Origin of the sequence: Peptostreptococcus anaerobius VPI 4330 = DSM 2949, from assembly GCF_000381525.1 — a bacterium.
Lineage (GTDB): Bacteria > Bacillota > Clostridia > Peptostreptococcales > Peptostreptococcaceae > Peptostreptococcus > Peptostreptococcus anaerobius.
Genome location: NZ_KB906615.1, coordinates 1 through 52,932, shown reverse-complemented (window position 1 = coordinate 52,932; position 52,932 = coordinate 1). Strand labels below are relative to the sequence as shown.

51 protein-coding genes, 1 riboswitch and 1 other annotated feature are annotated in these 52,932 nt (G+C 35.1%); of the genes, 12 read left to right on the top strand and 39 right to left on the bottom strand.

All coding sequences use genetic code 11. From position 1 onward, the window contains the following. On the top strand, positions 1-300 hold a 300-nt coding region (locus F823_RS0104845; RefSeq protein WP_019595440.1), incomplete at its 5' end, for an IS3 family transposase. Positions 301-404: 104 nt separating this feature from the next. Here the strand turns inward: F823_RS0104845 and F823_RS0104840 are convergent. Then, the gene (locus F823_RS0104840) at positions 405-902 is read right to left on the bottom strand and encodes a prolyl-tRNA synthetase associated domain-containing protein (RefSeq protein WP_002844310.1); all 498 of its coding nucleotides are present in this window, start codon (positions 900-902) and stop codon (positions 405-407) included. Between the two features lie 699 nt (positions 903-1,601). Here F823_RS0104840 and nrdD point away from each other — a divergent pair. The 6 genes from nrdD to F823_RS0104810 all read left to right on the top strand — a co-directional run bounded on the left by nrdD (position 1,602) and on the right by F823_RS0104810 (position 7,865). Then, on the top strand, positions 1,602-3,722 hold the full coding sequence (gene nrdD, locus F823_RS0104835) for an anaerobic ribonucleoside-triphosphate reductase (RefSeq protein WP_002846447.1): 2,121 nt from the start codon (positions 1,602-1,604) through the stop codon (positions 3,720-3,722). A gap of 173 nt (positions 3,723-3,895) precedes the next feature. Beyond that, on the top strand, positions 3,896-4,402 hold the full coding sequence (gene nrdG, locus F823_RS0104830; RefSeq protein WP_002846446.1) for an anaerobic ribonucleoside-triphosphate reductase activating protein: 507 nt from the start codon (positions 3,896-3,898) through the stop codon (positions 4,400-4,402). Positions 4,403-4,625: 223 nt separating this feature from the next. After that, positions 4,626-4,946 carry an iron-sulfur cluster assembly accessory protein gene (locus F823_RS0104825; RefSeq protein ID WP_002844304.1) on the top strand — a complete coding sequence of 107 codons (321 nt, stop codon included), beginning with the start codon at positions 4,626-4,628 and terminating at the stop codon, positions 4,944-4,946. 131 nt (positions 4,947-5,077) lie between these two features. Next, positions 5,078-5,815, top strand: coding sequence for a tRNA (guanosine(46)-N7)-methyltransferase TrmB (gene trmB / locus F823_RS0104820; protein ID WP_019595439.1), 738 nt, complete (start codon positions 5,078-5,080; stop codon positions 5,813-5,815). A 7-nt stretch (positions 5,816-5,822) separates the two neighbouring features. Further along, positions 5,823-6,644, top strand: a complete 822-nt coding sequence (locus F823_RS0104815) for a hypothetical protein (protein WP_019595438.1) — start codon at positions 5,823-5,825, stop codon at positions 6,642-6,644. Positions 6,645-7,010: 366 nt separating this feature from the next. Further along, entirely contained in the window at positions 7,011-7,865 is an 855-nt protein-coding gene (locus tag F823_RS0104810; protein ID WP_002844369.1) for a DegV family protein, read from the top strand. Positions 7,866-8,051: 186 nt separating this feature from the next. On the opposite strand, the gene F823_RS0104805 is transcribed toward F823_RS0104810, so the two are convergent. Then, positions 8,052-9,104 (bottom strand): threonine aldolase family protein, encoded by a 1,053-nt coding sequence (locus tag F823_RS0104805; protein WP_002844358.1) that lies wholly within the window; start codon positions 9,102-9,104, stop codon positions 8,052-8,054. Between the two features lie 153 nt (positions 9,105-9,257). Here F823_RS0104805 and F823_RS0104800 point away from each other — a divergent pair, with 153 nt between their 5' ends. Together F823_RS0104800 and lexA are read left to right on the top strand one after the other, a co-directional pair. Then, complete coding sequence (locus tag F823_RS0104800; protein ID WP_019595437.1) at positions 9,258-10,391, top strand: tyrosine-type recombinase/integrase; 1,134 nt, start codon at positions 9,258-9,260, stop codon at positions 10,389-10,391. A 72-nt stretch (positions 10,392-10,463) separates the two neighbouring features. Then, positions 10,464-11,099: a transcriptional repressor LexA gene (gene lexA, locus F823_RS0104795; RefSeq protein ID WP_002846437.1), complete on the top strand. Its 636-nt coding sequence runs from the start codon at positions 10,464-10,466 to the stop codon at positions 11,097-11,099. A gap of 107 nt (positions 11,100-11,206) precedes the next feature. Here the strand turns inward: lexA and F823_RS0104790 are convergent, their stop codons facing one another. The 8 genes from F823_RS0104790 to F823_RS0104755 all read right to left on the bottom strand — a co-directional run bounded on the left by F823_RS0104790 (position 11,207) and on the right by F823_RS0104755 (position 19,961). After that, complete coding sequence (locus tag F823_RS0104790) at positions 11,207-11,443, bottom strand: GlsB/YeaQ/YmgE family stress response membrane protein (protein ID WP_002844343.1); 237 nt, start codon at positions 11,441-11,443, stop codon at positions 11,207-11,209. A 174-nt stretch (positions 11,444-11,617) separates the two neighbouring features. Further along, entirely contained in the window at positions 11,618-13,378 is a 1,761-nt protein-coding gene (locus F823_RS0104785) for a Na+/H+ antiporter NhaC family protein (RefSeq protein ID WP_019595436.1), read from the bottom strand. 133 nt (positions 13,379-13,511) lie between these two features. Continuing rightward, a riboswitch (Lysine riboswitch) is annotated at positions 13,512-13,679 on the bottom strand. Between the two features lie 115 nt (positions 13,680-13,794). Continuing rightward, the gene (locus tag F823_RS0104780; RefSeq protein WP_002844333.1) at positions 13,795-14,643 is read right to left on the bottom strand and encodes a hypothetical protein; all 849 of its coding nucleotides are present in this window, start codon (positions 14,641-14,643) and stop codon (positions 13,795-13,797) included. Then, positions 14,637-15,365, bottom strand: coding sequence for an ABC transporter ATP-binding protein (locus F823_RS0104775; protein ID WP_019595435.1), 729 nt, complete (start codon positions 15,363-15,365; stop codon positions 14,637-14,639). The genes F823_RS0104780 and F823_RS0104775 overlap by 7 nt, the downstream gene beginning before the upstream one ends. Continuing rightward, entirely contained in the window at positions 15,355-15,735 is a 381-nt protein-coding gene (locus F823_RS0104770) for a GntR family transcriptional regulator (RefSeq protein ID WP_002846432.1), read from the bottom strand. Before F823_RS0104770 ends, F823_RS0104775 begins: the two co-directional genes overlap by 11 nt. 242 nt (positions 15,736-15,977) lie before the next feature. Next, positions 15,978-17,144, bottom strand: a complete 1,167-nt coding sequence (locus F823_RS0104765; protein ID WP_019595434.1) for an iron-containing alcohol dehydrogenase — start codon at positions 17,142-17,144, stop codon at positions 15,978-15,980. 35 nt (positions 17,145-17,179) lie between these two features. Further along, positions 17,180-19,186: an ABC transporter permease subunit/CPBP intramembrane protease gene (locus F823_RS0104760; RefSeq protein ID WP_002846430.1), complete on the bottom strand. Its 2,007-nt coding sequence runs from the start codon at positions 19,184-19,186 to the stop codon at positions 17,180-17,182. Next, on the bottom strand, positions 19,176-19,961 hold the full coding sequence (locus F823_RS0104755; protein ID WP_002844308.1) for an ABC transporter ATP-binding protein: 786 nt from the start codon (positions 19,959-19,961) through the stop codon (positions 19,176-19,178). Before F823_RS0104755 ends, F823_RS0104760 begins: the two co-directional genes overlap by 11 nt. A 230-nt stretch (positions 19,962-20,191) precedes the next feature. Here F823_RS0104755 and F823_RS0104750 point away from each other — a divergent pair, with 230 nt between their 5' ends. Continuing rightward, positions 20,192-22,387, top strand: coding sequence for a YhgE/Pip domain-containing protein (locus tag F823_RS0104750; RefSeq protein ID WP_002846429.1), 2,196 nt, complete (start codon positions 20,192-20,194; stop codon positions 22,385-22,387). 142 nt (positions 22,388-22,529) lie between these two features. On the opposite strand, the gene F823_RS0104745 is transcribed toward F823_RS0104750, so the two are convergent. From F823_RS0104745 to F823_RS0104705, 9 genes are all read right to left on the bottom strand, one after another. Beyond that, a complete protein-coding gene (locus tag F823_RS0104745) occupies positions 22,530-23,087 on the bottom strand; it encodes a tryptophan transporter (protein WP_002846428.1) in 558 nt (185 codons plus the stop codon). Positions 23,088-23,295: 208 nt separating this feature from the next. Next, positions 23,296-23,561 (bottom strand) — a binding site (T-box leader). 76 nt (positions 23,562-23,637) lie between these two features. Further along, complete coding sequence (locus F823_RS0104740) at positions 23,638-24,993, bottom strand: cell wall-binding repeat-containing protein (protein WP_002846427.1); 1,356 nt, start codon at positions 24,991-24,993, stop codon at positions 23,638-23,640. Between the two features lie 189 nt (positions 24,994-25,182). After that, positions 25,183-26,004, bottom strand: a complete 822-nt coding sequence (locus F823_RS0104735; RefSeq protein ID WP_002846426.1) for a Nif3-like dinuclear metal center hexameric protein — start codon at positions 26,002-26,004, stop codon at positions 25,183-25,185. A gap of 36 nt (positions 26,005-26,040) precedes the next feature. Beyond that, on the bottom strand, positions 26,041-26,814 hold the full coding sequence (locus F823_RS0104730) for a tRNA (adenine(22)-N(1))-methyltransferase (RefSeq protein WP_002846425.1): 774 nt from the start codon (positions 26,812-26,814) through the stop codon (positions 26,041-26,043). Between the two features lie 117 nt (positions 26,815-26,931). After that, positions 26,932-28,089: an RNA polymerase sigma factor RpoD gene (rpoD, locus tag F823_RS0104725; protein WP_002846424.1), complete on the bottom strand. Its 1,158-nt coding sequence runs from the start codon at positions 28,087-28,089 to the stop codon at positions 26,932-26,934. Positions 28,090-28,103: 14 nt separating this feature from the next. Continuing rightward, entirely contained in the window at positions 28,104-29,942 is a 1,839-nt protein-coding gene (gene dnaG / locus F823_RS0104720; RefSeq protein ID WP_019595433.1) for a DNA primase, read from the bottom strand. Between the two features lie 281 nt (positions 29,943-30,223). Then, complete coding sequence (locus F823_RS0104715) at positions 30,224-31,171, bottom strand: MORN repeat-containing protein (protein WP_019595432.1); 948 nt, start codon at positions 31,169-31,171, stop codon at positions 30,224-30,226. 113 nt (positions 31,172-31,284) lie between these two features. Beyond that, a complete protein-coding gene (locus tag F823_RS0104710; RefSeq protein WP_002844349.1) occupies positions 31,285-32,151 on the bottom strand; it encodes a YitT family protein in 867 nt (288 codons plus the stop codon). A 136-nt stretch (positions 32,152-32,287) separates the two neighbouring features. Next, a complete protein-coding gene (locus F823_RS0104705; RefSeq protein ID WP_002846414.1) occupies positions 32,288-33,730 on the bottom strand; it encodes a VanW family protein in 1,443 nt (480 codons plus the stop codon). A gap of 314 nt (positions 33,731-34,044) precedes the next feature. On the opposite strand from F823_RS0104705, the gene F823_RS0104700 reads away from it, so the two are divergent. Continuing rightward, positions 34,045-34,725, top strand: a complete 681-nt coding sequence (locus tag F823_RS0104700) for a LexA family transcriptional regulator (protein WP_019595431.1) — start codon at positions 34,045-34,047, stop codon at positions 34,723-34,725. Positions 34,726-34,775: 50 nt separating this feature from the next. On the opposite strand, the gene F823_RS0104695 is transcribed toward F823_RS0104700, so the two are convergent. From F823_RS0104695 to F823_RS0104660, 8 genes are all read right to left on the bottom strand, one after another. After that, entirely contained in the window at positions 34,776-35,168 is a 393-nt protein-coding gene (locus tag F823_RS0104695) for a hypothetical protein (RefSeq protein WP_002846410.1), read from the bottom strand. A gap of 135 nt (positions 35,169-35,303) precedes the next feature. Then, positions 35,304-36,014: a ribonuclease H1 domain-containing protein gene (locus F823_RS0104690; protein ID WP_002846407.1), complete on the bottom strand. Its 711-nt coding sequence runs from the start codon at positions 36,012-36,014 to the stop codon at positions 35,304-35,306. 34 nt (positions 36,015-36,048) lie between these two features. Beyond that, positions 36,049-36,630, bottom strand: a complete 582-nt coding sequence (locus tag F823_RS0104685) for a TVP38/TMEM64 family protein (RefSeq protein WP_002844336.1) — start codon at positions 36,628-36,630, stop codon at positions 36,049-36,051. Positions 36,631-36,910: 280 nt separating this feature from the next. Next, positions 36,911-37,486, bottom strand: coding sequence for a zinc dependent phospholipase C family protein (locus F823_RS0104680; RefSeq protein ID WP_019595430.1), 576 nt, complete (start codon positions 37,484-37,486; stop codon positions 36,911-36,913). After that, the gene (gene mnmL / locus F823_RS0104675) at positions 37,434-38,438 is read right to left on the bottom strand and encodes a tRNA modification radical SAM protein MnmL/YtqA (RefSeq protein WP_002846402.1); all 1,005 of its coding nucleotides are present in this window, start codon (positions 38,436-38,438) and stop codon (positions 37,434-37,436) included. The genes F823_RS0104680 and mnmL overlap by 53 nt, the downstream gene beginning before the upstream one ends. A 3-nt stretch (positions 38,439-38,441) precedes the next feature. After that, on the bottom strand, positions 38,442-38,996 hold the full coding sequence (locus F823_RS0104670) for a hypothetical protein (protein ID WP_002846401.1): 555 nt from the start codon (positions 38,994-38,996) through the stop codon (positions 38,442-38,444). 60 nt (positions 38,997-39,056) lie between these two features. Further along, a complete protein-coding gene (locus tag F823_RS0104665; protein WP_019595429.1) occupies positions 39,057-39,854 on the bottom strand; it encodes an HAD family hydrolase in 798 nt (265 codons plus the stop codon). A gap of 17 nt (positions 39,855-39,871) precedes the next feature. Beyond that, positions 39,872-41,134 carry a competence/damage-inducible protein A gene (locus tag F823_RS0104660; protein WP_002846399.1) on the bottom strand — a complete coding sequence of 421 codons (1,263 nt, stop codon included), beginning with the start codon at positions 41,132-41,134 and terminating at the stop codon, positions 39,872-39,874. A gap of 154 nt (positions 41,135-41,288) precedes the next feature. On the opposite strand from F823_RS0104660, the gene F823_RS0104655 reads away from it, so the two are divergent. Continuing rightward, positions 41,289-42,191, top strand: a complete 903-nt coding sequence (locus tag F823_RS0104655) for a D-alanine--D-alanine ligase (protein ID WP_002846398.1) — start codon at positions 41,289-41,291, stop codon at positions 42,189-42,191. Positions 42,192-42,515: 324 nt separating this feature from the next. On the opposite strand, the gene F823_RS0104650 is transcribed toward F823_RS0104655, so the two are convergent. From F823_RS0104650 to F823_RS0104595, 12 genes are all read right to left on the bottom strand, one after another. Then, positions 42,516-43,082 (bottom strand): thymidine kinase, encoded by a 567-nt coding sequence (locus F823_RS0104650; protein WP_002844324.1) that lies wholly within the window; start codon positions 43,080-43,082, stop codon positions 42,516-42,518. Positions 43,083-43,090: 8 nt separating this feature from the next. Further along, complete coding sequence (locus tag F823_RS0104645) at positions 43,091-43,558, bottom strand: DUF2628 domain-containing protein (protein ID WP_002844339.1); 468 nt, start codon at positions 43,556-43,558, stop codon at positions 43,091-43,093. A gap of 34 nt (positions 43,559-43,592) precedes the next feature. Continuing rightward, positions 43,593-45,530, bottom strand: a complete 1,938-nt coding sequence (gene ftsH / locus F823_RS0104640) for an ATP-dependent zinc metalloprotease FtsH (protein WP_002846397.1) — start codon at positions 45,528-45,530, stop codon at positions 43,593-43,595. A gap of 14 nt (positions 45,531-45,544) precedes the next feature. Next, positions 45,545-46,393 carry a 4-hydroxy-3-methylbut-2-enyl diphosphate reductase gene (gene ispH, locus F823_RS0104635; protein ID WP_002846395.1) on the bottom strand — a complete coding sequence of 283 codons (849 nt, stop codon included), beginning with the start codon at positions 46,391-46,393 and terminating at the stop codon, positions 45,545-45,547. A gap of 36 nt (positions 46,394-46,429) precedes the next feature. Then, positions 46,430-47,035, bottom strand: coding sequence for a lysophospholipid acyltransferase family protein (locus F823_RS0104630; protein WP_002844357.1), 606 nt, complete (start codon positions 47,033-47,035; stop codon positions 46,430-46,432). Between the two features lies 1 nt (position 47,036). Further along, positions 47,037-47,699, bottom strand: coding sequence for a (d)CMP kinase (gene cmk, locus F823_RS0104625; protein ID WP_002846392.1), 663 nt, complete (start codon positions 47,697-47,699; stop codon positions 47,037-47,039). Positions 47,700-47,728: 29 nt separating this feature from the next. Continuing rightward, positions 47,729-49,132, bottom strand: a complete 1,404-nt coding sequence (locus F823_RS0104620; RefSeq protein ID WP_002846391.1) for a BaiN/RdsA family NAD(P)/FAD-dependent oxidoreductase — start codon at positions 49,130-49,132, stop codon at positions 47,729-47,731. A 5-nt stretch (positions 49,133-49,137) separates the two neighbouring features. After that, on the bottom strand, positions 49,138-49,782 hold the full coding sequence (locus tag F823_RS0104615; RefSeq protein ID WP_002846390.1) for a histidine phosphatase family protein: 645 nt from the start codon (positions 49,780-49,782) through the stop codon (positions 49,138-49,140). 85 nt (positions 49,783-49,867) lie between these two features. Beyond that, a complete protein-coding gene (locus F823_RS0104610) occupies positions 49,868-50,761 on the bottom strand; it encodes a MurR/RpiR family transcriptional regulator (RefSeq protein ID WP_019595428.1) in 894 nt (297 codons plus the stop codon). A 90-nt stretch (positions 50,762-50,851) separates the two neighbouring features. After that, positions 50,852-51,568 (bottom strand): pseudouridine synthase, encoded by a 717-nt coding sequence (locus F823_RS0104605; protein WP_002846387.1) that lies wholly within the window; start codon positions 51,566-51,568, stop codon positions 50,852-50,854. A gap of 114 nt (positions 51,569-51,682) precedes the next feature. Continuing rightward, positions 51,683-52,399, bottom strand: a complete 717-nt coding sequence (locus F823_RS0104600; RefSeq protein WP_002846385.1) for a tetratricopeptide repeat protein — start codon at positions 52,397-52,399, stop codon at positions 51,683-51,685. A 270-nt stretch (positions 52,400-52,669) separates the two neighbouring features. Then, the coding region (locus tag F823_RS0104595) for a hypothetical protein (protein ID WP_019595427.1) at positions 52,670-52,932 on the bottom strand (263 nt) is incomplete at its 5' end.

Sequence of the window (52,932 nt, the reverse complement as noted above, 5' to 3'; positions counted from 1 at the left end):
CACTCAGACCAAGGATGGCAATATCAAAACAGCTACTACATTAAAGAACTAGAAAAGCATCAAATAACGCAGTCAATGTCAAAAAAAGGAAACTGCTACGATAACTGTATTATGGAAACATTCTTTGGCAGACTAAAAACAGAGATGTATTATGGATATGAGAGAGATTTTAAGACATTTAAAGAGTTTTCAAAAGCAATAGATGAATATATATACTACTACAACAACGAAAGGATTCAGAAGAAAACAAAATGGATGCCACCTACTTTGTATAGGTTAGCATCCATGAATGTAAACTAAATATTAATGTGTCCAGTTTTATGGGTACACATCACTAAGGTCTCTCTCTTTTTAAAATACATTATATACCACATATGCCTATCTACTATAAAAATATATGCTTATTAAAGTTCAACTTTATTTATTATAACACCCAAGTCAGACAGGTATTTTTCAAGTCCAGCATATGATATAGTCACTGTCTTATGGTTTACATTTGGATGAAAGTTTAACTGGTCTTCACCAACTAGCTTTTTCTCTATAAAGAAGTTAACCACCTTCTCCCTGTCATTTATAAGTGAAAAAGGATTTACAGAACCAGGAAGAAGATTTAGGACCTTCTCCAGTCTTTCAGCTGATGCAAAAGATAGTCTAGTAGAACCTATCTTTTCCTTAAGCCCCTTTACATCGACCTGTGCATTATCTGTGCAGCTTATCAAATAATATTTGTCACCCTTAGCATTTCTAAAAAATAGGTTCTTACAATGAACTCCATGAGCCCTGTCTTTTATTGATTCAAGGTCTGCTGCTGTATATACAGGTTCATGCTCTATAACTGAGTAATCAATACCTAGTGAATCTAACTTATCGTATATCTGCTTTTCATTTTCTAAAATCTCCATAATAATCCTCCTAATACCATTCAATATTATTTTAAATTGATTATACCATACTAACCTTGTAATCACAATTATCACACCCTTACTATTAAACAATATAATCTGCAAGTCGGACTAGTGGCTAGATCTTTAAATCAGGACACGCAACTATATCTTGTATCTAATTCTTATAACCAAGTATTTAAATTTCGATATATAGTTGATATAGCTGATATCTCCTAATATACAAATATTTTTTCACCACTTCATTTTAAAAAGCTTAGTAGCATATGTATATGAAACTTTATTAACCTATATTATGATTATATTGATACCAGATTACACATTATATAATTAAGTTTTATTTTTTTTCAAGTCTTTTTGAAGAAAAAAATCACTTGTTTTATCCTGTGAAATAACGTATACTTATTAAGGGTAAGGTACAATATATTGTAGATTAGGCAGACTTTAAATCTATATATTGTGTTGCCTCTTGTTTTTAACGATATATTGCCCCAAGAAAATATAACTTGGCAGTATGTATTAAAACAGCTAGGTATGGGTACAAATTTATATGTAGAGTTTTTAAGTTATTTTTTTGATGGTAAACTTGTTTTTAATACTCTATATAGCAAAACAGCAATTATTTATTAATTCATTTATAAGAGCTATATGGTTTTAAATGCAAGTGATATAAATATTATGGAAAGTGAGTGAGTATTAATGCTTGTAATGAAAAGAGATGGTAGTAAGGTAGATTTTGATAGATCTAAAATAAGGATAGCGGTTGAAAAAGCTATGAAAAATGGTAGTGGATTGTATCACCCAGACATAGCAGAGGCAGTTGCTAGAGACTGTGAAAACTATTTTTTAAGCCTAGACGAAGAACCTACTATTTATAAAATTGAGGGTTATGTGTATGATAGATTAATCCATTATAATCACAGTGAAACAGCGAGGGCCTACGAAGGATATAGGGCAGTTCAACAGTTCAAAAGACAAGTAAATACTACAGACGATTCTATACTTAACCTTATGAAGAAGTCTAATGAGGATGTCATGATGGAGAACTCAAATAAGAATGCCATCATATGCTCTACTCAGAGAGACCTTATAGCGGGCGAGGTATCTAAGGACATAGCTAGAAGAAAACTAATACCACCACATATAGTACAGGCACATGATGAAGGAGCCATACATTGGCATGATATGGACTATACTCTTCAGCCAATATTCAACTGCTGTCTTGTAAACATACAGGATATGCTAGATAATGGTACAGTAATCAACGAAAAAATGGTTGAGTCTCCTAAGTCTTTCTCTACAGCGTGTACAGTAACTACACAGATCATGGCTCAGGTAGCTAGTAACCAGTATGGTGGACAGTCTATAAGTATCAAGCACCTAGCTCCATACCTAAGAAGGACTAGGGACAAGTTTTACAATCTATACCTTGAAAAATACAATGATGAAAAACTAGCTGACGAAATAGCTGATGATATGATGAGAAAAGACCTAAAAGATGGTGTGCAGACTATCAGGTACCAGCTATCTACTCTTATGACTACTAATGGTCAGGCGCCATTTGCTACGATCTACCTAGAAGTAGAAGAAGGAAATGAATACGAAGAAGAGATGGCCCTAATCTGTGAGGAAATGATTAAGCAGAGACTTGAAGGTATGAAAAACTATAAGGGACAAAACATAGGTGAGGCCTTCCCTAAGCTAGTATACTTACTAGATGAATCTAACTGCCTTGAAGGTGGTAAATATGACTATATAACACGCCTAGCAGCTGAGTGTACTGCCAAGAGACTAGTGCCTGACTACCAGAGTGCTAAAATCATGAAGGAAAACTATGCTGGTTGTGCCTTCCCACCAATGGGTTGTAGGTCGCACTTGTCTCCATGGATTGACAAGGATGGAAACTACAAGTGGTATGGAAGATTTAATCAAGGTGTAGTATCCCTAAACCTACCTCAGATAGCTATCCTGTCAAAGGGTAAGATGGGACAGTTCTGGAATATACTAGACCAGAGATTGGACCTATGCAAGGATGCTCTATTATGTAGACATAAGATGCTTAAGGGCACCCTATCTGATGTATCTCCAATACATTGGCAGCACGGTGCTATAGCTAGACTTAAGAAGGGAGAAAAGATTGATTCACTACTTGAAGGTGGTTACTCAACACTTTCTCTTGGATACGTTGGTATATACGAAATGGTATATGCAATGTTAGGTGTAAGCCATACAAGTCCTGAAGGTGAAAAATTTGCGCTTGATGTAATGCACCACCTAAAGGATTCATGTGACCGTTGGAGAGATGAAACAGGGCTTGGATTTAGCTTGTATGGAACTCCAGCAGAGTCACTTGTTTATAGGTTCTGTAGGATAGATAGGGCTAGGTTTGGTGAAATAGAAGGCGTAACTGATAAGTTATACTATACAAATTCATACCATGTCAATGTATGCGAGGAGATAGATGCCTTTACTAAACTAAAATTTGAATCACAGTTCCACGGTATATCTACAGGAGGATGTATATCCTACATAGAAGTTCCAGACATGACTAAAAATATTGAAGCGGTGGAGCAGGTTATTAACTTTATCTACCACAACATACAGTATGCTGAGATAAATACTAAGCCAGACGTATGCTACAAATGTGGCTACACTGGTGAAATACAGATAGATAAAGACCTTAACTGGTATTGTCCTTCTTGTGGAAACAGGGATAGGGATGAAATGCAAGTTATGAGACGTACTTGTGGTTATATTGGTACTAACTTCTGGAACAAGGGACGTACACAAGAAATAAGTGAGAGAGTATTACACTTATAGATTCATATTGAATAGATACTCATAATATATTGTTTTTGTTTACCATTCATATATATATAATATGAAATTAATATATGTATTTTAGATACTAAATAAAATAATATAGCAGCGGTTGAAATATTAAAATGGCAATATGATATCATATTGCCATTTGTTTTTTGGGGAGGTTTTAAATGAAGTATACAACTATTAGAAAACTAGATGTATCAAATGGTCCTGGTGTCAGGGTGACTCTTTTTGTATCGGGATGTACACATAAATGTGAAGGTTGCTTTAACGAAGACCTACAGGACTTTAATAATGGGGATGATTGGACCAAGGATACTGAGGATATGTTTATAGGCTATCTTAAAAATCCTGTCGTAGTCGGTATAAACCTACTTGGTGGTGAACCCCTACAACAGACAATGGATGATAGCCTACTAAATCTTTTAAAAAGAGCAAAAGAAGAATGTCCAGACAAGGATATATGGATGTGGACTGGCGATGTATTTGAAGATATTATAGGAAATGAAAAGAAGATGGAACTCCTAAAATATGCTGATGTCCTAGTAGATGGAAGATTTGAGTTGTCTAAGAGAAATATAAAACTAAAGTACAGGGGTTCAGAAAACCAGAGGGTCCTAGATGTTGTAAAATCCATAGAAAAATCTAGACCTGTTAAGTTAGATAATCAATAATATATATCAGTAGATAATTAATATTTTTTAATATCGAGATATAAGAAATTGTTTACTAAATTAGTTTCTATGGTATAATATAAATGTAGTAAATTACTATCTAATAGACCAGATGTATTCTGATTACTAGTTTAGAGAGTATATTATTTCTTACTTTAAGACTAGTTAATCTCATTGGAGTATATGGTTTTATAATAAAAACAATTTGAAAGGATGAATAGACATGAAAGTAGAAGCAGCACAGACAGCTTTAGACGTACTAAGAGAAATATTAGAAGAACAGGCAGAAAAGCCAACATCAATAAGAATGTATTTTGCAGGAGCAGCTTGTTCAGGTCCATCATTTGGTCTAGCACTAGATGACAAGAAGCCAAGTGACGTAGCTTGCATGGTTGAAGAATTAGAGTTTGTAATGGATGCTCAGGAATATGATCAGTTTGGAGACATGCTAATCCAGGATATCGGCGGTGGATTCAGAGTTATACCTGAAAAGCTAAAAGATATGGAAAGTGGATGCTCAGGTTGTTCAGGTGGATGCCACTAATAAGTAAGAATTTAATCAAGTTGAGGGCTTTTTGTCCTCAGCTTTTTTATTTGCTAAAATAGATTAGATGACATATCTATGTTATAATATAACTAATGTTTAGAGAAAAATTTATATTGCAAGGAGTTATTATGAGAAGAAGACGTAGAAAAGACGCTGATAAAAAATTACTATCCTATAAGGATTATATAATAAATGGTATGGTTGAGCAGGTATTTATTGAAAGTAAAGATGAGGACCAATACCTAAATCCTTTTGACAATAGGGTATTTATAAAGAATGAAGTGTATAAGAATATAATAGAAAATTACAGGGGCAAGTGGTCTCAAGTATTCGAGAACGACAATCCAATCCATATCGAAGTAGGTACTGGTAGGGGACAGTTTATCACTAGCCTAGCTAAATTAAATCCAGATATCAACTATATAGCCCTTGAAATAAAGGAAGAAGTCTTACTTAGGGCTGTAGAAAAAGCAGACAAACTAAAGCTAGACAATATCCTATTCTTGTGGGGTGGGGTAGAGTTATTCGACCTATACTTTGAAGATAAGGAACTAGATAGGGTATATATCAATTTCTGTGATCCATGGCCAAAAAAGAGAAATGCAAAAAGAAGGCTTACAAGTTCGCTATTTATTGATCTGTATGACAAGAAGTTAAACAATGGACAGATACACTTTAAGACAGACAATAGAGACTTGTTTGAGTTTAGCCTAAATGAATTTTCGTCAAAAGATTTGAGGTTGTCTAATATATCCTTGGATCTTGCAAAGAGTGATTTTGAAGGAAATGTAACTACAGAATATGAGGACAAGTTTATGGGCTTGGGGATGCCTATCTACAGGTTAGAGGCAGAGTTTAGAAAGTAGGTAACTTATGAACCTTATCTTAAATACACTAAAGTCTAGTCTTATATACAGCCTAGCCTTTATATTTTCACTTCTTATATTTGGACTCTTTTTCAGCATAATAGAAAAGAAAAACTCCTCAAGTATATATAGGGTTTTTGGCAGAAAAGGTCTGGTTATAACCGGCATGATTGGCACTGTAGTGCATGAATTTAGTCATATGGTATTCTGTATTATTTTCAGACATAGGGTAGATGAATTTTCACTATTTAGACCTATGAAATCTAGATATGATGGAATTATGGGCTATGTCAACCATTCTTGCGACCGACGTAGCCTATACCAAAATATAGGGAACTTTTTTATAGGGATTGCACCGATTATATTTGGAACAGGGTTTTTAATATTATCTATGGCAATATTGCTACCAGGACCTTTCTACAATATAATGTCTTCCTTTAATAGATATATGGTATGTATGTCACATATACAGTCCCCACTAGATTCAGTAAACGTATATGTAGATATTATATTGACGATACTATCAAATCTTAGTCCGCTTAAGCAAGATAACTTTATAATGTATATTATCTTTATATATATAATGTTTTCTACCAGTAGCCATATGGATCTTAGCAAGGAGGACTTACAGAATAGCAGCACTGGATTTTTTGCTTTTTTTGTATTTATTTTTATTTTAAACTTTGTATCTATACTAATAGGAAAGGTTAGCCAGGTATTTATATTAAAGATTCTTGTATGTATATTTGGATTTTTGACTGTGGGCTTGATATTTGCCATTATTACAATGACCATATCATTTTTACTAGAATTACTATTCGCAAATTAAATAATGAGATTAAAAAAAGGAGTCACTACTTTAAACAGTGGCTCCTGATTTTACATATGATCTAATTTTCTTGACTTTCAGGAACTTGTTCTAGTGCACAGATAGCTGCATCTATATTAAAAACGGGGCATATAAATTGCTACATACATTTCTGTTTTTATGGATAGATTTGATATAGCTTTTACTTATCAAATTAATAAGTATGTACAGGAGAGTATCTGGACCGCAAAAGATAACTATTCTTTAAATGTATATTTAGGGAATAGTTGCTAGCTTATTATTATACTAATGATTCATTTTACTATTATATGGCGTATATAGATAATTCGTGATATAATATTAATAATGAAAATATGGAGGTACGATATGAGCATCAAATTAATAATAGATTCTGCATCCGATATTTCACCTGATGAAGCTAATGAACTTGGCCTTGAGCTAATGCCGCTATTGATTTCTTTTGACGATATGGATTATAAAGATGGAAAGACGATTTCTAAAACGGAATTTTATAGACAGCTTAAGGCGCATGACCAGCTACCTAAGACTAGCCAAGTCACTCCTTATGAATATGACCAGGTGATTAGTGATGTTGTATCTAAGGGCGACACTGCAATTATTATTACATTGGCATCTACACTTTCAGGAACTTGTTCTAGTGCACAGATAGCTGCATCTAACTATCCTGATGACAAGGTATTTGTTGTAGACAGTATGAATGTTAGCGTTGGTGAGAGAATTCTTATAATGCACGCACTAGACCTTATCAAGCAAGGTTTAGAGGCTGCTGAGATAGTAGACATACTAAATGAAAAGAAAAAGCAAATAAAACTATTGTTTTTGGTGAATAGCCTAGATTCCCTTTACAAGGGTGGTCGTTTATCAAGGCTAGAAACTATGGCAGGTTCTTTCCTCTCTGTAAAGCCAATTTTAGCACTTGAGGAAGGTAAAATTGTAATTGCAGGTAAAGGAAGAGGCACTAAAAAATCTTGCCACACTCATGTAGAACTAGCAAAGAAATACGGTGAAATTGACTTTTCTATGCCTATATATATGGCATATTCTGGTGATGATGAATCTATAGTATACAACAATTCAAATGCATATGAAGAGTTATTCCAAAAGCCAATTGAAGAAATTGGTCTTACTATTATTGGGTCTACTGTAGGTACTCATGCAGGTGTTGGGGCCATAGCAGTTGGATTCTTTGCCAAGAATTAGATAGACATAAGAATTAAATATTAAAAAGCATTAAAAGAGTGATTAGTCAATAATCACTCTTTTTTACAATCCATCTTCTCTATTTTTATAGTATATTTTAAGTTATAAATTGGATAGTCCACCCAATAGATAGCATATTTAAAATTATAATTTGGATAGTCCACCCAATAGTTATTCTACTTTAAATTATAACTTGGATATTACACCTAATAGATAGTCTACCTCATCTTTGCCAGTTGCCCAGCTAGTACAAAACCTGATACAATCTTTATCTTCGTCAATATTGGCCTCAATATTATAACTGATATTATTATCATCTAGAATTTTTTTCTGACCTTTGCTAAGTATTGGGAACTGCTGGTTGGTAAATGACTCAGCTATAAATCCTATACCCCTATTTTCTAGGGCGTTTTTTATCATGATTGCGTATTTTACTGCATTTCTTGATTTTTCTATATAATTGTTGTCTGTAAATAAGTAATCAAATTGAATACCAAGGAGTCTACCCTTTGCAAGTACTCCTCCATTATGCTTTGTGATACAGTTAAAGTCTAGATTGTACTTTGAATTAGTGAAACAAACAGCTTCACCGAACATGGCACCACACTTAGTTCCTCCTATATAGAATATATCCGTATATTTTGCTAGGTCTTCTAGACTGATATCGTTATTTTCTGATGCAAGTGCATATGATAATCTAGCACCGTCTAAATAAAGAGGTAAATTGTGCCTTTCACATATAGACTTGATAGCAATTAATTCTTCCCTAGTGTATAGGACACCTCTTTCTGTAGGATGGCTGATGTATACGGCTCCTGGCTGTACCATATGCCAGTCACCTTTAGCAAAAAACTTAGTCAAATAATCATCTAGTATATCTGGATATATCTTAGACTCGTCATCTTTCTTGATGTCACCATTGGATATGGCCAATACCTTGTGACCTACGCCCTCAACTGCTCCAGCTTCATGTACGTTGACATGGCCCAACTGAGCTGCAACAACACCCTGGTGAGGTCTAAGTATTGAATCTAGGACTGTAAAATTGGCCTGAGTACCTCCAACTAAAAAATGTACATCAAGATCATCCTTACCACATGCTCTTGCTATTTTTTCACTGGCTGCCTTACAATATGGATCCAACCTATAGCCAGATGTCTGTTCCATATTAGTCCTTGTAAATATCTCTAGTATCTCTGGTATACATCCCTGTGAATAGTCATTTTCAAATCTATACATATAATCCCCCCTTAAATATATTATTAATAGTATACCACAAGTCAAAATTAATACTAGTCTTAATTATAAATAATACTTGAATAATTCTCACAAATAAGTTAGTATAGAGTAATAAAGATTTAAGGAATAGTTGTTTTAATAGAAAGGAGTACTATGGCTACTAGAATTAATAATAAGTCTTCTAAACCAGACAATATAGTAATAAGAGATAACAATATAATAGATGAATGCAAAAAACTAGAATCCCAACTCCCCTCTTTCTTAAGGGACTACTTTGTTTATCTTAGGGGGGCCGTATCTGTTACTACAAGACGTGCCTACCTAATGGACATAAAGTTTTTCCTAGATTATCTTATAGACACTGACCTATATACATCTGCCAAGTCTGTATCGGATATATCTATAGATGATTTTAAAGAAATCGGTGCTCGTGACATCAACCTCTTTATAGGTGACTACTGTAATAGGTACTACAAAAATGTCAACAATGACAGGATCTTATACGAAAATAACAACAAGTCTCTTGCTAGAAAGAAGTCTTCCCTATCTACAATGTTCAAATTTCTGTTCAGAAATGAGCAACTGGATACTGATATAACTTCTGGTTTTAACCCTATCAAGTTACCAAAGCCACAGCCAGATGCAATCAAAAGACTAGAAATAGATGAGGTTGCAATAATGCTGGAAGCTGTAGAAACAGGAAATGGCCTAACTGACAAGGAAAAATACTATTGGTTAAAAACTAAAAAAAGAGACAGGGCTATCCTAGTCCTATTTATCACTTATGGGTTGAGGTTAAACGAGCTAAGAGAACTAAATATATCTTCATTTAATTTTTCAAGGGGTGAATTTATGATCTATAGAAAACGTGGCAAGGAAGTTCTAATGCCAATTAACAAGGCCTGTGAAACAGTTGTAAAAGACTATATAGAAAATGAAAGGCCCAGTGATGATGGAATAAGTGAAGAATACCAAGATGCCCTATTCTTGTCTCTTCAAAAGAAACGAATGACTGCAAGATCTATAAGAGACTTAGTTAAGAAATACACAGCCATAGGCATGAATACATCAAGATCCAAGGGATATAGCCCCCATAAACTTAGGGCAACAGCAGCCACATCCCTTATTGAGACTGGTTTTTCCATATACGATGTACAAAACCTTATGGACCATGACAATGTAACCACTACCCAGTTGTATGCTGCCCACAGAAAAAATCTTAAAAGAGATGTTGTCGAAAACTTTGATTGGCTTGATGAAGATAAGGTGCTAGGAAAAAAGTTATAAGTTTCTCCTATTTACTTGAACACATGTTCTCAATATGTTATAATTTTTTTATATGCTTATGGAGGTTAATATATGTACGAAGAATTAAAACAAAAAGATATAGATGTTCTAGCCTATTTGAAAGACCATTCATCAAGGTATGGCTACCCACCATCTGTAAGGGAAATCTGTAAAAAATTAGATATCAAGTCTACATCTACAGTATTTGCCATTATAAAGAGACTGGAAATGCACAACTATATTAGAAAGGACCCTACTAAACCTAGGGCAATAGAAATATTAGATAGGGATACGGAATCTTCTTCCTTAAACTACAATGATGAGGTTCTAAGACTGCCACTTGTAGGGCAAATAGCTGCTGGTAGCCCTATCCTAGCAGAAGAAAATATTGAAGAGTATATAGCACTTCCATCATCATATGTCAAGAATGGTAGCTCATTTATGCTAAAAGTAAAGGGTGACAGCATGCTAAATGCAGGTATTTTGGATGGAGATTATATAATAATAGACCCATCAAACAAGAATCCGTCAAATGGAAAAATGGTCGCAGCTCTTATAGATGGTGATACATCTACAGTGAAAACATTAGAAAGAAGAGACAATAAAATAATACTAAAGCCAGAAAATCCTGACTACCAACCTATGATATTCGATACTAGCCAAGTATCTATATTAGGTCTTGTGAGCGGAGTTTTCAGGGTTATATAATAAAAGCCTTCCTTATGCTTATGCACTTGGAAGGCTTTTATTATATCTAATTGTTCTATGTTACTTAACATGCCCTTATTTATAGAAGTCATTGGCATTAAATACTTCTATAATCTTTTCATAAAGAATGATACTACAGCTACGACAATTACTGCACCCAATATAGATGGTACCAATGCCATACCTGCAAGACTAGGACCCCAGTGTCCAAATACTGACTGACCTACTGAAGAACCTACAAGACCAGCTATTATATTAGCTATAAATCCCATAGACTTACCTTCCTTAGTTATTGCACCTGCTATTGCACCGATGATTGCTCCTACTATTATTGACCAAATCATGTGATTCCTCCTTACTTATTAAGAGAACTAAAAACTATAATTTAAATCCAATTAATAATTTTTCTTATTATGTATATACCCTTTAATTAATGTATTAATCACAATTTATAAAAAAAGACACCCAAGATTAAAATATCATGAGTGTCTAAAAATATATCGAATTATATTTAAATATTAGAAGTTATATCCTTCCTTAGCCAGCTTAGCTTCAAATTCCTTATCGTCTATGTCAGTTCTCTTACCTACAAACCTAATACCAAGCGCCATAATTACTATAGCTACTGGTAATACAATATAGGCTGGAACTCCCATACCTGCAGGTATATAACCAGCTACAACTGTCACTACTGCAGTGAAAATTGAGTAAGGCATCTGAGTCTTAACGTGGTCTATATGGTTACAACCAGCTCCCATTGATGAAAGGATAGTTGTATCTGATATTGGTGAACAGTGGTCACCAAATATTGCTCCTGTAAGAACTGCTGAAGTAGATACTATTACATATGCCATATCTGGATTGATTGAGTGAGCTAGTGGTATAGCAAGAGGCATCAATATACCCATAGTACCATATGCTGTACCTGTTGAGAATGATATCACAGCACCTAATCCAAATATTATACTTGGTAGTAAGAATGGTGGTAAAGTACCTGATAGGTAGTTAATCATAAACTTAGCAGTACCAACTTCCTTGATTACTGAAGATAGTGACCATGCAAGCACTAGGATAACACCTGTGATCATAAGAGTCTTCATACCATCTATCCATACTTCGATTGATTCTGATAATGTGTATATCTTCTTTATCTTTGCCATTATCATAGCAACTATCGATGAGAATAGGGCTGACTGGAATAGTGCAACTGATGCGTCAGATGCTGAATAACAGTCCTTGATAGATGAGAAAGAGAACATGCTCTCAGATACACTCTTGATAAGTTCCTTATCCTCACCTGCCATGATAGCAGAATAACCACTATAGTAGAAGGCTACTAGAGATGATACTATCAATAAACCAATAGGTATAATTGCATTCCATACATTTAATTCTATACCTTCCTTTGGTGCCATATCGTCTAATTCTTCAACACCCTGGTCTAGGTCATCGGTCTTTACAAGACTTCTCTTTGCTATATATTCAGCCTTTCTCATAGGTCCGAATTCCCTTACCATGACAGCACTTAGGACTATGAATACTAGAATTAATATATTATATAGTCTAAATGGTATTGTACTAAGGAATACTCCAAATGCATCAACATTAACATTTATTGATTTGAATGCATCGTGGATTAGACCAACTTCAAGTCCTATCCAAGTTGATATGATTGCAAGACCAGCTATTGGTGCTGCAGTAGCATCTATAACGAATGCCAGCTTCTGTCTTGATATGTTCATCTTGTCAAATACCGGCCTCATTATAGGTCCTACTATTAGTGAGTTGGCATAGTCATCAAAGAATACAAATATACCAAGTAGTAAAGATATCAACTGGGCTCCCCTAGTAGACTTTGCCTTATCAGCAAGGGCTTCAGCTATGGCCTTTGCTCCACCCATCTTACCTACTAGGTTGATTACACCACCTATACACATAACCTGCATGATGATACCAGCATTCCACGGGTCAGCAAGTGATGCAAGTGCCCTAGATATGAAATCTAGAAAAGATAGTGGTATAGCAGCTATTATGCTTTCTCCCTTTACCATCTGTAGGATAAAAGATCCGGATAATACACCTAAAAATAGGGATATAACAACATTCTTTGTAATGAATGCAAGCACTATGGCTAGTAGTGGCGGTATTATAGTTATTATACCTAATTTACCTGCATTTGCCTTTGCTATAGAATCGATGTCTGCTGCAAAAGCGGGTGCTATTGTCATAAATAAAATTGCGATTGTGGTCATGAAGACCTTAAAACTTCTCCTGTTCATTTAGAACCTCCTTATATTCTTTTAATTAATGGTAATTAATAAAAAGCCATGGTGGCTCTCATAAACAGAGGGCCTAATATCATGAGCATATAAAAATACCTCGGAGCTAATCCGAGGCATTATAAATACATACTCAAATGATAGCTCAACACAGTTTCCCGTGACAGTTGCACACATATTATATGTACACCCAGCAATAAGACCCTAAAGCAAATCTTACGCTTCGGCGGATAATCCTTTCACTGGGGATGCTTTAACCCTTGCTCCAGTTACTCTTAAGACCCGCGCCTCTACCTTCTATTAATTTACAATTACTAGTATATAACAAGATACACATAAAATCAAGCTATTTCACGAAAATATTTAAGTATTAGTAAAGTTTTTTAGTTTTTGTAAAGGATTGACTCCCCCACAAACTAGTCTAAGTTTAGCTTTCTGTTGAGTATATAGTATGTTATAGCATATAATACTGCTATTTCTATCACAGTAGATACTATAAATCCTACCTGTAACTTACTTATAAAATCTACTACTAGCCCCACTCTTTCTCCCATCTGTGCAGTAGTGGCAGATGCATCAATGTTTTGTGCTGATGCTGTTTCAAATTTGTCTATCAAGGCTTGTGTACTGTCTTTACTAATCACAGTGTAAAGGTATGTAGATGCCGTATTGAATACTATAAAAAATGCAAAAGCGAATATATTTTTATGCTTCTTTAAGCCTGGTAGCTGACCAAATGACAATGATGCGTATATTAGGAAAATCATGTCAATTATGGATACAAGCACTGACACTATAGTCACTATTATTCCAAGGTATACACCAGGATACTTAAATACATTATGTATAAATTCTATTCCCTTTGGATCTATCTTGTTAGCAGAAACTGTGGTACTAACAAGGAAGATCATTACAAAAGCACCAGCAACTACAATAGTTGATAGTATATTAAATATCAATAGGACAAGAGCCTTTGACCAAATAACTGTATGAGTTGATGTAGGTATTGTAAACATAAGATAACCTTCATCTCCAAGCAATGATGTATTAAACCTAGTGATAGTAAATATAAACTGGACAACACCCAAGGCTATACAAGCTACAAAACAAGCTACAAAAGATCCTATACCTATTTTTTCAAGTATTGCTACTTGAGTACGTGCAGTTGTAAGAGACATTATAGCCCCTATAATAATTATTGCGTACAAAGTTAAAAAGTACTTATAAATAGATTTCATCTCATATTTCATCAATTTACCTAACATCTGAATTCCTCCCTAAAAATAGCGTCTATAGATTTATTGTATTTCTCCCTAAGGTACTCTGTCTCCTCATGCATAAGCACCCTACCCTCATTTACAAATATTATCTCATCACATATAGTTTCAATATCGCTAATCAAGTGGGTAACTATCAAGAGACTTGATTCCTCTGGTAGGTTTGTAAGTATAGTCTTCATGATATAGCTCCTCGCAGCTGGGTCTACTCCTGCTATCGGTTCATCCAAGATATATAGGTCTGCATCCCTTGACATCACAAGAACTAGCTGGACCTTTTCTTTTGTACCCTTTGACATAGTCTTTAGTTTGTCACCTAACTTGATATTCATATCAAAGAGCATCTGCTCTGCCTTGTCCTTGTCAAAGTCTTCGTATACATCATCAAAAAACTCTAATATATCCTTTACCTTCATCCAATTATTAAGGTAGGTTCTCTCAGGTAAGTATGATATCCTGGCCTTTGTTTCTTTACCAATGTCGTAGCCACATACCCTTATTTCACCTGATGTTATTGGTATAAGACCGTTTATTAATTTTACTAGTGTAGTTTTACCACATCCATTTGGCCCTAGGAAACCGACAATCTTGCCCTTTTCTATTTCAAATGTCATCCCCTTTAATACACTCTTTTTACCGTATGATTTTCTAACCTGGTCTACAGACAGAACTGTATTTTCACTCATAACTTCTACTCTATTAATTGACATCTTTACCCTCCTTGAACAAAACTTTTTTGTAAGCATCTAGTATATCCTCATTGGTAAATCCTAGATCATACAATGCCTTTATCGACTCCTCTATCAATACCTGACTCATCTTGAACCTCTCCTCTTTAATTAGATTTGTATCCTCTGTTACGTATCTTCCCCTGGTCCTTTGAGAGAACAGGAGTCTCTGGTTTTCTAATTCTGAAAGTGCTCTTTGGATAGTGTTGGGGTTGATTTCAAACTCCCCTGCCAAGTACCTAACTGACTCTAGCTGGTCACCAGGCTGGTAATCACCAGATATAATTTTCTTTTTAATTATATCTATAACCTGTAGGTACAAGGGCACGTTATTATCAAAAACGTATGCCATGTCCTTCCTCCTTTAAATTTACTTTTGTATTACTGTATTATTGTACTAACTCTTTAATACAATAATACAGTTTAAAGAGAATTATGTCAAGGTGTTTTTGGAAAATAATAGATATAATATTATACTACTAGTCAATACACTCTTTTTACCTATATTTACTAGCTAAAAAGGCCATTTACATTTATGTAAACAGCCTTTTTATGATCGCTTTGCAATTCTTTACTTTAATTTAATACAAAATCCTATAGACACATCTCATATATTTTCACTACATCTTCCGGTCTTAGTTCCACCATTCCCTTTATAGAGTCCTTACCCTTCATAGCTTTGACAGACATCTTCTCAAAATTTTCCCTACCTATACCTAGCTTGCTAAGACTCATAGGTATATTCATTTTATTTGCAAAGAAGTCTTCAGTAAGGTCTATTGCCATATTAGCTATTTGAAGCTTGTCTAGGTTTTTGTCTATGCCCCATACATTTACGCCATACTCTACAAACCTATCTATGTTGTCCTCGTTTAACACATACCTCATCCAAGCTGGTGTTAGGACTGCAAGGCCCTCTCCATGAGTCACATCATAAAAGGCTGACAGTTCATGCTCCATTGGATGGACTGACCATGCATGGCTCGCACCCTGGGCAAGTAGTCCATTGATAGCCCAAGTAGATGCCCACATAAGATTGGCTCTTGCATCGTAGTTTTCTGGTTGAGCTAGGGCTATAGGGCCATAATGAATACAAGTTTTAAGTATAGCCTCTGCCATCCTAGCCTGCATATATGCATCATTGGTATTAAAGTAGTTTTCAAATGTATGACTCATAATATCCGCTACCCCTGCTGCTGTGTGCTTGACTGGAACTGAATACGTATACTCAGGATCCAAGATTGATACCTTAGGTACTGTACATGCTGCACCTGTTCCTAACTTTTGGTTTGTTGCCATATCAGATATTACTGCATTGGGGTCCATTTCAGAACCAGTCGCCGCCAAAGTTAGGACTGAAAATATTGGTAGGGCATCCTTCATAAGTTTCTTGTCTACAACCAAATCCCATGGATCCTTGTCATACTTGACACCTGCAGCTATGACCTTGGCACAGTCGATTGATGAACCGCCTCCGACTGCTAGTACTCCACCTAGGTCGTGCTGTCTGCAGAGTTTTATCCCCTCTCTTACTGATTCTATTCTTGGGTTTGGATCAACATCAGCTAGCTCAACCCATTCTATCTTATTTTTTATCAATTCATCAGTTACATCCTTGTATATGCCGTTCTTCTTAATTGACCCACCACCGTAGACCAACAATACCTTGTCACTGTATTCAAGTATATCCTTACCTAGATTTACAACCATTCCTTTACCAAAATGTATTTTTGTGGGTATCTGTAGATTAAAATTATACATAGTTTCCTCCTATAAAAATATATATGCCAAGTCCCTTACCACATGATTCCTAGTCCTATACTAGTCACTATAAGGGCTAGCAAGTTATTTAAAAAATGTCCTATAACAGATGCTCCGATACTGTTTGTCTTCTTGACACCAATAGCCAAAAACATACCTAGTATGGCCGTAGTAGGTATCTTGAACCAGTATACGTGTAATATACCAAATAACAGGCCAGAGAAGATTATAGCTGCCTTATCGCCATCTAAGAGCCTATACAGCCCAAAGCTACTTTCTCTTTCCATAATAGATGTCTTGCTCTCTCTTAGGCTAGGATCATCTGAGTACTTTTTGTCTATTGATTTTTTATTGGAAAATGCAGACAAAATAAAACCTCTAAAAATTGCTTCTTCACATATGGCTGGAGCTACTGCTATTGCAATTATATTTAAGACCATATTATCACCAAATATAACTTTATTCAACTGTTCACCGATTTCTTTTGCACTTGGTGAAAGTTTCATTATTAGTAAAGAAAGTGCCCCCATAGCAATAAAGGCGACAAACCAAATCAAGACACCATACAGGGCTTTTTTAGGTCCAATCTTGTTAAGACTATAGACCTTTTTAAAGTCCACTCTTATATACCATGAATATAGGACTACTATGCCCAGCATCATGACCTGACTAAGTAGTATGCCCACCGTTCCATAGCTCACCTGTATATAGGAACCTAGAGTAAGTAAATATACAAACTCAAGGGCAAAAATCAATATGCCATCATTTATACTAGGCATAGACTTTGGCTTGATATTTCGTCTTGCATTTAAAATAGATATACCCTCGCCGCTTCCGAAAAGTATATTCTCAGACTTGAATATCTTGGAAAGTATTGCTAGGGCCATGGCTATATAGGCAACATTTGATAGCAATACAAATCCCGCTAGTCTAGTGTTAACCTCCATAAAGAAGACAGCCTTTAGGAGCATCACGACATTTACAACCGGTATTAGGGCTGTAGTTGAGTCTAGCTTTAGCATAGGTATCATACTTGCATAGGCTGGTATCATAGTCACAAGCATAAGAGGTGTTAGATAAGCCTGGGCCTGTTTGTAGTTTTTGGCAAATGAGCACACACACATACTAATCGCTGATATAACAAGCGTGAACATAAGTAATGATACCAGTGTTATAATTATCGGCACTATCATCTTGTATATATCAAATTTCATCTGCATACCGTCCATCATCTTGCTGGCAGTCATATAGAAGTAATAGCTTGTTAGACCCATAGATACTAGGTTCATCAGGGCAGACATTATAGCAGTAAAGGCTACTGATAGGTACTTGCCCGCTATTAGCTCTATATTTTTAATCGGCATGGTAAGTAGTGTCTCCAAAGTTCCTCTTTCTTTTTCTCCAGCTATCATATCAGCTGCTGGATATACTGCACCCGATAGTATTCCCATTATGAGCATAAAAGGAATAATCCTTCCTATTAGTCCGCTTGCTTCTTCTTGTGATTCAGCCACCGATTCATTTGTATAAGATATTGGATTTAGTGTATTTTGAGGATCTAATCCAGCTGATTTTATACTAGCCTTGACTCTCGTGTCCTTGTAGTCATCAAGAATTTTATTAACTCTTTCTTTTAAGAGACTAGACTTGTCTGACCTTGTATCTACAAATACCTTATAAGTATTGTTTTCTTCTCTTTTTATGGCTATATCGTAGTCTTCCTTTTTTATACTTTCTTTTATATACTTTTCATCTGTACTCTTCTTGTAGATACTGATCTGGCCTTGGGACCTTGTCTTGTTTCTATCCTTGCTTTTTTCTATGTAAGTGTACAGGTCCTTGTCTACACTTTCGTCAATCAAGAGTCTTATCTCCTGCTTTCCCATATCGTCTATACTAGCCATCATAACCTGTGATATACCAACTGTCAGCAGAGGGTACATAAGTATGGGTAAGATAAACATCATGAATAGGTTTTTCTTGTCTCTCACCAACTCCAAAATTTCTTTCTTAAATATCTCTTTTATAATATTAAATCTCATTTTCCCCTCCTATATCTGCAAGCTTTATAAAGGCATCCCTCAAATTGTCAGTTGAAGAGTCCTCCATGATTTGCTTGGGACTTCCACTAGCTATAATCTTTCCCTTATATAGGAAAACAATCTTGTCGCAAAGAGACTCAGCCTCTTCCATATAGTGAGTTGAATAAAGGACAATCTTGCCACTAGCCTTCTCATTTTTCATAAAGTCTATTATGCCCTTACTCGAGATGACATCTAGGCCCAGTGTAGGCTCATCAAAAATATACAACTTTGGCGAATGTATAAGACACCTAGCTATTGAAGCCCTCTGAGTTTGTCCGGTAGATAGGTTTTCAATCCTATTGTCAATGAAGTCTCCCATCTTCATAAGGTCTACAATATTTTCTATTGATTTACTTATTTCTTCCTTGGTCATGCCATTTAGACTGGCAAATGTAGACATTATTTCCCTAGGAGTAAGCTTTTTGTATAGCTTGGTATTGCCTGATAGGTAGCCTATATTCTTCTTAAACCTGTTTAGGTCCTTTGCAGAATCCTCCGAATCAAATATTACTTTTCCATCATCAGGTGTTAGTATACCACCTATCATCCTCAAGAGTGTTGTCTTACCTGCTCCATTTGGACCCAGTATACCCAGTATCTCTCCGTCACTTGCACTAAAAGATATTCCATCTACAGCATTGAACTCAACCTGCTTATTTTTCTTCTTTCCTTTATCATTTATATATTGCTCGTTCTTTATAAATGTCTTTTTAAGACCCATTACTTCAAGCATTTTTATACCTCTTTCATTAAATATAATTATATTTTAGCATATAAATATGTAAATCATAATCTAATTATTACATATAAGATATGTTTAGTCAAATTAAATAAACTTTTTAAACTAAAGACCAACAAAATAATTAGGTTATTTACAAAGCAGATAAATTGTATTATAATCTATTTGTAAAGAACACGAATTTATTCAAAATTAGTATGAGTGATGATTAAGCAGGTGATAAAATGAAAAAAAACACTAAATTCTTTGAAAAACACATTATATCCAAGCTTCCAAGTATAGGAGTTGTAAGAGAAATTTTCTATAATGATATAAAAGAAATCAAAAGAAACAGAATAGTGACCATAATAGTAGTTGGTCTTACAATTATACCATCCCTTTACGCCTGGTTTAATATAGAGGCATTCTGGGATCCATACGGCAACACTAAGAACCTTTCAGTAGCCGTTGTTAACGATGACAAGGGATATCAATTTAAGGACCAAGACCTACATTTTGGTGACAAGCTAGTAGAAAACTTGAAAAACAACAAGAACTTGGACTGGAATTTCGTCTCAGACAAAGATGCCCAAAAGGGAATCAAGACCGGTAAATACTATGCAATAATAAAAATACCAAAAGACTTTACCAAGAATCTAACATCGATAACAAGAAAAGATGTTAAAAAAGCCAGCATAGAATATACAACCAACGAAAAGACAAATGCAATAGCTGAAAAGATAACTGACCAAGGAGCCAACAAGATTCAGGCTAAGATCAGTGAGATTCTAATAGGTACTATAAGCAAGTCTTCGCTTGCGGCAATAGGTGGCACCTCATCCATGATAGGTGACATCAACCCCAAGCTTGATACAATGAAGACCAGCCTCAAAAACCTAGACAAACAGCTTGTAAACCTAGAAAAGGTAACAAAAAATGCCAAGTCATCAAATGAGGACATGAAAAAACTACTATCCTCATCCAACAATACCCTTGTAAGTATAAAAACTAGTCTAGATAATTCTAGAAGACTAAGTTCAGATATCCAGTCAAGTCTTAACCAGGCCAACTCAGATATCAACTCTGTAGGTCCTCAGGTCAAGACTAGCCTGAAGAGCATATCTAGACTTATAAATACGTCAAGTTCTTTGGCTCAAAGTCTTGGAAGCCTTTCAAGCTCAAGCAGCCAGGAAGCTATTAGGCAAGTGAGTAAAATAAAATCAAACATAGACCAGGCATCATCAAGGTTGTCTAATGTTATTGACCTAATGAATATATTTTCAACAGGAAATACGAATATTTTAAATGCAGCAATAGCTAGGTTAAATAACCACTACTCTGACTTAAATAATGCCAGTCAAAAGCTAAGCAACATTATAGATTTGATATCTAGGAGCAACCAAATAAACTCTGATCTAATAGACCAAGTTGCGTCTATAACTAGTGATTTAAACGATAAGACAAATAATATTATACTTGATTATGATGACCTAATTACAGGTCCCCTAAACAAGGCCAAGTCAAGTAGGTCAGATATTCAAAGAGACCTAGATTCAATTATAAGGTCTACAGAAGGAATCTACCCAGCAACTAGTAACTTTATCAATAACTTGGATTCAATGAACAAGAATATTGATTCAACACTGGGAACATCTCAAATCTCTATAGACCTCCTTAGAAGTCAAATAAAAGATTCTCTAGAGATGATTGACAAGCTTGAAAACAACAAGGACCTAAAAACAATAAATGATGTCATAAAAACCAATATCCTAGACAGGGCTGATTTTATTAAAAAACCAGTTGAAATAAAGGAAGTAAAGTTGTACAAGATGGCAAACTACGGGTCAGCCATGGCTCCATTTTACAGTGTTCTAGCAACCTGGGTAGGTGCCCTTATCCTTTGTACCCTTATATCTACTGATCCGGGAGACAAATACAAGCCTCTTGAAAAATACTATGGTAGACTTACCCTATTTTTAATATTATCTATTATTCAGTCGCTGATAATATCAATAGGTGACTTAGTTTTACTTGGTGTTACTGCAGCAGATCCCTTCCTATTTATATCCATACTTATGTTGTGTAGCGTATGCTTTTGTTGCTTGATATACACCCTAGTATCCGTATTTAAGACAGTAGGTAAGGCCCTATCTATGTTCCTACTTGTAATACAAATAGGTGGGTCTGGCGGTACATTCCCTATACAGATGACTCCAACCTTCTTTAAGACTATCAATTCATTTATACCTTTCACATATGGTATAAACGCTTGTAGAGAGGCTATAGGAGGAGTTTACCCACCAAACCTATACCGAGACTGCGCAGGACTAGTTGTGTTCGCCATCATATTTATAATCTTTGGCACAGTATCCAAGGATATCATAAATAGGAAGTTAGAACCCCTATCACATAGGTTTGAGAGCAGCTTTTTAATGGAGTAGGATAAAGGTAAGTAGGTGAAATATCATAAATATAAAATAAAGCTAGCTTATTAAAAATAGCATAAAAATAGCATAAAAGAATATAATATTAGAATAATATGTAATTAAAAAGGACTCCAAATGGAGTCCTTTAATATTATATTTAGTTAAGTTGGTAGCTACTCCTCTTTAAAGAAAGGCTAAGAACATTGTATAGTACCAGACAAGCTACCATATTGAATACTAGGGTTGGTAGGACAACTGATACAAACAGAACTCCAAATCCTCCTGGTAGACCTGCCATTAGGTATGCAACAGTTAAAAATACAACTCCACTTACCAAGGTACCTATAGCTGTCATGCTCACTACTGCTATCTGGTCTGCCTTTTTACCGATTCTATTCATAACTGGCAACATATAAAGTGACTTCATAAATAAGTACATAACATGCATAGTTACCACCTTATCAACAAAGTTTGGTATCTGACCCATAGGAAACTTTGTCGCTAGGGCTGAAAATATAGCTGTTATAATGCCTGATACTAGGCAAGTCTTATAGTTTTCTCTATTTATTACCATTATACAAAACAACATCACTAGGGTCATATCTGGTGTGATACCTGCAGCCAAGGCCGGCAATACCTGGTGCAAAATAAAACCAATACCTAGCAATATTGCATTTAAAATCATCTTCTTTGTGTCTATCGTTCTTCTTTTCATTTATATAACCTCCATTTACTAAGCTACTATTTAATAATATCATTATAAAATATATATTACCATATTATTTCTAAATTTTTCTGAGTCTTTATCTCAGACTAGACATAACTACTATAAATTTTCCCATACTACTATCTAAATTTCACAACATACTATCACCTCTAGAAAATATTTATAGTTAATCAAAATAAAAAAAACTCCGCCCTTGATATAGGGCGAAGCATAAATTCGCGTTGCCACCTAAATTATGTACCAGTCTGTTGCTGTCAAATACAATTACAAACCTATACATATCTCATTATCAGGAACAATCATTCCCTATCCGCTATAACGTGCAGCCCACGGTGAAGTCTACTATTATTTCGATCCACTCCTCCAAGACCCATTCGCCCAACTCCTACTACCGACATTCCACCACAGTCAGCTCTCTATTAATAGTACCATTGAGTTACTAATTCTCTTCATCAGATTAACTATGTAATTATAATAGGTCATTTTTTTAGTATTGTCAATATCTTATTTGAATTCTTTGTATTTTTTTTCATGAAAACTATCTAATTATATAGTTATCGCTATTCTCTTTAGAATATTTGGCGAAATTGTCTTCAATAAATGAATCTAATTCAAGTTTAACTGGCTTGTTGTTTTTAGCTGCAATAGAAGACGCCAATATACCAGCCATAGGTTTGTCGCAATTAATGTATGTATAGCCTGTTCTATTTGAGAATAATTTGTCTATTATCACTGATGATGTTTCTAACCTATTATACCCACTCAATCTATTGGCCTCTATACCATTCTTTACAAGCTCCCTATAAATATTGTCTGATAGTGTTGATCTACCACCTACTAAAATAGCTCTTGTAGATATTCCGTTTCCTGTTTTTAGTCTATCCGGTTTTGCATTCTTTTTAAGAAGTTCCAAAGAATCAGGTCTTAACTTGTCTTTTGGTGTCAATAAGATCGGTGTCTTTGTACTGTATGCATATGTGGCTATACTTGGAACATCAAAGAAATATTCTCCGTTGGCAATTGAATATATATTTGCTCCTATTTTCTTGGCTATATTCAATGATGTATCATACCTAGACCTTCCAGAATAATCTATTATATTAAAACCTTTTTCTTTTAGCTTATTTATAACCTTGTCGCTTATCATTTTGGAACCTGATGTTATATGAATATTCTCGGCCTTAAGATCGTATAATTTATTGAGAAGGTTCTCGTTTAATTCTTCTCTCTCTGAAAGCAGTATAGGAGCGTCAAGGTAACCAGCAAGTCCTGCAGATGAAAGAGAATCGGCTACAGAATCAGCACTTGCCAAAACAACATCCTTAGACCTTGCAAATCCTGCATCACATATAGATATAGAAGAGTTCACTTTCATACTAGCCTTACTATCATTGTAATGCAAGCCACCAACATAACCCTCTTCAGTTACCTTCATTGAGTTTTTGCATAAATTGATGATTTTGTCTTGTATATTCTTGTCTGTTCTAAATACCCTAGTTGAGTAAGAATCCTTGCTTCTAAGATACAAGCACCCATTGTAAATATTATTCTTAGTATCTGAGTAGAAACCAACACTAAAGTCCTTGCCAGAAATATAGTGAGGGTATCCCTTGTACTCCTGTCCCTTAGGCACTTCCTTCATCTTGGAATCCCTCAAAAGACCTATAATTTCCCTTACTAGGTCCTTATCATCCAACCTTATACCCTTTCTAGCCAATTTGCCGTATCTAATTTCAGGGCTGTTTTCAATACAATTAATTAGTGTTTCTTTTAAGTCCTTGTCACTTGAGCTAATACTATTGAAATCTAAGTGTTCAGCATAAGCAAGGATAGGGCTCATAATATTTACTGCCATAACCGTTGTCATTACTAGCGAAGTCTTCTTGAATTTCATACAAATACCTCCTCTTAAAATAAACAATTATTATATACTTATAAAAAATCTCTATGCTATTAAACTAATAATAACATAGAGATTTTTTAATTGCAATACAATATCATTCTTTTATTTTACTATTAAGTCCCGAAATGCATCTTAGCTAGATTACTGTTTCACAAACCTATAAAATCTTTAAAAGACCTATTACATATTAGTAAATGGATTGATGTATATATCCGACTTGAAAATTTCACATCCTTCGCATATATACCTGATAAAGTCGATTATTGACTCAGCAAATATATCCTCAGTTCCAAAATGACCAAAATCAGCCACCATAACACCCATCTCTTTTGAATCTATTGCCTGATGGTACTTCATATCCCCTGTTATAAGCAGGTCTACATTCTTTTGGTGACACATCTCAAAGTATTCTGCACCAGATCCAGTTACAACCGCAAAAGACTCAATATTGTTCATAGGGTCACCTACTAGCCTTATATTTTCAATCTTTAGGGCTGCCTTTAAGTTCTGCAGGAAGTCTAGGGCCCTAAGTCCTTCACCTAGTCTAACAATCCTACCTAGTCCATATTCCTTAGTTACAGTAGTCTTTGTCGCTGCATCATAAAATTCTGCTACACCAACCGGATCTAATATCTCGCTTGGCTTATAAGACATCAGCTTTACAAAATAGTCATTTAAACCATTTTCAGCTACATCATATGATGTATGCATACAATAGACATTTATATCATTTTTTATCAATTTATATATTAACTTTCCCTTTAGGTCCTTATTTGTTATCTGATTGACCTTTGAGAACATAAATGGATGGTGGGATATTATTAGGTCAACTCCCTTTTTTACAGCCTCATCAACTGTATCAGATGTTATCTCTAGGGTCAACATTATCTTATTTACATCAGAGTCTAAATTACCTATATTTAGGCCTGAATTATCCCACGAATACTGAAGGTTCTCAGGGTATTTTTTATTTATTTGCTCTAGTATACTTTTAAGTTTCATTACAAACTCCTTTCAAATAAACCTATGCTCATGTAATTATATTTTCTTCTTCAAGGCTTTTATTACACTCAGCTTAAAATTTATTTCTTTTTTTCTTTTATTTATTGTTTCATTGTCTATATTGGGCATCTTGTCCAAAATAGATGAGTACTCATGTAGTTTCCTGTCTATAAACCCTTCAACTAAGTCTTTTGGATTGTTAAATATTAGTTTTGGAATCTCATAAGAAAGGTCTAGGATGATTTTTTCCATATCTTTTTGATTAATTTGACTATGATCTTCTTCCTTAAAGCCAAGATAAAAATCTCTATATGAACTTGTTTGATAATCCAGTCCCCTATATCTTACAACTAATATTTCGTATATCCTAAAATCCTCTCTTACAAGGTGTTCAGACTCTATCTCATATCCAGACCTATCAAGGTATTGCCTAAGCTCTTCTTGGGCCTGCATTGGCTGTAGAATCAGTTTTTCAGCGGCTATAGCAGTGCTTCTTCCCGCCTCTAAAATCTCACTGATAAGGATCCCTCCCATACCAGCTATTATAATCTGGTCTACCTCACCTGGTTTTACAACTTCAAGACCATTACCCAACCTAAGCTGACACCTGTCTTCAAACCCTAGTTTGGAAATCTCAGACTTGGCATTGTCAAGCGGTCCTTTGTTTACATCTGTTAAAATAGCTTCACTCACAAGGCCCTTAGACATCAAATATGATGGTATATAGGCATGGTCCGTGCCTATATCTGCAATCTTCTTTCCTGGATCTACCAGGGAAGATATTTTTTCTAGTCTAGCTGTTAACTTCATTTACTCTCCCCTACAATTAAAAGGGTACATACTTACAGATAACCATAAATACATACCCAAATCTTCAATCTAAAAATACATAGCATTCAATCAGATGCTCAAGTAGCTCTAAGCCTATTAGTCTAAGTAGTCACGCAACTTCTTAGATCTGCTTGGATGTCTCAATTTTCTAAGAGCCTTGGCTTCTATCTGACGGATTCTCTCTCTTGTGACGTCAAACTCCTTGCCGACTTCTTCAAGAGTTCTAGCCCTTCCATCTTCAAGACCAAACCTCAACTTAAGTACCTTCTGCTCTCTATCATTAAGAGTATTCAATACTTCCTCTATCTGCTCCTTAAGTAGTGAATAGGCAGCTGCCTCTGCTGGTGCAGGTGCATCTTCATCAGGTATAAAGTCACCAAGATGTGAGTCTTCCTCTTCACCTATAGGTGTCTCAAGAGATACTGGATCTTGTGCTATCTTCATTATCTCTCTTACCTTATCTTCTGACATATTCATTACCTTGGCTATCTCTTCTGGCTTTGGATCTCTTCCTAGCTCCTGTAGTAGCTGTCTAGATACTCTTATCAATTTGTTGATTGTCTCTACCATATGGACAGGTATTCTGATAGTCCTAGCCTGATCAGCTATAGCCCTAGTTATAGCCTGTCTAATCCACCATGTTGCATAAGTAGAGAACTTGTAACCCTTCTTGTAGTCAAACTTCTCAACAGCCTTGATAAGACCAAGGTTACCCTCCTGAATCAAGTCAAGGAACAGCATACCCCTACCAACGTATCTCTTTGCTATAGATACAACTAGTCTTAGATTGGCTTCAACCAACTTCTGCTTTGACCTCTCATCACCTTCTGACATAAGTCTAGCAAATTCAACTTCTTCATGTGGCTTAAGTAGTGGTATCTTACCTATCTCCTTTAGGTACATCCTCACTGGATCATCGATACTGATACCCTTAGGTACAGCTATCTCAGCTGTCTCTGTTTCTGCAGTTTCGGTATCTTCACTTGATTCTTCGTCTATAGACTTGATATCTAGGTCGTCTGGCTCATTCAAGTTTATATCGGCTTTAAATTCCTTGTCATTTATTACTTCTATCCCTAAATTACCTAGGGTTTCATATAGGTTTTCTGCAACGTCCTTATCTAAGTCCTTGTCTTGAAATGCTTCCATGATGTCGTACAGGGTTACAGATCCTTCTTTCTTACCTTTTTCCAATAATTTCTTTTTGGCAGCCTTGTTTATTTCTGCCTTTTCATTTGTGATATTTTCAGCCATAACTAACCTCCTTCCTAGAATTTTTTCAATGTCTTGTTTTCTGCTACAATTTTTAAAGCTATTTCCATAATTTCTAAGTCAACCTCTTTCGCTTCCTGGCTATTATTTTTTATTGTCTTTCTTCTGTTTTCCAAAATTTCTTGCTGTTTGAATAATTCCTCTAATCTTTTTTCGGAGCTTTCCCTCATAAAGCTATTAATTATCTTATCAACCTCGTTTAAGTCATTGAATTCGACATTTAGCTTTACCCTGCCAAGCTTCTTGATATAATCAATGTCAATATCATCTGAATATACATCTTCAAGCTTGATGCTCCCATCCTTACTTACTTTAATGCCCTTATTATCAACATTTGAAACCTTCTCATAGATCTTTTTGCTATTTTCATCTGAAAAATCCTCAAGGCTAATCTTAAGAGGCACTGTATCTCTAACCAATCGGCTATCGAGCATTGCCCTTATTAGATTCAATTCTATAAATTTACTGCCATCCTCAACAACACTGACCTTTTGTGGCCTATGTAAAAAAGTATTGGCAGGTTTTTTATCATCTCTTCTCGGATAGTTCCTAAAAGTCATCCCAAACTCAGACCTTATTATATCTGAATTAGTACCCGTTATACTTGATAGGTAGTCTATATAGTAGTCCTTTTCTATAGGGCTCTTAATCCTCTTTACAATCTTAGATGACTCTTTTATATAGGCTATTACATCCTTTTTATCATCCATATTGTAAGACTTTCTCAGGCTATCCAGCCTAAACTGGTTGGCCTCAATAGCCGTATCTATCCTGTCTAACATAGCGTTCATACCATTTGCTCTAACAAACTCATCTGGGTCCTTATATGAGCCTAAGTTTAGTACCTTGGGCTTTATACCTTGTTTTTCTAATATGCCTATTGCCCTCAAACTGGCATTTACACCAGCGTCATCTGAGTCATAGGACAAGATCATATTATCTGCAAAGCGCTTTAAAAGTACCGCCTGGTTATCTGTAAGAGCTGTACCTAGGGTAGCAACTACATTTTTTATGCCAAATTGGTGAAGGGATATCAAATCCATGTAACCCTCAACCAGTATAAGAGTCTTATCATGACCTATACTCTTTCTTGCATAGTTAAGACCATATAAATTATTTCGTTTGTTAAATAACTCAGAGTCAGGTGAGTTTAGGTACTTGGGCAAAGAATCATCTAAGACTCTTCCACCAAAACCTATCACATTACTCTTATAGTCAAATATAGGAAACATTACCCTATTTCTAAACTTGTCATAATAGTTTGTCTTGTTCTTGTTTTGGCTGACAAGTCCAGCGTCAAACAATTCCTCTAGGCTATATCCTTTTGACACAAGATAATTTTTGAGGCTATCCCAAGAATCTGGAGAATAACCTAATCCAAACCTCTTGATTGTCTTTACATCCAAGCCCCTTTTCAAAAAATACTTCAGAGCAGGATTATTAGGATTGTCTAACTGACTATAGAAGTACCTAGCTGCTTCAGTATGCATCTCTTGGTATCTCTTAATCTTTGCAAGTCTTTGCTTGGTTTTTTCATCCAAATTAGTATTGAACTCTATTCCCGCCCTATTGGCTAGGAATTTTACAGAATCCATAAAATCTAGATTTTCCTTTCTCATTATAAAGTTGATAACATCTCCACCAGCTCCACATCCAAAGCACTTAAAAATCTGTTTGGACGTATTGACACTAAATGAGGGTGTCTTCTCATGATGGAAAGGACAAAGACCCTTATAATTTGAACCAGAAGGAGTCAACTTTAAATAGTCAGAAATAACATCTGCTATATCATTTCTAGCCTTTACTTCATCAATAATATCTTTTATATCGTCCATGTATATCAACTTCCTTCTGTCTAAATAAGTAAAACTTAGTATGTTTTACAAAATGTCAATCTTCACTATAACTAATTTCGACATTTCTTGTATAAATCCTTTTTTTTTACATAATTTAAGCAATATAAATATAAAAAATCAATATATTTCCTTAAAATATGTCTTTAAACAAAATTTTTATATTAAGGTTTCTTAAGTTAGCAACAAAATAAAATAGGAAGATGGTTTCTTCCTATTTGTCTATACCAGTAAAATTTTGTCTGTACTAGTAAAATTAATTATTAAAACTCAATATTTGCAAAGACCTCGTCAAATGATTTATCAAAAATACTAGGCTTGTCGAACTTCCAAGTACCTGTGTAAACTGGCTGTGAATTCAAGTAAAAAACTCCTGTTCCGTGCTTCTCACCTTGAACAAAATCACCTTCATAGTACTTGTTCTTGTTCCATATATACTTGCCCTTACCATGAATCTGGCCCTTTAGCCACTCACCACTATATACTAGCTCACCCTTAGAATTGAAACATGAACCCTCTCCGTCCATCTTGCCATCCTTAAAGTCTCCTATATACATATAGCCATTCTTCCAAGTATATATACCCATACCTTCTTTGGTTCCTTCTTCCCAGTTGCCAAGGTACTCGTCGCCATTATTGTATTTCATTCTTCCAACACCATTGCTCTTGTTGTCTACAAAGTTACCTATGTATTCATTGCCATTTGAGAATGTGAAAGTTCCCTTTCCTTCCCTAATACCATTGACAAAGTTGCCGATATACTCTGTATTTATATTGCCCTCATCATCTTCTTTTGGCGCAAATATGTAAGAACCTATCCCTATCATCTTGCCATCAAGTAGCCTTCCTATATACATATCCCCATTTGTGAACCTGTATATCTGAACCATATCATTTGCCTTAGCAGCGCTGTTCTTATCTTCATCTTCTAGTATGTCTAATATGTCTGCTAAGTTTTCGTTTTTAGACAACTCTTTCTTTGTGTTCTCTATATATTCTTGATTTGCTTCTTTATCATTCGCAGTATCATTCTTTGGAGTGACACCTAAGAGATATTCTTCAAGTTCAGAAACCTCTTCATCTGAAGCAAAAATGCCCAACTTTAAAGCTGTATTCTTTTTTAATTTGAACATCTTTAGGCTCTTCTTTATATCATCTATCTCTCTAAAGTAGTTGCTATAAAGTTCAACATAGTTTTTTGATAAACTCAAATTAACTACCTCCATTCATTAAAAATAAGCTCAATTTACCACTCTATATATTATAGTACACTTACTAGTATTTTAAAATACTTATTTCAAATAAAATTGTTTTTTTATCTAGATTATATGTCTTTTGCTTTAAATCCCCTACCCTTTACTTCTGTAATGTCACTAACAGATATAAAGGCCTTCTTATCATGCCTAAAAGCTATGTCTTTTATCCTAGGTATTTCACTCGTTAAAGCTACTGTATATACAATCTTCTTTGGCTTCTTTGTGTAGGCTCCTTCAGCATTTAGGAAGGTAACCCCCCTTACAAGGTCTCTCATTATGTCTTTTGCAATCTTCTCAGGCTCATCAGTAATTATCAATAGTGACTTTTGATAATTCATAGCATCCTTGATAAAACCTAATGCAAGAGAACTAACATAAAATCCTATAAGAGTATATAATCCAAGAGTAAGACCAAAAAATGCTGTTCCAACCATAACAACACCTACATTAAATGCAAAGTTGGAATTTTTGATCTCAACATTACTCTTCATCTTGATAATAGCACAAAGTATATCAGTACCTCCTGTAGATGCCCTAGCCCTAAAGACAAGTCCTATACCTAAACCGTTTAAGAAACCACCGAATATAGTCTGTAAGAACATATCATGCACTGGTATAATGCCACCGACATTTTGGGTCATACCCAATATAAAAGAGTATATAATCATATTTATCATACTCATAATACAAAAATCCTTCTTAAGATATATAAATCCTAAAATAAAAATTGGAACATTGATCAAAAATGTCATCAAACCTACATTGACACCGGTTAAGTAGTTAATAACAGTAGCAAGACCAGTAACTCCACCACTTAGTAGGTGAGCCTGCCTTAAAAAACCATTTACTCCTACCGCCGAAATACTCAATCCTAGTACCATAGTTGCCATTCTAAGACTAGGGTGTTCCTTCAATCTATCTCTAACCTGACTCATAAATCCTCCCATACTCTAAACTTAATTAAATTTTTCTTACACACTCAATTATAGCAGATATTTAGTCATTTAGTGACTATTATATAAAAAAGTCCTAGAATATCTAGGACTTAGTCATTTTTTTATTATATTGTTCTTATATTCCTCTACCAGGTGAAACAACTTGTCCAGTAGTTCCACCAACAGCTGGTCCTGACTGCTGATTTGGACCACGTTTAGCACCTGGATTAGGTTTAGCTGCTGGCTTAGCAGGTCCTACTTTTATAAGACCTACCTGGGCTGGATAAGTACTTATGGCAATCTTTTCAGTCTTTACTGTATTGCCTTGTTCGTCCTTAAATATTCTATATGTTGCTACACTATATCCAGGTCTTCCATACTTGACTACTACTTTTTTACCTGCAGGCACGCTAGCATCAACAACTGTCTTGTTTCCACCACCGAATGATCCCAACATCTGAGTAGATATATCTATTTTCTGGAAATCTTCTTTAGAGCCATATATCTGAGAATGAAGCTTGCCATTTAGAGTATAGTTCTTGATATATACATTGTGTTTGAACGGATTTTTAAACTTAAAGTCCTGACCTGGGTTACCGTCAGCTACTGTCGCATCACGGCCCAAGTCAACATAATCTGATGGTATAGTATGGTTTCTTCTAGTTGTTATTTCCATACCAGCTAGGAGTGCAGCATTAAATATAGTCGATGAAGTCTGACAAACACCACCGCCAATACCTGGTACCAGTTGACCACTCTCTATTACTGGTGCAACCTTATAACCCCTTGCAAGGGTCTTGTCTCCTGTAAGACCATTAAAAGAGAATTCTTCGCCCGGTTTTAAAACAACACCGTTAGTATCTCTTGCAGATTTTTCTATATTGTAACTTCTACCTGCAACACCACCGTAGTTTGTTGAATAAGCTCCCAACAAGGTATCTATTCCCTTAAGGTCTGCTGCTTTAAACTTAGCTTCTTCTAGCTTAACAACTAAGTCAATATCAAAATTATCTTTTTTAAGTTCATTTTTAATCTTAGACTTTGATGCCAATACTTTCATTTCTCTACCTGATTCTTCAGGTATAACACTTGTTTTTTCATTTTTGTATTCTAAAGTTGCATTTTTTACAGGGCTATCCAACTCACCCTTAATTTCAACTAGCTTTTCTTCTAATTTAGCATCACTATAGTCCATTTCAAGTGGTACGCTAGTCTTTTTTCCAAAGTCAGACCTTAGCATAGATATAGAATTGGAGAAAAAGCCACCATCCCTATTTACCCTATATGCCTTGTCAACTGTCTTTGAAAAGTCTATATTAAGGTCAATATCATCAACAGATACAGTCCAATATTTCTTGGCGTGTTTTAAGTTAATATTTTTAAACTTAGACTGACTATCCAAAGCCTTAAGAGCTTCTGCCTTTGTCTTACCACCTAGATTAACACCGGCAATACTTACATTTTTAGCTATCTTATCCGACGAAACTTGTGCAGACAAGATGCCCGTTCCAATTGCTAGTACAGCAACAACTACCCCTACAGGTATTATTACCTTCTTGTTTTCACTTAAAAAACTCATATAATTCCTCCGCTAAATTCTTACCTAATATAATACAAATAATTTCTATATAGTATAGTGCTCAAAAAAGCATAATACTAAAAATAATAGTATAAAATACTATTATTAAAAGATACCCCCTAATCAATAACTGTAATCTCGAAAATTTCATTTTGTTTTATATCAATATATAAACATCAAAATTTTCAAAACTTATCTATACTTATATTAACATGAATAAGAATATATTTGAAATGTTTTTTTTCAATTTGATAAAAATATAGGTTGCGTTTTCTAAACCATATGGTATAATAGAACATATAGGAGGTTCGAGTATGGAAAAACAAATATTTATAAGCAGATTAAAACTTGCTATGAAAACTAGATACATAAGTCAATACAAGCTTTCTAAACTAACAAAAATCAACAAAGGTTCCCTAAGTTCGTATATGTCAGGTAAATACCTTCCAAAACCTGATAAGATATTTATTATTGCAGATGCCCTAAATATTAACCCAGACTGGCTAATGTGTAATTCAGAAGAGATGGAACTTTTAGAAACATATAAATCAAGTGAACCGACAAGTCTTAATATACACTCATACCCCCTTATAAGTGGATCAGTATCTGCTGGAATTCCGGACTTGATAGACCCTCAAGAAGAATTTGACTATATAGACATTCCTGATAGTATGCTAGGAAAGTACAAGTCTAGAAAAGATATGGTAGTTATGAAGGTAAATGGAGAAAGTATGAATAGGACCATACCAGACGGTGCCAATATTCTTGTTGCTAGAGACTATGATATCAAAAGTATTTCAACTGGAGATATAGTTGTATTCAGCCATAATTACTCATATTCTGTAAAAAGATTTACCAACGATAAAAAGAATAAAAGATTTATTTTTAGCCCAGAAAGTTATGATGACTGTTTTAAAGATTTAATAATATCCTATGATAATTCGCAAGAACTTATACTTATTGGCAAGGTTGTATTCTATAGTGTGCTCTTGTAAATTAACAAAAAACACAGTGAATAATCAAATCCACTGTGTAAATATCTAAATTATGAAACTTTGCCTTGTGACTTCTTGTTCTTTCTCCTGTTGTTAAGCCTTGCTCTTTCAAGTCTTTCTTGTTCAAGCTTGATGATAAGTTTCCTATTGATAGGAGTAAACAGCTTATCACAATTTTTAGCCATCTGAGCAGCAGTACAAAGTCCAATAACTCCAATTATTATCCAAGTATAGAAGCCAAATGAAGCTTTAACTCCAAGAAAAGCATTCAAAATTAAAAGAGCCATTGTTACTGGAATAGCAGTTATAAATGAAAACACGACATACCTAAGTGTACGACTCCAAAAACTCTTTACTTTTACAATTAGGTCTCTCACGTCTTCACCACCTTCCAACTTACCCATAAGTGAAATAACTATTTGAAATATATGATACTTACTCATATATAATAACCCAAAAAGTATACTAACTTATAAATCTAAACTCTTAACATAAATTAACCCTACCAATATAATAACAAATTATGACACTTTTATCAATCAAATTTTGAATATTTGTTATAAATATTTTTTCATGGTCTATATTAATGACTCTTTTGCTAGTTTATCGGCCAATTCATTGTAATCAACACCCGAATGTGCCTTCACTTTATAAAAATTGACCCTCAGTCTATTCTTGATACCATCATAGAATTGCTTATAATTTTTAGTACCTTCTTTATTTGTCTTCCATTCTCCTGTGCACCACTTTTCAATGCCATTGTAGTCAAAATATAGGTCAAGTGTGTCATAACCATTTTCAATCGCATATTCCATAGCTATCATAGCACCCTCAATTTCACCTGCTACATTCCTCATCGATATATTCTCCTGGTTTTGACCCTTCCTTGAAATTGTCTCAACCACCTTATTGTCGTTAATTATTACGATACCAGAACCATAAGTGCCTTTAGATGAATCAAAACTACCATCAACATATGCCTCTATTTTTTGGCTATTACCCATAACAATATCTATATGTTGATTCTCTACACTGTGACTAGTCTTTTCATGGTCTATAGTCTCTAGGTTTTCAGACTTATTATTATCTTTGCCATCTACCCTATCTTCTCTTGCCTTAGTTCTGTACTTGTCTATATCACTTCCTAATAGGTAATCTATAGCTTCATAAGGGTCTTCAAAGGACTTGTAAGATGCATTTGAGTATCCACTAATCATTTCCTTACAATCATTCCAAGTCAGGAATATACCCTTTTTTCTTCCTTCTTTTACAACATAAACTTTTTTCATTTAAATCTCCCTTGTATTATCGTTAACTTATATTTTAACTCAAATCCATCTTACTTTCCACCTTTTTGCCAATTAAGTATACAAGTATAAATACAAGAAGAGTAACTACAAGCTTAGATGGGTTCTTAACGAATTTATGGTAATCACTTCCCAAGTAACTGATTGTAAATAACATCATAAATTTTCCTGCTACCATAGGTGGCAAAAATCTTTTCACATCTATCTTACAATAGGCAGCGGCTAGTGTTGTCAATGAGCTGGGCAAAAATGGTAGTGTATAAAATAAAAGCAAGAATTTAAAGTCAGACTTTTTCACTTTGGCTATCATCTTATTAAATTTGTTATTCTTGTCCATTAATTTTGTGAAAAATGACCTATTCATCAAGTGCTTTAATATTAAAAATACCGAAAATGCACCTGCACAAGATCCCAACCAAGTGATAGCAAATCCTAAAAATAGACCATTTATTGCTCCGTTAGCAGCCCCTATTACCAGAATAGGTATCATTGGTATAAAACTTTCTATATAGGCCAAGAAAAATCCACTTATAATTGAGAGAACCATGTTATCTTGGGCCATATATAATAATTTATCTACATTTTGTAATATCTCCATAAAACCTCCGTTTATTATTTTTTTCATTTACCTAGTCTATCAACTAAGAAAAATCTATATGATTGAATTTAAAAAATATATATGCTTAAATTAAGTATCTCAATAAATTTAAACTTAGATTGATTTGATATTTATATATTAGTTACCCAATTTTTATCGGTCTCAAAATTATATACGAAAAAACACCACCTAATAAATACTTATATACATCTATCCAAACTTTATAGTTTTAGAATAGTAATATATATAATACCTATCCAGATGGTGTTTGATTTAATTATTAAGCAACTGTATGGGCCTTGACTGTGTTATTTAATATGTTATCTAGTATATAGTTTGTCACAGTATTACAAATATAGGCTGCATACTTTAAGTCATTTTTTTCATAGTTCCCATTTGACTTGTATTCAAGGTATAGCATATCAAAGAAAGTATCAAAATTTTCTAGATGTGATAGTCTATCATCCTTTAGGTAGTAATCCTCTGCCACCTTTGTTAGACCCCTCTCATACTGAACGTGTATATACATACTGTGCTTAAATTCCCACCTTTCACTATGGGCCACACAGAAAAAATCTGCCAAAAAGTGACAGATGACACCTATCTCCTGGGAGAAACTAGACTTGCTATATAGCTTTTCAAGACTATCGAGGTTAAGACTGCTCATCTTTTCAATCTTTGTCTTGATCATTGTATACGACTCATCTAAGTAATGTTTCTTAAGCTTGTACTTTGAAACTATGTCAGGTTTTATATTACCATATATAAAATTATTTTCACTAAGGAAAAACTGTTTAGTCTTATCAGTATTGTCTATTAAAGACTTTGATAGGATTATGTGTGTTTTCATCATCATATCTATCACCTCTCTTCCTATTGAAATATTTTCCCTGCCATGAATCCCTTCTCTTGAGTTCATCATCTATAGCATTTAGAACTTCCCATTTTTTTAGACTCCACATAGGTCCTACTAGGTCTTCTTTTTTGCCATCACCAGTCAACCTGTGAATCACCATTTCTTGTGGTAGTATCTCTAGCTGGTCGCATACAATCTTGACATAGTCTTCCTTTGTCATAAGGTCAAACTGTCCCTTGTCATATTGCCTAGCCATTACAGTGTCCTTTATCACATGAAGAAGGTGTATCTTTACCCCTTGTATATCTAGCTTGGATATAGCCTTGGCTGTCTCAAGCATCATATCGTGGTCTTCACCAGGAAGTCCGTCAATAATATGGACAACAACATTTATATTCTTAGACCTCAACCTATTTACACAGTCTAGAAATATAGCATAGTCATGCCCTCTGTTTATCCTTTTTGATATATCATCATGTATTGTCTGTAGACCTAGCTCAACCCAAAGATCAGTCCTCTTGTTTAGGTCGTCTAAGTATTCAAGGACATCATCCTCTATACAGTCTGGCCTAGTAGAAATAGATAGGCCTACTACATTGTCCTGTTCAAGTATCACCTCATACTTGTCTCTTAGTACTTCTAGAGGGGCATAGGTATTGGTAAATGCTTGAAAATACCCTATGTACTTTGCCTTAGGCCACTTTTTTTCCATCATCAGTCTCATAGCTTGAAACTGAGTTACTAAATCATCTTTGGGATTTCCGGCAAAATCACCTGATCCCTCTTTACTACAATATGTACAGCCACCCCTGCTGATACTTCCATCTATGTTAGGACAGGTAAAACCAGCATTGATAGATACCTTAAATACCTTTGTATTATACTTTTGTCTCAAATAATAGTTCCAAGTATGGTACCTTTTATTTTCGATAGCGTACTTAAATTTTTCCATTTGTTAAAACCTTCCATTTTCTATCTTTATCCCGATACTGATAAAATACACACCTACCAGAATTGCTATAAATGATAGTATTCCCACTATAAACTTTGACAAAAATAGCGGTGACATTATCAACATCAAACCAACTAATAATTTCACCAAGTCAGTCAAGCCATAGTAAGGCAACATATGTCTTTTATAATCTAGATATTTCTTTATCTGGATGGACAATAGCAGTATGCCCAATACAATAGATGCTACCATATTGACCCACTTAGGCCAAATAATAAGTAATATAGCCATCAATAGGCAACCATATAAGTAGTATCTTTGCTTTCTAATATCGGATTTTGCAGCATACTTAGTCAACTGGTTTAGTTCCTTAAGTGCCAACCACGCCCCATAGAAAAATACTAGTGACAAGCCCCATGAGAATATATTAATACCCATGTACTTTCTAGTAGAACAATAGATTCCAACTGCAAGTAGTGTCACTCCAAGTATTATAATCTTTTTTCCATCCTTGTTCTTGTAAAAATCATTTAAGTTAAAATTAAAGATATAGTTCATATTTTCCTTCCTCCAAGACTTTAGCTAACACTAATAATATTGTATACTTATATTATACCCCTATTCTTGAGCATTTAAATCAATTATCATTTTTATAGCATCTGCTACTGAAGGAGTTTCAAAGCTAGCAGAAGACTTTACAGCAGGACTTGAGTTTTCCATAGCAAAGCTGTATCTAACATTCTTTAACATACTGATATCATTGGCAGAATCGCCTATAGTAGATACCTCCTCTAGACTTATACCCTCTCTTTTGCATACCAACTTGATAGCATCAAACTTTGATATTCCTCTTGGTACAATATTTAATGTTGTTTCACTTGAAGCATATACCTCAACATCTGGTCCAAGTGCAAGAGAAAACTCACCTATCATTTTGGCCAGTTTTTCAGGGTCAGTACAGACAACTCCTATATTTCCTACCTTTGATTCATATACTTGTCTAGTTACTATAGTAGGGTCAATAGAAAATCCCCTACTTAAGTATTCAGCCTTTGAACCATCCTCAGGCATTATAACCTTGCCATCATATTTAAAATATATTACCTCTTCTTTTGGGTCAATGAAGTCAAATTTATTATAAGTTTCTATAATCTTGTTTATACTTAAGTCACTTAAAACTCCCCTATAGAAACACTCCATCTTGTTATCATATATATAAGAACCATTTTCTACTATTAAATAAGAATCTAAGTTAAGGTCCTCCATTATTGACAATGAATGGTCTATTACTCTACCAGTGGCTATATTAAACTTGATACCCGCTTCTTTGGCATCCCTTATAGCCTGTTTGTCCTTGTCAGAAATCCCATCCCTGTACAAGGTCCCATCCAAGTCACAAAATATATTCTTTATCATAAACTCCTCCATATCACCTAATCTATTAATACTTTTCTTACCTGATTTAAGGCCTCATTTGTAGCTCTTCTTCTAATTCTTGCCCTATCACCAGTAAATATCCTCTTAATGGCATATGTTTTTCCTTTTACATATATACCAATGTATACTAGTCCAACCGGTTTTTCTTCACTTCCACCATCTGGACCTGCAATTCCTGTAGTGGAAACACCTATATCAGCTCCAAGACTTGTCGCAACGCCTCTCGCCATCTCTATAGCTGTTTGTTCACTTACTGCTCCATATTTATCAAGAGTATCTTGAGATACACCAAGTCTTTTTACCTTGGCCTGGTTTGAATATGTAACACAGCCTTCCAATAGACATCTTGATATTCCACTATGGTCTATAAGAGATGATGTAACCATACCACCTGTACATGACTCTGCAACAGCTAGGCTAAGGTCTTTCCTTAATAATAAGTCTGCAACAACCCTATCAAGCTCTGTTTGAGTAGAAGATATAGTATCATCACCTACTAAGTATATGTAGTCAGAGCATCTATCGTTTATCTCACAAAATTTTTCATCTAAAAGTCTTTCACATTCCTCATCGTCCTTAGCCCTAGCAGTAAGGCGTATAAGTACCTCTCCTTCTTTTGCGTAAAGGGCAACTGTAGGATTTGTCTGTTCGTTTAATATGTCTAGTATCTTAAGTTCGAGTGCTGATTCACCTATTCCAAAGAGTCTTATGTATCTTGACTTAAACAGATGGTCTGTATGGTCTATTAGGTATGGCAGAACACTCTCTCTAAACATAGCCTTCATTTCCCTAGGAGGTCCAGGCATTACAATTATTTTCTTGCCGTCCTTTTCAAATATAGCCCCAGGTGCTGTCCCCTTGCTATTTGGAATTACCTTGGCTTCTACTGGAAACATTGCCTGTTTCTTGTTGTTTGCTGGTATCTTGTCCTTACCACCAGAAAACTTAGAACACATTTCTTCTATTATTTTCCATGAAGGTTCATGTAGGACTAGGTCTTGACCAAAATACTTGGCAGCTCCCTCTTTAGTGATATCATCTGTAGTAGGACCAAGACCACCTGTAGTAAGGATTATATCGGCGTCCTTGAAGGAATATTCAAAGGCCTTAAGGAGCCTATCCATATTGTCTCCAACGGTCATCTGTCTATATACATTTATACCTAGTGCACTTAGCTCCTTAGATAGGTACTGTGCATTAGTGTTCACTATATCACCTAGCAATAATTCTGTTCCAACTGAAATTATATCAATATTCATAATTACCTCCCTATTCTAGTTTGATCTATATTTTCTCCCTAGAATCTATAATTATATAATAGCAAAAATAGGGAATTTATACAAGTTTTTAAAGCTTGCACCCATTTTCAAGAAAGTGTATAATTAGATATGGATTAAAAAAGGAGTTGAATTTATGAAAAAAATCGCAGTATTATATGGTGGAGTCTCATCAGAAAGAGAAGTATCTCTTAATTCTGGCAAGGCTATGATAGATAACTTAGATAAGAATAAATACGATGTTATAGACTTTAGAATTGATAGCAAGGATGACATTTTCAAATTGGACAAGGATATAGACTTGGCCCTTATTGGACTACATGGAAAATTTGGAGAAGACGGCTCAATACAGGCTGTCCTAGAAACAATGGGCATAAATTACTCAGGATGTAACCCACTTACAAGTGGTATCCTTATGGACAAGAACTTTACAAAGATAATAGCAAGGGAAAATGGAGTCAAGACTGCAAATTGGGCAATAGTTAAGAGTGTTGATGCCATAGACTATGACAAAATTGATGAAATAGGCTATCCGGTATTTATAAAGCCAAATTCAGGAGGATCAAGTGTTGCAACTAACCTTGTAAAGTCTAAGGACCAGGTTGAGTCTGCAGTTATTGAGGCCTTGAAGTACGATGATATAGTAATGATTGAAGAATATATCAAGGGAATTGAACATACTTCATTTATACTAAATGGTGAAGTATTCCCTACAATCAGAATAACTTCTGACCACGAGTTCTTTGACTACGAAGCAAAATACTCTACATCAAATGGAGCAAGAGAAGAAGTTGTAGAACTTGAAGAATCAGTTGCAAAAACACTTGAAAATACTTCAAGAACATGTTGGGACATATACAACTGTAGGGGCTATGTGAGAGCCGACTACATAATAACAGAAGACAATCAGGTCTACCTACTAGAGATAAATACTCTACCAGGTATGACAGAGACAAGCCTAATACCTAAGTCAGCTAAGGCTAGAGGAATAGATTATTCAGGATTGTTGGATAAGTTGATAGAATCTGCTGAGATTTAATAGATACTGTTAGTGGAAGGATTTTTAGCTTGATTTGTAATAGATACTGTTAGTGGAAGGATTTTTAGCTTGATTGTAACTCCCACTTGAATTAATAATTTCTAAGTTTTAGTTAGGAGAATTCCTAAATCGCTATCGCTAGTCGGAATTCTTTACCTAACTTTCAACTTGAAATTATAGTAATTCAATGGGAATGTTACTTTATCAAGCTATAATATCCTTCCACTTTTTAATACCTTTAAATGAGATATCAGTAAATAACACAAAAAATAAGGCTATAATATTCATATAATATTCTAGCCTTCTTTAACTTTAATCTTAATTCTATTCAGGTCCAAAGTTTCCTTCTTTATAGTGTTTCCTACAAAGGGCAACGTACTTATCATTGGCTCCTAGTTCTATCTGCTCTCCTTGTCTCACAATACCATTTTCATTGTATCTTGCACTGCAAGTAGCTTTTGAACCACACCAACATACTGTCTTTACTTCGTGTATTTCATCTGCTATGGCAATCAGCCTCTTAGAACCTTCGAATAACTCATTCATAAAGTCCGTCCTAAGTCCGTAGCACATCACAGGTATACCAAGCTTGTCCACTATATCAGACAAAAAGTCGATTTCTTCTTTAGTAGCGAACTGAGTCTCATCTACTATTATGCAATCATACTTCTTTATATCTTCATTGCTATACTTGATGAAGTTTGACATCAGCTCACTCTTATGCTTAAGACCTATCCTAGATTTAAGTATATATTCACCATCTCTTTGGTCTAAGTCTGGTTTAACAAGTAGGGCCTTTTTCCCTCTTTCATGATAGTTATAGTGCACCATCAAGGCATTGGCTGTCTTTGATGACCCAACCACTCCATAGTAAAAATATAATTTAGCCATAATTCCTCCTATATAAACAAGGCAATATATCCTATTGCTATTGATCCAAACACCCAGGCGATTGCAATCTGCAAATCAACACCAGATTTGTCATTTATATACTTTTGTTTATACTTGGATTCTACTGTATTACCAAACTCTACATTTGACTGTATTTTTTTGTAGTAGGCATAGTTTCCGTAAAACCCTGACCTAATATACTCCAGAAAACTAAGACAGAATAGTCCTATCAATAATGGTTTCTTTGTAACATAGGCAAGCATAAGTAGCATAATCTGTATTCCAATTACAAGGGCACCATGAGATACCATCCTCCTGTAAATATACCAGTAAGGGCTAATAAGCATAGCCCATAGGTTAAAAGACTTCTTTTCTCCATTTCTAAACTGGTCAAAAATCGGTTTGTAGTATTCTTCGTAGTTTTTGCCTACAAGGTCCTTTTCTTCAATCGGTTTTTCAAAAGTTTCGTATCTCATATTGCCCCCTAATGTTTTAATTGTATTTTATTTGTTAATCAACCTTATCTGTAGTACTTTCATTTGTATCTACCAAACTCTCATCTTTCCCTAGTTCTTCATCTATATGGTCATTTTCTTTGCCTTCATCATGACTTAACTTAGGATCCGGAGTAATTTCATACTTATTATCTAGTATATCCATGAACTCTTCTCCAGTAATAGTCTCATTTTTAAGAAGGTATTCAGATATCTCATGTAGTTTTTCTATATTATCCTTTAGGATATTTATAGCCTTGTCATGACAAGCTCCTACGATTGCTATAACAGAATCGTCTATCTTCTTAGATGTATCCTGAGAGCAAGCAAGTGAAGAGTCTCCTCCTAGATACTGGTTTGTAACTGTCTCTAAGGCAACCATACCAAAATCTTCATCCATACCGAATCTAGTTACCATAGCTCTTGCTATCTTGGTAGCCATTTCAATATCGTTTGATGCACCTGAAGTTTTCACGTTGAATATTACCTCTTCAGCTGCTCTACCACCTGTATAAGTTGTAATCTTGTCTATAGCTTCATCCTTTGTCATAAGGAACTTCTCTACTTCATCAACCTGCATTGTATAACCCAAGGCTCCAGACGTTCTAGGTATAATAGTGATTTTATGAACTGGTGCTGAATGCTTTCCAGCAGCGGCTACCAAGGCATGTCCTACTTCATGGTAGGCTATAATCCTCTTTTCCTCCTCACTTATTACGGCATTCTTTCTCTGGTATCCAGCTATGACTGTTTCAACAGATTCCTCAAGGTCTTCCTGCTTGATTCCCTCTCTATTCATCCTAACAGCCCTAAGTGCTGCTTCATTGACTATATTGGCAAGCTCTGCACCTGATGCGCCTGATGTAGCCCTTGCAACTTGATTGTAATCTATTTCTTCTGATTTTTTTACATCCTTAGCATGGACCTTAAGTATAGACTCCCTACCCTTTAGGTCTGGTAGCTCAACTGGTATTCTTCTGTCAAACCTACCTGGTCTTAGTAGGGCCTTGTCTAATGAGTCTGGCCTATTTGTAGCAGCAAGCATAACTATACCTATGCCATTTTCAAAACCGTCCATCTCACTCAATAACTGGTTTAAGGTCTGTTCTCTTTCATCATTTCCGCCACCAAAAGCACCGTCTCTTTTCTTACCTATAGCGTCTATTTCATCTATAAATACTATACAAGGTGCCTTTTCCTTGGCCTGCTTAAAGAGGTCCCTTACCCTTGAAGCTCCCATACCAACAAACATCTCAACGAATTCAGATCCTGATATAGAAAAGAATGGCACTCCAGCTTCACCTGCAACAGCCTTGGCAAGCAAGGTCTTACCTGTACCAGGAGGTCCTACCAAAAGGGCTCCCTTAGGCATCTTGGCTCCAATAGCAGTATACTTAGCAGGTTCATGCAAGAAGTCTACTATCTCTGTTAGGGCTTCTTTGGCCTCATCCTGACCTGCTACATCATCAAACATGACTCCTGTCGATTTGACATATAGTTTTGCGTTAGACTTTCCTAGCGACATCATACCGCCACCTGGTCCCATGCGTTTACCAAGTCCATATAGTAAGAACCTTCCTATAAGCATCAAGAATATAAAAGGTGCAACCCACATAAGGAAAAAGTTTATAATCATAGTGTTTCCACTAGGTATATCCTGTGCGTACTTGGCACCTGACTCTTGTAATTTTGAAACAAGTTCAGGGTCATCAAGCTTTCCAGTTACATATTTCTTCTTGTCACCCTTAGTAATATAGGATATCTTGTTGTCCTCTAACTTTACTTCTTCAACCTTCTTCTGTTCAAGCATTCTTATGAAACTACCATATCCGACCTCTGTAACTCTCTGTTTTTCGAAATTAGGTATTAATAGGCCGTTCATAAGTAGTGTCATAACCAATAAAACACCATAGAACCATAGGAAATTAGCATTTGGTTTCTTTTTATTATCCATTTTATACCTCCCAACTATAAACTAGATAGGTAATCAATAACCTCTTCAATTATCCAATCCGGAGTAGATGCACCTGCTGTGACGCCTATGATTTCATAAGTGTCAAAACTTACACCTTCCAGCTCTTTCTTTGTTTCAACTGCATAGGTATCAACTGACTCAGAACATATCTTGACTAACTTTTGGGTATTTGAACTGTGTCTTCCACCTATTACAACCATTGCATCTACCTGACTGGCAATCTTTCTTGCAGAATTCTGTCTTACTCTTGTAGCAGAGCAAATAGTATTCTCAATATTTATATTCATATCTAGTTTTTCTATATATTCAACGATTTTTTCAAACTCTTTTTCGTTCATAGTAGTCTGGGAAACAACTAGGTATTCCTTGGACTTGTCTAGGTCAATTTCTTTAAATTGTTCTAGTGTCTTAAATATTATGGCAGAGTTTTGACACCAACCGTTTATACCGATTATTTCAGGGTGAGAGGCATCACCAAGTATTATAACCTGCTTGCCCTCATCATAAGCCTTCTTGGCAAGTGTGTGTATCTTTTTGACAAATGGGCAAGTAGTATCTACAACTTCCAAACCATGATCTTCTGCCTCATCATATATCTTCTTAGCCACACCATGCGACCTTATTATCATCTTTGAACTCTGGTCTTCAATTTGACCTATCTCGTCAACTGTAACCAGACCATTTTCTTCGTACTTAGCTACTGCCTGCTTGTTGTGTATCAATGGACCTAGGGCATATATCTTTTCATTTTCAGCACTCGTCACTTCATTCCAAGCTATGTTCATAGCCCTCTTTACACCAAAGCAGAAACCAGCATCGTCCGCTATCAATATTTTCTTCATATCTAATCCTCAGCCGTAGATACAAGATTCTTATATCTACATTATTCCTTCCTTATTTAAATCGTAGTTAACTTCAACCACGTCCATCATAGCTTGCGCTATCTGAGGGTATTCCTCCTTTGTCACCTTCCTATTTCTGTACTCTTCCATACTTATAGGTTCACCTATAACTACTCTTACCTTTGAAAATACCCTATATCTTGTGACAAGAGACATAGGTATAATATCTGCCTTAGACTTTATAGCAAAAAGTGCAACACCAGGCTTGGCTGGCAAAAATTCATTTCTAGCTGCCCTTGTACCCTCTGGAAATATTCCTAAGACTCTCTCTTGCTTTATCTGGCTAAGTATGGCCTTAACAGTGGACATACTAGGATTTGCCCTATCTATAGGTATAACTTCCATCTTATTTAAAAGGTTCTTAAGTACTGGAACATCAAATAGTTCCTTTTTTGCTACTGGTATTATCCTTCTGTTTCTTACTGCAGCCATCATAAAAATAGGATCAATCCAACTCTTGTGGTTGCATACTATTATATATTTACCTTCATCTGGTATATTATCAGCTCCTACTACTTCAAACCTAAATAATATAGCTACTAAAAACCTTAATAGGGAACATACAAAATTATATAATCTCATCCTATACCTGCCTGTTCTTATTTACTATACTGACAATACAGTCCACAACCTCTTGTATAGACATATTAGTAGAGTCTATCTCAATTGCATCATCAGCCTTTATTAGAGGTGCAAATTCTCTTTTTGAATCTATGCTATCCCTTCTCTTTACATCCTCTATAATATCTTCTAATACCACATTTTCTCCCTTTGAAACCATTTCTTCATACCTTCTTTTGCCCCTTTCCTCAGGACTAGCATTCAAGAAAAACTTGAATTTTGTATTTGGGAAAATATGAGTACCTACATCTCTTCCATCTAGTATTACATCCTTGTCTGAACCTAGCATCCTTTGTATTTCAACCATTTTAAGTCTTACATCTTTAATTTTGGCTACATTAGACACATTTTTATTGATAATTTGTGATCTAATCAAGGCTGATACATCTTTTCCGTCAAGATAGATTGTGTTATTTTCAAAGTTAATATCAGACTGATTTGACATTGCAACAACATCTGTCTCATTTTCTGTATCTATATTATTTTCAATACACTTAAGAGTTAGGGCCCTATACATAGCACCTGTGTCTATATAGTTAATCCCCAACTTAGTCGCTACCAATTTTGAAATGGTGCTCTTGCCTGCTCCAGCAGGTCCGTCTATAGCAATTATGATGTTAGTCATAATATTATACCCCCTAGCTTTATTTTTGCTTATTTATCGCTTTGTAAATTCTCTGCTGCACTAATACCAGCTAAATAACCTGTAGAAAAGGCTATTTGTAGATTGTATCCACCAGTGAAGGCATCAACATCTAGCATTTCTCCTGCAAAGTATATCCCCTTGTCTATTTTAGACTCCATTGTAGATGGATTTACATTCTTTACAGACACGCCACCCGATGTAATTGTAGCAGCTTCAATTCCCATGATACCGTCTACCCTTAGGTGAATATTCTTTGTATATAAAAGGACATATTCAAAGTCCTTTTTTGACATATTGGCTAGTTTATCCTTCTTGAAATTAAATTTAAGATCAGGATATTTTTCATCTAATTCATCTATAACTTTAGCTACATATCTTTTAGGCAAGTATCTTCTAAGGACTGTAGCAAGCACTTGCTTTGGACTTAATAGGATCTTCTGGTATAGGTCCTGACTAGGTATATCCCCCATCAAATCTAACTTCATAATGTTTTCATCTTTAAAATCTAGTCTATTTATAAGAGAAGACATCTTAAGACTTGCCGGACCCCCAATGCCCTCATGGGTGATTATTATATCTCCACAGATACTTCTTGACCTTGAGTGTTTGGATTTATTTTTGACCTTACAATATCCAAAGTCAAACTCCAGTACTGCATTCTTAAATGATATACCAGCCATGGATGTAAACCACGACTCTCTTAGGTTGATAGGAACAAGACCTGGTCTTGGATCAATTATATCGTAGCCCATATCTGAGAGAATATCTAGAACGGAACCATCAGAACCTGTGTTTTTAAAGGACTTGCCACCACTCGCAAGTATTACAGATCTAGAGTAAAATACCTGGCCATTAGATGCCTGCAAAAAGTAGCAAGTATTTTGAAAGTCACTTTTGATATCCTCCAACTTATCTGTTGGATTATCTACCAATGTATTTTGAGTCTTGTCTCCTAGTTTTATTCTTTGGATATCCAATATCTTCTTGTTATAGTAAATAGCCACATCTGAGTCTATAAGTTTGTCGGTCAAAGCAACTATAAAATCCTCAGACCTACCTGAGCCAATATAGACCTTATTGTAGTTATCCTCTTCAACTATATAGTCTAGTCCTAAAGATATTACAAGATCTTTTAGGTCTTCATTGGTGAATGAATACAGGGCTGAATATAGGAACTTATCATTTGTAACTATCTTATCAAAAAAGTCTCCTATATATTCGTTATTGGTAAAGTTACACCTACCACCACCCGTAAGCTTTAATTTTTTACCCAAACTTGTATTTGAGTCCAAAATACCTATAGACAGGTCTTTGGACACTTTTCTAGCCGACAAAGCGGCCATAATCCCACTAGGTCCACCACCTACTATAAGTATATCATATATCTTCTTTTCTTTCTTAAACTCTTGCATTTAAATTACTCCAAGGCAGACTTTACTTGGTTTACGTCATCACCTGTCACTAGGTGGGATGTATCGTTTATTTTTTTGATTACTGGACCATAGTCTTTATATTCTACAATGTTAATTGCTGTGTTATCCTGCTTGATCCTGTATATATTAGATATATCTGAGTCCAACATACTAAGTAGCATCACCCTAACTGTAACAGAATGAGATACTAGTAGTATATGCTTGTTCTGGTACTTAGTATTTAGTTCTTCTAATAGGTCATCCTGTCTTTTCTTTATATCCTTAAGCATCTCCCCGCCTGGAACCATCAACTTGTCTGGTTGGTTTCTCCATATGGCGAACATATCCGCATACTCTGCCTCAATATCTGTTAACTTCATGCCTTCCCATATACCAAATCCCATCTCTCTTAACTTGCTTGTAGGTTTAACATCTATCCCAAGATTTTGACCTACAATCTCTGCTGTCTGAACAGCCCTACCAAGATCACTACAATATATAAGGTCAATTGGGTACTTCTTTATCGCCTTTGCAAGATTTTCAGCCTGCTTTACTCCAAGATCAGTAAGTGGTGAGTTACCATGCCCCTGAGTCCTTCCCTGAGTATTCCATTCAGTCTGACCATGTCTAACTAAATAATATGTGTTCATTTATATCCTCCTAATAACCTAATTAACTAATCAAAATTTTAAGTATAAAATAACCCAATACACTACATATTGGGTTATTGAATCCTTATTCATATATTTCAAATTTTTCCCAAACTTTTTCCAACTCTTTGAAATAAGCCTTTATATCTTCTTTTTCCTTCATTGCTACACCAACTACTATGGCGTTTGCAACAGAAAATGCTGGAACCAATGAGTCTATAAAGGATACCATGTTGTTTTTAACTGTAACAACAACGTCTGCTACCTTGGCAATTGGAGCATTTATTGTATCGGTAATGGCTATTACCTTTGCCCCTCTTTCTTTAGCAAATCTTACAACTTGCTGGTTCTTCTTTGAATACCTAGGAAAACTGATTGAAATCAATACATCTTCAGACGAAAGTTTAATCATCTGTTCAACCGGCTCACCCATATCCATCCTAATTATAACTACATTATCTAGGATATAATTTAAATAATAGCCTAGGTACTTGGCAACATAGATAGAACTCCTAAGTCCCATAATATATAGCTTTCTCGCAGATAATATTGTATCTACAGCATCCTCATATGATTCCTGCCTAAGAGAATCCATAGTCTGCTTTATATTCTCTATATCGTCTTTCAACACGTTCTCCAGTATCATACTATTATTTGAGTAGTCATTGTTGGCCATTTCCACTCTTTGAACAGTTGTAAGCTTAGTTTTAATTAGTTCCTGGAGTGCATCCTGAAACTTAGGATAACCGCTAAAGCCCAATGCATTCGCAAATCTAACTACGGTAGACTCGCTGACACCTACTGTTTCTCCCAGCTTTGAAGCTGTCATAAATGCAACCTTCTGGTAGTTATCAAGGGTATACTGGGCCAGTAACTTTTGCCCCTTACTCATTGTCTTGTACCTATCTTTCATCAAGGACATTAAACTGTTTTCTTTTTTTTCAACATCATCAGTGTATGTATCATATCTGTTATCCATGTTTACACTCCCCATTAAAATTCATTATCTACATTAAATATTATACAACATAAATAGGCATTTTTCAATCAATTGAATTGCAATTAAAACCTATATTTTTTTCAAATACTCAATCTCTTCTTTTGTCAATTTTCTATACTTTCCAAGCTCTAAATCACCAATGTTAATCTTTCCAACTTGAACTCTTTTAAGGTTCATTGTAGGGTGATTTATGGCCTGAAACATCTTTCTTACCTGACGATTTTTGCCCTCATGAATTGTCACCTTGCATACAGAATAGTTCTTATTTGTGTCTGTCTTAAGTATCTTCAAATTAGCCTTTGCTGTTATATAGTCTTCTATTTTTAGGCCATTCTCAAATGCATACTTTTCTTCTTCAGTAATAATGCCCCTAACAGATGCTATATAGATCTTATTCATCTCGTGCTTTGGATGGGTAATCTTGTATGTTAGGTCTCCATCATTGGTCATAAGTAGTAGACCGCTTGTCTCATAGTCCAATCTACCAACAGGATATATCCTCTCTTTAATATCACTTGTAAGGTCACTTACACTAGGCCTATCAAACTGGTCCTTTACAGACGTTATATATCCTTCAGGCTTGTTGAGCATTATGTATACTAACTTTTCATCCTTAACGCTTATAGGCTTATTGTCAAAAGTAACTTGGTCAAGGTCTTCATCTACTTGGTAAGACAATTCTTTTATTACTTTATTATTTACCCTTATTCTGCCCTCCAAAATCAGGGTTTCAGCCTTTCTCCTTGATGCAACACCGCTCGCTGCAATAAACTTATTTATCCTCATTATTCCACCTTTACTTTCTAAATTAACAAGCTACAGACGGCTACTCTTCTATATTTTCGTAAAATAAGGTTGGCTAAAAGCCAACCTTATTTTAACAATTTAAGATTTTATTACTTAATATCCATTACCTGACTGAACAGTTCCAGAACCAGTCCCTGCTGAACCACTGCCCTGAGTAGTTCCAGTATGACTACCAGACTGATTTACATAGCCACTATTGTTGCCGCTTAGGTTTGACTGTGTGCCATACCTATTTTGACTTGATGTACCATAATTATTTGATTGACTTGACTGGCTTGATCTACCATAATTACCACTGCTTGCTGTTCCATCATTAGTTGATGTATTAGTTTTATTTCTAAAATAATTGCCATACTTACTAGAATACGTAGAACTAGACGCATACCTATTTTTATTCTCTTCTGCAGACTTCTTGGCGTTTTCTTTTCTTGTTATTGACGCCTTTTTTTGGTTGGCGTATGCTTTTTGAGCCTTTTCGAGCATAGTCTCAGCCTGTGTTCTTACCTTGGCTGAACCACTATCGTCGTTCAATAAGTCATTTAGCTCCTTTATTTCCAAATCATAATTTTTTCTACTATCATGTATAACTGCCTTCTTTAACTTAAGGGCCTGATAATACATTCCCCTAGCCTCTGTGTTGGACTCATCTTCTGATATTACCTTAGATAGATTAGACATTGCCTTGTCATATTGTCCCTCTTCTATAAACTTTCTGGCATCACTCATCAACTCACCAGATTCGCTAAAACCACAACCGCTCAATGAGATCATACTGATCAAAACTACTATGGTTAACAATCTCTTCTTCATAATCCACCTCCTATAAAAGGATACTTAATAAGATTAATTATACCACAAATCAAGGTCTACTGTCTACAAAATGAATATTAAAGGATTTTAAGTGTTCTTAGTTGTCAATACATATGTTACACTTACGAGAAAGTTTTTCAAAATAATAGGCTGTATTTTTGAAATACTCTTCTACAACTTCATTTTGGACTTTTAAATTATAGAAATCGAGTAGGGAGGACTTTCTCCTCCCTCTCACACCACCGTACGTGCCGTTCGGCATACGGCGGTTCAATTCATGTAATAATCTAAACAACTAATGAGTCCTCGCTTTGCGAGGATTTCTTTTGTTATCTTGCGAAGTCCGGCTGTTTTTGCTACCGCCTGATAATGGTCTGCAAATCCTACGGATTGTCTTGCCATCCATTCGGGTACGCCAAGTTTCTTTAACCCCCACATCCTTTTCTCACTGGTTTTCCACTGTTTCCAGATGACTATTCTCATACGGTTTCGAAGATGTTCGTCTATTTTTGTCATATTTTTCTTCATTTTAC

Coding starts and splice junctions, on each gene's coding strand:
- F823_RS0104840 (WP_002844310.1), bottom strand. CDS start 902: ATGGAGATTTTAGAAAATGAAAAGCAGATATACGATAAGTTAGATTCA.
- nrdD (WP_002846447.1), top strand. CDS start 1,602: ATGCTTGTAATGAAAAGAGATGGTAGTAAGGTAGATTTTGATAGATCT.
- nrdG (WP_002846446.1), top strand. CDS start 3,896: ATGAAGTATACAACTATTAGAAAACTAGATGTATCAAATGGTCCTGGT.
- F823_RS0104825 (WP_002844304.1), top strand. CDS start 4,626: ATGAAAGTAGAAGCAGCACAGACAGCTTTAGACGTACTAAGAGAAATA.
- trmB (WP_019595439.1), top strand. CDS start 5,078: ATGAGAAGAAGACGTAGAAAAGACGCTGATAAAAAATTACTATCCTAT.
- F823_RS0104815 (WP_019595438.1), top strand. CDS start 5,823: ATGAACCTTATCTTAAATACACTAAAGTCTAGTCTTATATACAGCCTA.
- F823_RS0104810 (WP_002844369.1), top strand. CDS start 7,011: ATGAGCATCAAATTAATAATAGATTCTGCATCCGATATTTCACCTGAT.
- F823_RS0104805 (WP_002844358.1), bottom strand. CDS start 9,104: ATGTATAGATTTGAAAATGACTATTCACAGGGATGTATACCAGAGATA.
- F823_RS0104800 (WP_019595437.1), top strand. CDS start 9,258: ATGGCTACTAGAATTAATAATAAGTCTTCTAAACCAGACAATATAGTA.
- lexA (WP_002846437.1), top strand. CDS start 10,464: ATGTACGAAGAATTAAAACAAAAAGATATAGATGTTCTAGCCTATTTG.
- F823_RS0104790 (WP_002844343.1), bottom strand. CDS start 11,443: ATGATTTGGTCAATAATAGTAGGAGCAATCATCGGTGCAATAGCAGGT.
- F823_RS0104785 (WP_019595436.1), bottom strand. CDS start 13,378: ATGAACAGGAGAAGTTTTAAGGTCTTCATGACCACAATCGCAATTTTA.
- F823_RS0104780 (WP_002844333.1), bottom strand. CDS start 14,643: ATGTTAGGTAAATTGATGAAATATGAGATGAAATCTATTTATAAGTAC.
- F823_RS0104775 (WP_019595435.1), bottom strand. CDS start 15,365: ATGTCAATTAATAGAGTAGAAGTTATGAGTGAAAATACAGTTCTGTCT.
- F823_RS0104770 (WP_002846432.1), bottom strand. CDS start 15,735: ATGGCATACGTTTTTGATAATAACGTGCCCTTGTACCTACAGGTTATA.
- F823_RS0104765 (WP_019595434.1), bottom strand. CDS start 17,144: ATGTATAATTTTAATCTACAGATACCCACAAAAATACATTTTGGTAAA.
- F823_RS0104760 (WP_002846430.1), bottom strand. CDS start 19,186: ATGAGATTTAATATTATAAAAGAGATATTTAAGAAAGAAATTTTGGAG.
- F823_RS0104755 (WP_002844308.1), bottom strand. CDS start 19,961: ATGCTTGAAGTAATGGGTCTTAAAAAGACATTTATAAAGAACGAGCAA.
- F823_RS0104750 (WP_002846429.1), top strand. CDS start 20,192: ATGAAAAAAAACACTAAATTCTTTGAAAAACACATTATATCCAAGCTT.
- F823_RS0104745 (WP_002846428.1), bottom strand. CDS start 23,087: ATGAAAAGAAGAACGATAGACACAAAGAAGATGATTTTAAATGCAATA.
- F823_RS0104740 (WP_002846427.1), bottom strand. CDS start 24,993: ATGAAATTCAAGAAGACTTCGCTAGTAATGACAACGGTTATGGCAGTA.
- F823_RS0104735 (WP_002846426.1), bottom strand. CDS start 26,004: ATGAAACTTAAAAGTATACTAGAGCAAATAAATAAAAAATACCCTGAG.
- F823_RS0104730 (WP_002846425.1), bottom strand. CDS start 26,814: ATGAAGTTAACAGCTAGACTAGAAAAAATATCTTCCCTGGTAGATCCA.
- rpoD (WP_002846424.1), bottom strand. CDS start 28,089: ATGGCTGAAAATATCACAAATGAAAAGGCAGAAATAAACAAGGCTGCC.
- dnaG (WP_019595433.1), bottom strand. CDS start 29,942: ATGGACGATATAAAAGATATTATTGATGAAGTAAAGGCTAGAAATGAT.
- F823_RS0104710 (WP_002844349.1), bottom strand. CDS start 32,151: ATGAGTCAGGTTAGAGATAGATTGAAGGAACACCCTAGTCTTAGAATG.
- F823_RS0104705 (WP_002846414.1), bottom strand. CDS start 33,730: ATGAGTTTTTTAAGTGAAAACAAGAAGGTAATAATACCTGTAGGGGTA.
- F823_RS0104700 (WP_019595431.1), top strand. CDS start 34,045: ATGGAAAAACAAATATTTATAAGCAGATTAAAACTTGCTATGAAAACT.
- F823_RS0104695 (WP_002846410.1), bottom strand. CDS start 35,168: ATGAGTAAGTATCATATATTTCAAATAGTTATTTCACTTATGGGTAAG.
- F823_RS0104690 (WP_002846407.1), bottom strand. CDS start 36,014: ATGAAAAAAGTTTATGTTGTAAAAGAAGGAAGAAAAAAGGGTATATTC.
- F823_RS0104685 (WP_002844336.1), bottom strand. CDS start 36,630: ATGGAGATATTACAAAATGTAGATAAATTATTATATATGGCCCAAGAT.
- F823_RS0104680 (WP_019595430.1), bottom strand. CDS start 37,486: ATGATGATGAAAACACACATAATCCTATCAAAGTCTTTAATAGACAAT.
- mnmL (WP_002846402.1), bottom strand. CDS start 38,438: ATGGAAAAATTTAAGTACGCTATCGAAAATAAAAGGTACCATACTTGG.
- F823_RS0104670 (WP_002846401.1), bottom strand. CDS start 38,996: ATGAACTATATCTTTAATTTTAACTTAAATGATTTTTACAAGAACAAG.
- F823_RS0104665 (WP_019595429.1), bottom strand. CDS start 39,854: ATGATAAAGAATATATTTTGTGACTTGGATGGGACCTTGTACAGGGAT.
- F823_RS0104660 (WP_002846399.1), bottom strand. CDS start 41,134: ATGAATATTGATATAATTTCAGTTGGAACAGAATTATTGCTAGGTGAT.
- F823_RS0104655 (WP_002846398.1), top strand. CDS start 41,289: ATGAAAAAAATCGCAGTATTATATGGTGGAGTCTCATCAGAAAGAGAA.
- F823_RS0104650 (WP_002844324.1), bottom strand. CDS start 43,082: ATGGCTAAATTATATTTTTACTATGGAGTGGTTGGGTCATCAAAGACA.
- F823_RS0104645 (WP_002844339.1), bottom strand. CDS start 43,558: ATGAGATACGAAACTTTTGAAAAACCGATTGAAGAAAAGGACCTTGTA.
- ftsH (WP_002846397.1), bottom strand. CDS start 45,530: ATGGATAATAAAAAGAAACCAAATGCTAATTTCCTATGGTTCTATGGT.
- ispH (WP_002846395.1), bottom strand. CDS start 46,393: ATGAAGAAAATATTGATAGCGGACGATGCTGGTTTCTGCTTTGGTGTA.
- F823_RS0104630 (WP_002844357.1), bottom strand. CDS start 47,035: ATGAGATTATATAATTTTGTATGTTCCCTATTAAGGTTTTTAGTAGCT.
- cmk (WP_002846392.1), bottom strand. CDS start 47,699: ATGACTAACATCATAATTGCTATAGACGGACCTGCTGGAGCAGGCAAG.
- F823_RS0104620 (WP_002846391.1), bottom strand. CDS start 49,132: ATGCAAGAGTTTAAGAAAGAAAAGAAGATATATGATATACTTATAGTA.
- F823_RS0104615 (WP_002846390.1), bottom strand. CDS start 49,782: ATGAACACATATTATTTAGTTAGACATGGTCAGACTGAATGGAATACT.
- F823_RS0104610 (WP_019595428.1), bottom strand. CDS start 50,761: ATGGATAACAGATATGATACATACACTGATGATGTTGAAAAAAAAGAA.
- F823_RS0104605 (WP_002846387.1), bottom strand. CDS start 51,568: ATGAGGATAAATAAGTTTATTGCAGCGAGCGGTGTTGCATCAAGGAGA.
- F823_RS0104600 (WP_002846385.1), bottom strand. CDS start 52,399: ATGAAGAAGAGATTGTTAACCATAGTAGTTTTGATCAGTATGATCTCA.